The 43797-nt window shown below is 72.4% G+C and carries 44 protein-coding genes and 2 pseudogenes; 30 read left to right on the forward strand and 16 right to left on the reverse strand.

The genetic code is table 11. From position 1 onward, the window contains the following. The 6 genes from E1293_RS12715 to E1293_RS12740 form a co-directional block, all read left to right on the forward strand. Positions 1-773 (forward strand): helix-turn-helix domain-containing protein (locus tag E1293_RS12715; protein ID WP_132197256.1); only part of this gene is annotated, 773 nt, incomplete at its 5' end. A 109-nt stretch (positions 774-882) separates the two neighbouring features. Further along, on the forward strand, positions 883-1527 hold the full coding sequence (locus E1293_RS12720; protein WP_132197258.1) for an ABC transporter permease: 645 nt from the start codon (positions 883-885) through the stop codon (positions 1525-1527). After that, positions 1524-2543: an ABC transporter ATP-binding protein gene (locus E1293_RS12725; RefSeq protein WP_132197260.1), complete on the forward strand. Its 1020-nt coding sequence runs from the start codon at positions 1524-1526 to the stop codon at positions 2541-2543. Before E1293_RS12720 ends, E1293_RS12725 begins: the two co-directional genes overlap by 4 nt. Continuing rightward, positions 2540-3313 (forward strand): ABC transporter permease, encoded by a 774-nt coding sequence (locus E1293_RS12730; RefSeq protein WP_207938817.1) that lies wholly within the window; start codon positions 2540-2542, stop codon positions 3311-3313. The genes E1293_RS12725 and E1293_RS12730 overlap by 4 nt, the downstream gene beginning before the upstream one ends. A gap of 23 nt (positions 3314-3336) precedes the next feature. Beyond that, positions 3337-4293 (forward strand): glycine betaine ABC transporter substrate-binding protein, encoded by a 957-nt coding sequence (locus E1293_RS12735; RefSeq protein ID WP_132197262.1) that lies wholly within the window; start codon positions 3337-3339, stop codon positions 4291-4293. Between the two features lie 65 nt (positions 4294-4358). After that, entirely contained in the window at positions 4359-4886 is a 528-nt protein-coding gene (locus E1293_RS12740; protein ID WP_132197264.1) for an HU family DNA-binding protein, read from the forward strand. Positions 4887-4925: 39 nt separating this feature from the next. Here the strand turns inward: E1293_RS12740 and E1293_RS12745 are convergent, their stop codons facing one another. Together E1293_RS12745 and E1293_RS12750 are read right to left on the reverse strand one after the other, a co-directional pair. Next, positions 4926-5441: a cupin domain-containing protein gene (locus tag E1293_RS12745; RefSeq protein WP_132197266.1), complete on the reverse strand. Its 516-nt coding sequence runs from the start codon at positions 5439-5441 to the stop codon at positions 4926-4928. Between the two features lie 5 nt (positions 5442-5446). Then, complete coding sequence (locus E1293_RS12750) at positions 5447-6832, reverse strand: GntP family permease (RefSeq protein WP_132197268.1); 1386 nt, start codon at positions 6830-6832, stop codon at positions 5447-5449. Positions 6833-6969: 137 nt separating this feature from the next. On the opposite strand from E1293_RS12750, the gene E1293_RS12755 reads away from it, so the two are divergent. Then, positions 6970-7674: a FadR/GntR family transcriptional regulator gene (locus E1293_RS12755; RefSeq protein WP_132197270.1), complete on the forward strand. Its 705-nt coding sequence runs from the start codon at positions 6970-6972 to the stop codon at positions 7672-7674. A 3-nt stretch (positions 7675-7677) separates the two neighbouring features. On the opposite strand, the gene E1293_RS12760 is transcribed toward E1293_RS12755, so the two are convergent. The 7 genes and pseudogenes from E1293_RS12760 to E1293_RS50175 form a co-directional block, all read right to left on the reverse strand. Further along, positions 7678-8529 (reverse strand): DUF72 domain-containing protein, encoded by an 852-nt coding sequence (locus tag E1293_RS12760; RefSeq protein WP_132197272.1) that lies wholly within the window; start codon positions 8527-8529, stop codon positions 7678-7680. Between the two features lie 345 nt (positions 8530-8874). After that, positions 8875-9471, reverse strand: a complete 597-nt coding sequence (locus E1293_RS12765) for a class I SAM-dependent methyltransferase (protein WP_243716190.1) — start codon at positions 9469-9471, stop codon at positions 8875-8877. A gap of 76 nt (positions 9472-9547) precedes the next feature. Beyond that, the gene (locus E1293_RS50965) at positions 9548-10279 is read right to left on the reverse strand and encodes a vWA domain-containing protein (protein WP_481726005.1); all 732 of its coding nucleotides are present in this window, start codon (positions 10277-10279) and stop codon (positions 9548-9550) included. Further along, positions 10277-10732 (reverse strand): annotated as a pseudogene (locus E1293_RS50970) (TerD family protein); the annotation flags it as partial. The gene E1293_RS50965 and the pseudogene E1293_RS50970, both read right to left, overlap by 3 nt. Positions 10733-10832: 100 nt before the next feature. Further along, positions 10833-12152 (reverse strand): MFS transporter, encoded by a 1320-nt coding sequence (locus tag E1293_RS12775; RefSeq protein WP_207938818.1) that lies wholly within the window; start codon positions 12150-12152, stop codon positions 10833-10835. 107 nt (positions 12153-12259) lie between these two features. Further along, positions 12260-13126 carry a lytic polysaccharide monooxygenase auxiliary activity family 9 protein gene (locus E1293_RS12780; protein ID WP_207938819.1) on the reverse strand — a complete coding sequence of 289 codons (867 nt, stop codon included), beginning with the start codon at positions 13124-13126 and terminating at the stop codon, positions 12260-12262. A gap of 1268 nt (positions 13127-14394) precedes the next feature. Beyond that, positions 14395-15267, reverse strand: a complete 873-nt coding sequence (locus E1293_RS50175) for a WHG domain-containing protein (protein WP_279473095.1) — start codon at positions 15265-15267, stop codon at positions 14395-14397. A gap of 235 nt (positions 15268-15502) precedes the next feature. Here E1293_RS50175 and E1293_RS12790 point away from each other — a divergent pair, with 235 nt between their 5' ends. Then, entirely contained in the window at positions 15503-15814 is a 312-nt protein-coding gene (locus E1293_RS12790; RefSeq protein ID WP_132197276.1) for a class I SAM-dependent methyltransferase, read from the forward strand. Positions 15815-16189: 375 nt separating this feature from the next. On the opposite strand, the gene E1293_RS12795 is transcribed toward E1293_RS12790, so the two are convergent. Beyond that, entirely contained in the window at positions 16190-16987 is a 798-nt protein-coding gene (locus E1293_RS12795; protein WP_132197278.1) for an alpha/beta fold hydrolase, read from the reverse strand. Between the two features lie 313 nt (positions 16988-17300). On the opposite strand from E1293_RS12795, the gene E1293_RS12800 reads away from it, so the two are divergent. From E1293_RS12800 to E1293_RS48575, 3 genes are read left to right on the forward strand one after another with little or no spacing between them, the layout of a single operon-like run. Continuing rightward, the gene (locus E1293_RS12800; RefSeq protein WP_132197280.1) at positions 17301-17753 is read left to right on the forward strand and encodes a YdeI/OmpD-associated family protein; all 453 of its coding nucleotides are present in this window, start codon (positions 17301-17303) and stop codon (positions 17751-17753) included. Beyond that, a complete protein-coding gene (locus E1293_RS48570) occupies positions 17740-18861 on the forward strand; it encodes a carboxylesterase family protein (RefSeq protein WP_132197282.1) in 1122 nt (373 codons plus the stop codon). The genes E1293_RS12800 and E1293_RS48570 overlap by 14 nt, the downstream gene beginning before the upstream one ends. Continuing rightward, entirely contained in the window at positions 18819-19001 is a 183-nt protein-coding gene (locus tag E1293_RS48575) for a hypothetical protein (protein ID WP_207938826.1), read from the forward strand. The genes E1293_RS48570 and E1293_RS48575 overlap by 43 nt, the downstream gene beginning before the upstream one ends. Before the next feature lie 484 nt (positions 19002-19485). Here E1293_RS48575 and E1293_RS50690 read toward each other — a convergent pair. After that, positions 19486-19569 (reverse strand): annotated as a pseudogene (locus tag E1293_RS50690) (hypothetical protein); the annotation flags it as partial. Between the two features lie 172 nt (positions 19570-19741). After that, positions 19742-20116 carry a YciI family protein gene (locus E1293_RS12820; RefSeq protein WP_132197284.1) on the reverse strand — a complete coding sequence of 125 codons (375 nt, stop codon included), beginning with the start codon at positions 20114-20116 and terminating at the stop codon, positions 19742-19744. Between the two features lie 250 nt (positions 20117-20366). On the opposite strand from E1293_RS12820, the gene E1293_RS12825 reads away from it, so the two are divergent. Genes E1293_RS12825 through E1293_RS49405 form a run of 3 tightly spaced genes read left to right on the forward strand, consistent with a single transcriptional unit; the run spans position 20367 to position 22667 of the window. Further along, positions 20367-20906 carry a dihydrofolate reductase family protein gene (locus tag E1293_RS12825; protein WP_132197286.1) on the forward strand — a complete coding sequence of 180 codons (540 nt, stop codon included), beginning with the start codon at positions 20367-20369 and terminating at the stop codon, positions 20904-20906. Positions 20907-20914: 8 nt separating this feature from the next. Then, entirely contained in the window at positions 20915-22543 is a 1629-nt protein-coding gene (locus tag E1293_RS49400; RefSeq protein WP_243716192.1) for a hypothetical protein, read from the forward strand. Next, positions 22464-22667, forward strand: coding sequence for a hypothetical protein (locus tag E1293_RS49405; RefSeq protein WP_243716193.1), 204 nt, complete (start codon positions 22464-22466; stop codon positions 22665-22667). The genes E1293_RS49400 and E1293_RS49405 overlap by 80 nt, the downstream gene beginning before the upstream one ends. On the opposite strand, the gene E1293_RS12835 is transcribed toward E1293_RS49405, so the two are convergent. From E1293_RS12835 to E1293_RS12845, 3 genes are read right to left on the reverse strand one after another with little or no spacing between them, the layout of a single operon-like run. After that, on the reverse strand, positions 22640-24088 hold the full coding sequence (locus E1293_RS12835; protein ID WP_132197290.1) for an MFS transporter: 1449 nt from the start codon (positions 24086-24088) through the stop codon (positions 22640-22642). The two genes, E1293_RS49405 and E1293_RS12835, sit on opposite strands and share 28 nt — an antisense overlap. A gap of 25 nt (positions 24089-24113) precedes the next feature. Continuing rightward, positions 24114-25466, reverse strand: a complete 1353-nt coding sequence (locus E1293_RS12840) for a TrpB-like pyridoxal phosphate-dependent enzyme (protein WP_132197292.1) — start codon at positions 25464-25466, stop codon at positions 24114-24116. Between the two features lie 8 nt (positions 25467-25474). Then, positions 25475-25753: an acyl carrier protein gene (locus E1293_RS12845; RefSeq protein ID WP_132197294.1), complete on the reverse strand. Its 279-nt coding sequence runs from the start codon at positions 25751-25753 to the stop codon at positions 25475-25477. Between the two features lie 287 nt (positions 25754-26040). Here E1293_RS12845 and E1293_RS12850 point away from each other — a divergent pair, with 287 nt between their 5' ends. The 4 genes from E1293_RS12850 to asnB are packed head-to-tail and all read left to right on the forward strand — an operon-like array spanning position 26041 to position 31476. Beyond that, positions 26041-27258: an acyl-CoA dehydrogenase family protein gene (locus E1293_RS12850; RefSeq protein ID WP_207938820.1), complete on the forward strand. Its 1218-nt coding sequence runs from the start codon at positions 26041-26043 to the stop codon at positions 27256-27258. Next, on the forward strand, positions 27255-28805 hold the full coding sequence (locus E1293_RS12855; RefSeq protein WP_132197296.1) for an amino acid adenylation domain-containing protein: 1551 nt from the start codon (positions 27255-27257) through the stop codon (positions 28803-28805). Before E1293_RS12850 ends, E1293_RS12855 begins: the two co-directional genes overlap by 4 nt. Before the next feature lie 12 nt (positions 28806-28817). Beyond that, entirely contained in the window at positions 28818-29615 is a 798-nt protein-coding gene (locus tag E1293_RS12860) for an alpha/beta hydrolase (RefSeq protein WP_132197298.1), read from the forward strand. A gap of 37 nt (positions 29616-29652) precedes the next feature. After that, entirely contained in the window at positions 29653-31476 is a 1824-nt protein-coding gene (gene asnB, locus E1293_RS12865; RefSeq protein WP_132197300.1) for an asparagine synthase (glutamine-hydrolyzing), read from the forward strand. A 29-nt stretch (positions 31477-31505) separates the two neighbouring features. Here the strand turns inward: asnB and E1293_RS12870 are convergent, their stop codons facing one another. Further along, positions 31506-33125 carry an AMP-binding protein gene (locus E1293_RS12870; RefSeq protein WP_165978190.1) on the reverse strand — a complete coding sequence of 540 codons (1620 nt, stop codon included), beginning with the start codon at positions 33123-33125 and terminating at the stop codon, positions 31506-31508. 219 nt (positions 33126-33344) lie between these two features. On the opposite strand from E1293_RS12870, the gene E1293_RS12875 reads away from it, so the two are divergent. The 12 genes from E1293_RS12875 (at position 33345) to E1293_RS12930 (ending at position 43671) form a co-directional block, all read left to right on the forward strand. Next, entirely contained in the window at positions 33345-34382 is a 1038-nt protein-coding gene (locus tag E1293_RS12875; RefSeq protein WP_132197304.1) for a ketoacyl-ACP synthase III family protein, read from the forward strand. Positions 34383-34434: 52 nt separating this feature from the next. Continuing rightward, the gene (locus E1293_RS12880; protein WP_279473098.1) at positions 34435-35415 is read left to right on the forward strand and encodes a sulfotransferase; all 981 of its coding nucleotides are present in this window, start codon (positions 34435-34437) and stop codon (positions 35413-35415) included. Beyond that, positions 35400-36173, forward strand: coding sequence for an SDR family oxidoreductase (locus E1293_RS12885; protein ID WP_132197308.1), 774 nt, complete (start codon positions 35400-35402; stop codon positions 36171-36173). The genes E1293_RS12880 and E1293_RS12885 overlap by 16 nt, the downstream gene beginning before the upstream one ends. Positions 36174-36177: 4 nt before the next feature. Continuing rightward, on the forward strand, positions 36178-37017 hold the full coding sequence (locus tag E1293_RS12890) for a family 3 encapsulin nanocompartment shell protein (RefSeq protein ID WP_132197310.1): 840 nt from the start codon (positions 36178-36180) through the stop codon (positions 37015-37017). After that, positions 37017-37838, forward strand: coding sequence for a transketolase (locus E1293_RS12895; RefSeq protein WP_132197312.1), 822 nt, complete (start codon positions 37017-37019; stop codon positions 37836-37838). Before E1293_RS12890 ends, E1293_RS12895 begins: the two co-directional genes overlap by 1 nt. Then, on the forward strand, positions 37835-38875 hold the full coding sequence (locus tag E1293_RS12900) for a transketolase family protein (RefSeq protein ID WP_132197314.1): 1041 nt from the start codon (positions 37835-37837) through the stop codon (positions 38873-38875). The genes E1293_RS12895 and E1293_RS12900 overlap by 4 nt, the downstream gene beginning before the upstream one ends. Further along, positions 38850-39017 (forward strand): lysine biosynthesis protein LysW, encoded by a 168-nt coding sequence (lysW, locus tag E1293_RS12905; RefSeq protein ID WP_132197316.1) that lies wholly within the window; start codon positions 38850-38852, stop codon positions 39015-39017. The genes E1293_RS12900 and lysW overlap by 26 nt, the downstream gene beginning before the upstream one ends. Beyond that, a complete protein-coding gene (gene lysX, locus E1293_RS12910; protein WP_243716194.1) occupies positions 39014-39892 on the forward strand; it encodes a lysine biosynthesis protein LysX in 879 nt (292 codons plus the stop codon). Before lysW ends, lysX begins: the two co-directional genes overlap by 4 nt. Then, the gene (gene argC, locus E1293_RS12915; protein ID WP_132197318.1) at positions 39889-40896 is read left to right on the forward strand and encodes an N-acetyl-gamma-glutamyl-phosphate reductase; all 1008 of its coding nucleotides are present in this window, start codon (positions 39889-39891) and stop codon (positions 40894-40896) included. The genes lysX and argC overlap by 4 nt, the downstream gene beginning before the upstream one ends. Then, positions 40896-41696: a [LysW]-aminoadipate kinase gene (locus tag E1293_RS12920; RefSeq protein WP_132197320.1), complete on the forward strand. Its 801-nt coding sequence runs from the start codon at positions 40896-40898 to the stop codon at positions 41694-41696. Before argC ends, E1293_RS12920 begins: the two co-directional genes overlap by 1 nt. Further along, positions 41693-42724: a M20/M25/M40 family metallo-hydrolase gene (locus E1293_RS12925; protein WP_132197322.1), complete on the forward strand. Its 1032-nt coding sequence runs from the start codon at positions 41693-41695 to the stop codon at positions 42722-42724. Before E1293_RS12920 ends, E1293_RS12925 begins: the two co-directional genes overlap by 4 nt. 140 nt (positions 42725-42864) lie before the next feature. Beyond that, complete coding sequence (locus E1293_RS12930; protein ID WP_243716195.1) at positions 42865-43671, forward strand: SAM-dependent methyltransferase; 807 nt, start codon at positions 42865-42867, stop codon at positions 43669-43671. Positions 43672-43797: the final 126 nt, after the last annotated feature.

Genomic DNA, 43797 nt, shown 5'->3' on the forward strand with positions numbered 1-43797 from the left:
TTTGGCTGGAGCGGGGCGAGGTGCCGCTTCCGCTGGACGAGATGGTCTTGGAGCGGTTCGCGATCGCCGCTGCCGTGATCTTGGACGGGATGCCTCGGCGCGGAGACGCGGGGCTCGTCGAGTTGGTGCTGTCGGCCGGCGCGGGGGAGGTCGAACGGTCGCGCGCCCTCCGTCTGCTGGGGGTGGAGCCGGATGCGGTACTGCGGGTTCTGGCGGTGGACACCAGAGATGTGCCGATCGCCGAGGTGCGGGAGTTCTTCCGGGACGGCGGCATCGACATGGCATCGCTCGGCCGCGTGCACGCCGTTCTGGTGAAGTCCGTGAAGCCGGATCTGGGGGAGCGGCTGCCCGAGGGGGTGAGGGTCGGTGTCGGGCCGGCCCTCGCGGCGATCGAGGCTCCCGCGGCGTGGCGGCGGGCCTGTACGGCGCTGCGGTTCACCGCTGCGGAGGCGAGCGTCGTCCACCACGAGGCGCTCGGCGCGCTGGCGGCCGTCGCGGTGCGCATGCGGGACGAGGACATCGCCCAGGTCGCGGACGTGGCCGTGCTCGACCGGCTCGCCGCGGAGCCCGGGACGCTCGGCGTCCTCACCGCGTTCTGCGCGACCGGGTCCGCGCGGCAGGCGGCCGCCCGCGTGCACCGGCACCACAGCACGGTCGCCGCGAGGCTCGCGCACGCCGAGGCGCGGCTCGGATTCTCCTTCTCCGGTCCCGGCGGGCGGCTGCGGCTCGACCTCGCGCTGCTGCTGCGGAGGCTTCGCGACAACCCTGCTTGACCGATTTGGTCCCAGACCGTTATTGCCATATTGATCATCCGTCGGCAGCCTCTGATGGTATGCGAGATGAGAGCCGTACCGTCCGGGCCCCCGCCGCCGGGAGGCGGCGATGAGCTTCACCGAGTACCTGTCCGAGCGCTGGCCCACGATCGTCCGGATGATGGCCGAGCACGCCGAGGTCGTCCTGATCGCCGTGGCGATCGCGGCCGTGGCCGGGATCGGGCTGGGGATGGCCGTCGAGGGGCGCCCGCGGGCGAAGGGGCTGGCCCTCGGTGTCACGGGCACCATGCTGACGGTGCCGTCGCTGGCGCTGTTCGGGCTGCTCATCCCGCTGTTCGGGCTGGGCCTGACACCGACGATCACCGCGCTGGCGCTGTACGCGGTGTTCCCGATCCTGCGCAACACCATCACCGGCCTGGAGAGCGTGCCGAGCGCGGTCGAGGAGGCGGCGCGCGGCATGGGGATGGGCCGGCTGAGCCGCACGCTGCGGATCCGGCTGCCGCTGGCCTGGCCGGTCGTCCTCACCGGCGTCCGGGTCGCCACGATCATGACGGTCGCGATCGCGGCGATCGCCGCGGCGGTGGCGGGGCCGGGGCTGGGTGAGCTGATCTTCGGCGGCCTCGCCCGCATCGGCGGCGCCAACGCCCTCAACGACACCCTTGCCGGGACGCTCGGCGTCGCCGTCCTCGCACTTCTGCTGGACGTGCTGTTCGTCGTGCTGTCCCGGCTCACCACCTCCAGGGGGCTGCGATGACCGAATCCGCCGCGACACGGCCACCGGAGACCGCGGCCGCACAGCGGGAGATGATCCGGCTGGAGGGGGTGAGCAAGCGGTATCCCGGCCAGGACGCCCCGGCGGTGGACGATCTCACGCTCAGCGTCCTGGACGGCGAGATCGTCGTGCTGCTGGGCCCGTCCGGCTGCGGCAAGACGACGACGCTCCGCCTGATCAACCGGCTGATCGAGCCGACCGCGGGCCGGATCCTGCTCGGCGGCGAGGACGTCACCCGGGCCGACCCGGACGAGTTGCGCCGCCGCATCGGGTACGTCATCCAGCAGGTCGGGCTGTTCCCGCACATGACGATCGCCGCGAACGTCGGCCTCATCCCGCGGACGCTCGGCTGGGACAAGAAGCGGGTCCGCGCCCGCGTCGACGAGCTGCTCGACATGGTCGGCCTCGATCCCGGCACGTACCGTGGCCGCTACCCGAAGGAGCTGTCGGGCGGGCAGCAGCAGCGCGTCGGGGTCGCCCGCGCGCTCGCCGCCGACCCGCCCGCGATGCTGATGGACGAGCCGTTCGGCGCCATCGACCCCATCACGCGGGAACGGCTGCAGGACGCGTTCCTGGAGATCCAGGCGCGGATCGGCAAGACGATCGTCCTCGTCACCCACGACCTGACCGAGGCGCTCAAGCTGGGGGACCGCATCGCGATGTTCGGGGAGGGCGCGAAGCTCGTCCAGTACGACACGCCCGCGGCGATCCTCGCGGAGCCGGCGGACGCGTTCGTCGCCGAGTTCGTCGGGTCGGGCGCCGCGATGCGGCGGCTGCGGCTCGTCGAGGTCGGGTCGATCGAGCTGGGCCCGGCCGGAACGCCGGCCGCCGGAACGCCGGCCGCCACCGTCCGCGCCGACCAGTCCCTGTACGAGGCGCTCGACGCGATGCTGCGGGCCGGCGCGGAGACCGCGACCGTCCTGGACGGGGACGGACGTCCCGCCGGCGCCGTCTCGTGGTCGGCGATCGTCCGGCAGACCCCGGATCCGGGCCAGTGACCGTCACCGCGGTACCCGAGCGCACGCGCCCCAGCGAGGAGGCCGCCGGACGCTCCCTCGCCGGCCTCCTCGTGACACCCGTCTTCCTGATCATCGTGTCGGCGGCCCTCTACCTCTACGTCCGCGGGCTGGACCTGGACGCCATCGAACGCCGCTCCGTGAACCAGACCGTGATCGTCGACCAGTTCATCCGGCACATCAAGCTGGTCGCGGTGTCCACGGCCCTCGTGCTCGCGATCGCGATACCGCTCGGCGTGCTGCTGACCCGGCCGGGGCTGCGCCGGCTGTCGGCGCCGTTCCTCGCGCTCGCGAACGTGGGGCAGGCCGTCCCGTCCATCGGGGTGCTCGTCCTGCTGGCCGTCACGGTCGGCATCGGCTTCCAGAAGGCGGTGATCGCGCTGATCCTCGTGTCGGCCCTGCCGGTGCTGCGCAACACGATGGTCGGCCTGCGGAGCGTCGACCGGTCGCTCATCGACGCCGGGCGCGGCATCGGCCTGTCGAAGACGGCGGTGCTGTTCCGCGTCGAGCTGCCGCTGGCCGTGCCCGTGATCCTCGCCAGCGTCCGCGTCGCGGTGATCCTCAACGTGGGCAGCGCGACACTGGCCGCGTTCACCAACGCGGGCGGGCTCGGCGACCTCATCAACACCGGCATCTCGCTCAACCGGACCCCGATCCTGCTGACCGGAAGCGTCCTCACCGCCGTGCTCGCGATGGCCGCCGACTGGCTGATCGGGATCGTCGAGTACGTCCTGCGCCCGCGCGGCATCTGAACCCCCTTCTGAGGAGAGTCACCATGCGCAAGCTCCCCATCGCCGTCTCCGTCGCCGCGGTCGCCCTGACCGCGGGATGTTTCAGCTCCAGTGGCGCCGACGCCAAGGCCGGGAGCCTGGCCAAGGGCAACTCGCTGGACGGCGTCACTCTCACCGTCGGGTCCAAGGAGTTCACCGAGCAGCTCGTCCTCTGCCAGGTCACGGCGCTCGCGCTGCGCTCGGCGGGCGCGACCGTCAACGAGAAGTGCGGGCTCCAGGGCAGCAACACCACCCGCGCCGCGCTGACGTCCGGCAGCATCGACATGTACTGGGAGTACACCGGGACGGCCTGGATCAACTTCCTCAAGGAGACCGAGCCGATCGGCGACCCCGCCAAGCAGTACAAGGAGGTCGCGGAGCAGGACCTCGCGAAGAACAAGGTGAAGTGGCTCGACGCCGCGCCCGCGAACAACACCTACGCGCTCGCGGTGAAGACGACGACCATGCAGCAGCTCGGCGTCAAGAGCCTCTCGGACTACGCGAAGCTGGCGAAGAGCGACGCGTCCAAGGCGTCCACCTGCGTGGCGAGCGAGTTCGCCGGACGCAGCGACGGGTGGCCCGGCCTGCAGAAGGCCTACGGGTTCACGCTGCCGAAGGCGTCCGTCGCGACGCTCGCGGAAGGCGCCATCTACGACGCCATCGGGAAGGGCAAGCCGTGCAACTTCGGTGAGGTCGCGACCACGGACGGACGCATCAAGGCGCTCGGCCTGACCCCCGTCCCGGACGACAAGAGCTTCTTCCCCGTCTACAACCCCGCCCTGACCGTCCGCGCGTCGGTCTACGAGAAGAACCCCGCCATCGCGAAGATCGCGAACCCGATCGCCGCGGCGCTCACCGACTCCGTCCTGCAGGACCTGAACGGCGAGGTCGACATCAAGGGCAAGCAGGCGTCGGAGGTCGCCGAGACCTGGCTGCAGTCCAAGGGCTTCATCGGCAAGTAGCCGCCTGAACAGGGCGGTCGTGACTACCCTGGCCGTACATATCGCCACAGTGAAGGGCATGGCGCATGAACCGCAGTGAACTGGTCAGGGCCGTGGCGGAACGCGCGGGAAGCGACGAGTCCGCCGCCCGCCGGCACGTGGACGCCGTGTTCGACGCCGTGATGGAGCGCGTGTCCGCCGGGGAGCGCGTCATCGTGACCGGGTTCGGGACGTTCGACCGGCTGGCCCGCCCGGCCCGCACCGCCCGCAACCCGCGCACCGGGGTGCCGGTCGAGGTCCCCGCCGCGCAGGTGCCGCGGTTCCGGTCAGGGCAGACGTTCCGGACCCGCGTCGCCGCCGACGGCGTTCCCGGGGTGCGGGCCGCCGCCGAACCGGAGGCCGTGGTGGCCGTCGGCGTGGAGCCGTCCCGCCCGAAGAAACCGAAGAACGGCGGCAAGGGCGACGCCAAGAACGGGAAGGGCGCGGGCTCGAACGGCGGCAAGAAGGGCAAGAAGGGCAAGCACGACAAGGCCATCGCCCCGACGGCGAAGAACGGGAAGACCGTAAAGAACGCGAAGAAGAAGGCGGGCAAGACGAAGGCGCGCGCCAAGTAGGACCGGGGTCCCGCCGGGGGAGGCCGCCCCGGCGGGACGTCACACCATGTACTGGTCGTGGCGCAGGTACAGGTCGGTCCACTCCTCGTCGCTGAGCCGCCGCCCGGTCGCGGCGATCTCCGCGAGCTCCTCGAAGTACGCCTCGCGGGGCGCGCCCGGCGTGAAGAGCAGCAGCATCGACGCGGGCTCGCCCGACTCGTTGCGGAACGCGTGCACGCCGCCTTCGGGGACGAACAGGAATTGGCCCACAGCGGCGTCCTTCCAGCCCGTCCCGTCGTACAGCCGGACCGTTCCGGACAGGATGTAGAACGACTCGGTGATCGTCCGGTGGAAGTGCGGCATCGGCCCGGACGGCTTCGGTCCCATCTCCCACCGGTAGAGCCCGAACGCCCCGTTCGTCGAGCCGCCGGTCCCGAGGTAGTGCACCTGGGTTCCGCGGTGGACGCGGTCGCTGTCGGCCGGGCCCACCAGCAGGTCGGGCCCCGCGTCGGCGGGGCGCAGCGTCGCGCTGCTCTCGCCGCCCTCTTCGAAGTAGCGCGCGTCGGGATAGGTCATCTGGGCTACACCACCAGGTTCAGCAGGAGGACGAAGACCAGGCCGCACACCGAGATCACGGTCTCCATGAGCGACCACGTCTTGATGGTCTGCCCCACACTGAGCCCGAAATACTCCTTGACCAGCCAGAATCCCGCGTCGTTGACGTGCGAGAAGAACAGCGAGCCGGCGCCGATGGCGAGGACGAGCAGCGACGTCTCGCCGCTGTCGAGGCTGGTGACCAGCGGCGCGAGGATGCCGGCGGCGGTCACCGTGGCGACGGTCGCCGAACCGGTGGCGAGGCGGATGAGGACGGCGACCAGCCACGCCAGGAACAGCACGGAGAACCCGCTGTCCTTCACCCAGTCGGCGACCAGCTCGCCGATGCCGGTGCTCACGAGCGTCTGCTTGAAGCCGCCGCCGGCCGCCACGATCAGCAGGGGACCGGCGATGGGCGGCAGCGACTGCGTCAGCGACGTGGAGATCGACTCCCGGTTCATGCCCGCGCCGAGGCCGAGGGTGAACATGGCGACGACGACGGCGATGAGCAGCGCCACCAGCGGCGTGCCGAGGTTGTCGAGGACGGTCCGCAGCCGGCCGCCCTCGTCCAGGACGATGTCGGCGACGGCCTTGCCCAGCATCAGCACGACCGGGAGCAGCACGGTGAGGAGGGTGGCGGGGAAGGACGGGCGGCGGCGGCCCTCGTCCTTTTCGTCCCCGGTGTCCTTGTCGGTGGAGACGTAGAGCTCCGGCGTCGTCACGTCCACCCAGCGGGACGCGTACCGGGCGAACACCGGGCCGGACAGCGCGACGGTCGGGAGCGCGACGAGGATGCCGAGGCCGAGCGTGAGGCCGAGGTCGGCCTTGAGGGCGTCGATCGCGACGAGCGGCCCGGGGTGCGGCGGGACGAGCCCGTGCATGGCGGACAGGCCGGCCAGCGCGGGGACGCCGACCGCGATGATCGACATCTGCGCGCGGCGCGCCACCAGCAGGATGACCGGCACCAGCAGGACGAGCCCGATCTCGAAGAACATCGGCAGCCCGATCAGCGCGCCGACCAGGGCCATCGCCCAGGGCAGCAGCCGGCGCCCGGTCCGTCCGATGATCGTGTCGACGATCTGGTCGGCGCCGCCGGAGTCCGCCAGCAGCTTGCCGAACATGGCGCCGAACGCGATCAGGGCGCCGACCCCGGCCGCGGTGTCCCCGAACCCCTTGCCGAACGCGTCGACGGTGTCGGCCATCGACAGCCCCGCGATGGCGCCGACCAGCAGCGAGCCGAGGGTCAGGCTCAGGAACGGGTGCACCTTGAAGTAGGTGATCAGTATGACGATCAGCGCGATGCCGGCGAGCGCGGCCGGCACGAGCCGCCCGCTGGACGCGGCCGGCGCCGCGGCCAGCACGATCGAGTGCATGCGTCATCCTCCAGGGAGCCGTACGAAAGATGATGTTCGCCTGAGTGTGACCGCTATGACCTGCCGTTAACAAGAGATGGAACTGAAAAATCATATCTTTACCCGGAACCTATGCAGCTTCGTGTGATGATTGGCTCATGGCGCACAACCCCCAGGCCGGTCTGCACGGCAGCGTTCTCGACCGGCTCGGCGTGCTGATCACGTCCGGCACGCTGCCCGCGGGCGAGGTGCTGCGCATCGAGCAGCTGGAGGACCGGTTCGGGGTGTCCCGGTCGGTGATCCGGGAGGCGATCCGCGTCCTGCAGTCGATGGGCATGGTCACCAGCCGCCGCCGGGTCGGCATCATCGTCGCGGCGCGCTCGGCGTGGAACCTGTTCGACCCGCTGATCATCGGATGGCGGCTGGACGGCGCGGGCCGGGACGAGCAGCTGCGCTCCCTGGGGGAGCTGCGCCGCGGGCTGGAGCCGGTGGCCGCCGCGCTGGCCGCCCGCCGCGCGACCCCCGCCCAATGCGGCACGCTGACCGGCGCGGTCATGGAGATGGCGGTGCACGGCAGGTCCGGCGACCTGGAGGCCTACCTGACCGCCGACATCCTCTTCCACCGGACGCTGCTGGAGGCGTCCGGCAACGAGATGATGGGGGCGCTCAGCGGCGTGGTCGCCGCCGTCCTGGCCGGCCGCACCCACCACCACCTGATGCCCGTGCATCCCGAACCGGCCGCGATCCGCTGGCACGCCGAGGTGGCGCAGGCCGTCCAGTCGGGCGACGCGGACGCCGCCCGGCGCGCGATGCGCGACATCGTCGAGGAGGCGAACCAGGCGATGCTGGAGACCGGCGACTGACCGTCAGAAGAGCGTCGGGGGCTCCGCCGGCAGGGGCTCGGGTAGCGGCTCCAGCTCGGGAACGCAGGCCCGCACCTCATCGTGGAAGCGGCGGGCGAGGTCGAGCGCCTCGGCGTTGTCCGGCGTGTGGACGAACACGGTCGGCGAGCGTCCCTCCCGCAGCCATTCGGCGACCCGGCCGACCCAGAACCGCCAGCCCTCGATCGTTCGCTCGGTGTCGTCCCGTCCGAGATAGCGGACGATCGGACGGTCGGTGAGGGCCGCCGACCGGCGCGGCACCCGCGGCTTCTTCGTCCAGGCATCCCGCTCGGCATCACTGGTCGGACGGCTCTGGAAGAACACGGTCGTGTCGAAGGGGACCCATTCCGCCCCGGCCCGGGCCAGGACGCGCTCAAGGTCGCGCACGCAGCCCGCGTCCTCGAAGAACGCCCGGTGGCGCACCTCGACGGCATACCGGTGCGCCGCGGGAAGGCCGCGAAGGAACGCCGCGAGCGTCCCGAGATCACCAGGCCCGAACGACCCCGGGAGTTGCACCCACAGCGCATGCGCCCGCGACCGCAGCGGCTCGATCGCGTGCAGGAACGAGCGCAGTTCCTCCCCGCCCCCGGCGAGCCGGCCGTCATGCGTGATCGTCTTCGGCAGCTTGACCACGAACCGGAAGTCGGCGCCGGTCTGCTCCGCCCACGACTCCACGGCGCTCCGCGCCGGCGTCGCGTAGAAGGTCGTGTTCCCCTCCACCGCGTTGCACCAGCTCGCATAGGCCCGCAACCGCTCGCCCGGAGGCAGCGACGGCGGGACGAACCGCCCCTGCCACCGGGCATGAGCCCACATGGCGCACCCAACATGAAGCCGCATGCCCCGACGCTACCGGTGCCCCGGCCTTCCTCAAGAAGCGGCACGGCAGGCAGTGGACGCACACGCGGCTGGGGAACGCCGACGGATTCCCCGGCGCCGGACCGGACGCCCATCCAGCCGCCCAGGACACAGAACTCCACCGCGGGATCCCGCTTCGGCCGACTCCGGTTCCGATGATACGGAAACGTCAATGCAGAGGACCATTCGCGCCACCAGTCCATGACCGGATTAGGTCCCTGCGTCGCGCCAAAGGAACGTGCCTCGATGTCGCAGTTTTGTTCTCGTTTTGGCCTGGCGCAATAGGACGCGGTTCTGGAGTGAAGTCGATTCGGGTGGGGACTGTGGTCAGGTTTGGCGGCGCAGCCGGTACCACTGGGGCGAGGTCCTGTTCATCGGCCAGCCGAGCCCTGCCGTTTCCGCGGGCTGGACGTCGAGCAGTTCCCAGTCCGGGAACGCGGCCTCGACCTCCGCCTGGGAGACGCCGCCGATCCGGGACCGCAGCCGGGTCGGGCCGAAGGCGAGCATCAGCAGCGTCGAGCCGGGGTCGGCCAGCGTCGAGACACCCCGTCCCACGGCCTGTCGCTGGGGCGCGTCGAAACCCTGGAAGCAGCCGATGTCGAGGAAGAAGCCGAACGTCCCCAGGTCGGCTGACCGCAGATCTGTCGCATCCCCGACGACGTAGGTGACGCCCTCCGTGTTCCTGTTCTTGGCCGCTTCGATCGCGGCGGGCACATAGTCGATGCCCACCGCCTCCCAGCCGCGGCGCGCGAGTTCGGGCGTGAACTGGCCGCGTCCGCAGCCGATGTCCAGGGCCCGGCCGAGCGGGCTGGAACGCTCGGCCTTCTCCCGGTCCAGCAGAGCGGCGATGCTCGCCGCCGCTGCCTTTCCGTAGCGTTCCCAGGGGGTGAGCCCGAAGCGGTACATTCGCGCGTAGTTCGTCATTTGCCTCGACCCTCTCATGTCGGGTCGCACAGGTCGCAGCGGGGTGGGCATAGCGGGCCTGCGCGGCGGCCCTTCCTCAGTTCGAGCCGAGCGGTATTCCCTGTGCTTTCGCGGCCCTCAGCCAGGCCGGAAACTCGGAGAGAACGCGTTGGTAGAGTTCCGCGTCGGTGATGTCGGCGATGTCGTCCACGGCGAAGAAGCCGGCGTTGTCGACGAGCCGCCCGTCGAGGCCGTCGAGCTTTTCCAGAATGCCGTACCGGCCCTGGCCGAGGCCGACGAACTGCCAGAAGATCGGCCGAATCGACGCCTCCCGCAGCAGGCGTGCGATCTGGGCGTCCTTGGCCACGCCGCCGTCCGAGAAGAACAGTACGAACACCGGCTCGCCCGGACGGGCCGCGTAGTAGGAGACGATGTCGGCGATCACCTGGGGCTCGTTGTTGCGGCCGCCCAGGCTGACGCGGGCCCCGTCGGCGGCGACGGCCTCGTGCATGCGCACGTTGTCCCGCGTCCACGCCTGGATCTCGGCGACCCGCAGCGGCGGCAGCCGCGCGAACTCCGTCGCGAAGATCCACGCGTCCAGCGCCCCGTCGTCGTCCACCTGGAGGGCGATCGCCGCCATCCGCTCGACGATGTCGGCGACCACACCGTCCTTGTACATCCGCCGCATCGAACCCGAGGCGTCCAGCGCGACGGCCACCCGCGCCCGCACCCCGCCGATGCCCTTCTTCTCCAGCGAGACGCGGACGGCCTCCTTGCGCAACGAGATGCGCTCCGGCAGGCCGGGCCCGGCAGGCTGCTCGCCGGTCACATCGACCCCGAAGTCGGTGGCCAGTCCGGCGAGGCCGCTCGCCCAGCCCTGACCCACCGCCCTGATCTTCCATGTCCCCGCGCGCCGGTAGAGCTCGACGACGACCACCACCGTCTCGCCCGCCGTCATCGCCGGGGCCTCGAACCCGGGCCCGCCGTGGATTCCGGCGCGGACGCTGACGCCGTCGAACGTCCCGGGCCCGTCCACGCTGGCGACGACCGCGATGGCCGAGACCTCGCCCGGCACACGCTCGGTGTCGATGACGATCCCGGCGCCGTCCAGCGAGACCCCGTCCTGCGCCGGATGATTGAAGAAGACCAGATCGTCGTCCGACCGCACCCGCCGGTCATCGCCCAGAAGCACCGCCGACACGTCCACCGCCCTGCCCGCGGCGTCCACGGCGATCCGGACCCGCCCGTCGTCCAGAGTGGCGTTCTCACCCTTGCGCAGCATCGCCCGCCTCCCGTCCGGATCCCGCACCGCCCAGATCCCGCACCGCCCAGACAGTACGCCCTCCGCGCCCCGCGTCACGGCGGATGTGCCGGAACGGGGGTCAGTTCCCGTCGGACGGGTCCGGCGGACGAATCGGCAGCAGTGCCACCAGTCCCGCCAGCAGGATCAGCAGGATTCCGGCCATGCCGGCGCGCTGGCCGCCGAACAGCGCGATGAACCCGCTGAAGGCCAGCGGGCCGAGGAAGCTGACGGCGCGTCCGGTGGTGGCGTACAGCCCGAACGCCTCGCCTTCCCGCTCGGGGGCGACGATGCGGGCGAGAAAGGTCCGGCTGGAGGACTGGGCGGGCCCCACGAAACCGGACAGGACCAGTCCGCACACCCAGAACGCGGCCTTGCCGGAGAGCACCACCAGCCCGCCGCCCATCAGGAGGAGTCCCAGCAGCGCCGTGACGATCACGGGCTTGGAGCCGAAGCGGTCGTCCAGCCGTCCGCCGAGGACGGCGCCGGCACCGGAGCAGAGGTTGGCGGCGATCGCGAAGACCACCACCTCGGTGGCGCTGAATCCGAAGGTGCCCGCCGCGACGACGCCCCCGAAGGTGAAGATCGCCGTCAGGCCGTCCCGGTAGACGGCGCTGGCCAGCAGGAATCCGAGCGTGCGCCGGTCGCCGCGCCACATCTCGCGCAGCCGCCGGGCCAGCACGGCGTAGCCGGCGAAGAAGCCGCCCCGAACCGGCTCCCCGGACGCCGGCGCCTCCGGCACGAACAGCAGCACCGGCACCGCGAACACCGCGAACCACAGCGCCGAGAACAGCGCGACCACGCGGATGTTGAGCCCGTCCTGCGAAGTCACGCCGAACAGGCCGACGTCGGGCTGCACGAACGCGAACAGCACGACCGTCAACGCGATCAGGCCGCCGAAGTAGCCCATTCCCCAGCCGAAGCCCGACACCCGCCCGATCGTCGCCCTCGTTGAGACCTGTACCAGCATCGCGTTGTAGTTGACCTCGGCGATCTCGAAGAACACGCTGCCGACGGCGACCAGGACGAGTCCGGGAAGCAGGTACGACGGGTCGTCCCTGATGAAGAACAGCCCCGCCGTGCAGACCACCACCAGCCCGGTGTGCACGGCCAGCCACAGCTTGCGCCGGCCGCCCGCGTCGCTGCGCTGGCCGCTCACCGGCGCGAGCAGCGCGATGAACACCCCGGCCACCGCGAGCGAGACGCCGAGCGCCTGCGACCCCGACTCCTCGTCGGCGGCCACCGAGTCCGTCAGATACACCGTGAAGACGAACGTGACGATGACGGCGTTGAAGGCCGCCGACCCCCAGTCCCACATCGCCCAGCTGATCACCCTGCGTCTCCGGATGCGCGACGGCAGGGACGCCGCGCCGTCGACCGTGTCGGGACGATGCGTAGGCACACGGTGACGGTAGCGGAGGTGCCGCCCCTCGGTGGACGCGCCGGCGACCGGCCCTCGCCGCGGTGCCTTGCGGGCCGCCGGTCACGGTCCGGCCATGCCGCAGGGGCTCAGAGCTCGCGGCGGATGCGCATCCGGCGGACTGCCGCGACCGCGCCACCGGTCGCGAGCATCAGCACCAGCGCGGCGGCGCCGCCTCCCGCGACGAGCAGCTCCGTGTCGCGGGGCGGCTTCGCCGGAGAGGTATCGGCCACCGGGCTGGCCGAGGTGTCCGGTGCCCGTCCGGCCGGCGCGGCGCTGCCGGTCGTGCGCGCGGGCGCGGGGCGGCGGGACGCCGTCTGCTTGCGGGCGGCGGAGAACGTCACATCGGAGCAGGAGTAATAGGTGTCGGGCGTATCCGAGGTCTGCCAGACCGTGTAGATCATGTGGCGTCCCGTCTTGCCCTTGGGGAGCCGCCCGGTGAAGATGTACGCCCCGTCCCGCCGCGGCGGGTCCGTCACCTTGAGGAACGGCTTCGCTTCCAGCGCCGACCAGGTCAGCGGGCGGGTGGGGCGGTACCCGTCGCGCGTGACGTACAGCCGGAACGATCCCCGGTGCGGAATCGACACCCGGTAGCGGAAGGTGCGGCGGGCGGCGGGGGCCAACCGGGTCGCGGGCCAGTCCGCACGCGCCAGGTCGAGGCCGTGGAAGCGCGTGAGGCCCGCGCTGCACAGCTCACCGTCCGGGATCATCTGGCGGTCGCGGCCACGCACGTTCGGCACGCGCAGCTCGTCCCACTGCGCGAGCGCCGCGCCGCTCACCTTCGCCGCGGCCCGGCAGGCGGCGCTCGCCCGGGCGGGGCCGTGCCCGGGGTCGCAGCCGGTCGCGCGGCTCGCCGGGCTCTCCATTGCCCCGTGCGCCCTGGCCGGGGTGGCCGGGACGGCCATCCCGAGCAGGATCCCGAGCACGGTCGCGGCGGCCGGCACGCGAGCCCTCACTCCAACGCCCCCTCAGATCGGAAACGCCCAGCAGTACGCACCCGCCCCGCGACGGGTTCACGCCGCTGAGGCCGGAAGGGAGACCGGCGGTGTGAATCGGCGTCCGGTTCGTGCAGGACGCATGCCGCTTGGTGTCGGTAGGCGGCTGTCGGGGCGGTCGCCGCGCGGCGAGCGTGGAGTACGCCGGCGGCTTCGGCGGCCGACCGTCCACACCCACCTCACCACGGAAGAGAAACGATGAAACGCATTGCCTGCGCGCTACTCGCGGCCGGCCTGCTTGCAGGCGCCTGCGACGACAAGGACTCCAGCCCGAAGGCTGCCTCGCCCGCCGCTGACGTGGCGGGTCAGCGCGGCCAGGTCGTCTCGACCGACGCCCTCGCCACCCTGTCCGCCGGGCAGGTCGCCTCCTACCTCGGCGGGCTGCACTATCCGACGACCGGCGCGCGCTTCGGCGTGGAGGCCTACCGGGTCGTGTACCGGACGCTCGATCCGTCCGGGAAGCCGACCACGGCCAGCGGGCCCGTCGCGCTACCGCGCAACGGGCGGCAGACGCTGCGCACGGCCGCGTACGAGCACGGCACCAATCCGGTCAAGGCGGGCGCCGCCACGACGGACCCGAAGAGCTACGACCGGGCGACGGCCTTCTACCTGGCGTCCGGCGGGTTCGGCACGGTCGCCCCCGACTACATCGGCCTCGGTCTCGGGCCGGAGGCGCCGCCCTACATGGACCACGCGTCCGAGGCGGCCACGTCCGTGGACATGCTGGCCGCCGCGGATAGGGTCGCCGCCGACCACGGCCGGAAACTGGAGCGGCGCGTCCGGGTGACCGGCTTCTCCCAGGGCGGTCCGGCGGCCATGGCACTCGGCCGCGAGTTGCAGAAACAGGGCCGGCTCGCCGCCATCGCCCCGATCAGCGGGCCCTTTCACGTCGAGCACGCCGAGATCCCGGCGATGTTCGAGCCGGGGGTGCTCGACCCGAAGGAGTCGGTGCTCTACGTCGGCTATTGGCTCACTGCGGCGAACCGCACCCACCACTTCTACGAATCGCCGGGCGAGTTCTTCCAGAAGCCCTACGACGCGACCGTCGAGTCGCTGTTCAGCGGCAACTCGACGCTGGACGACCTCGTCGCCGGGACGCCCGCCGACCCGGGCCGGTTCCTCACCCCGGCCGCGATCCAGCGGCTGAAGGCGCCCACCGGCCCCTTGGCCGAGGCGATGCGCGCCATCGACGGCACACGCCGCTGGAAGCCGTCCGCCCCGGTGCGCCTCTACGCCGCGAGCGGCGACAAGGACGTCGCCATCGCCAACTCCCGCCAGTGCGCGGCCGACCTGCGCGCGCAGGGCGTATCGGCGCCGCTGACCGACGTGGGCGACCTGCTCCACGGCCCGTCCGCGCTCGCGTCGATGCCGCACATCCTGGCCTGGTTCAAGACCCTCGCTTCCGTGGCTATGCGGACGGCGTCCAGGCGGTTGCGGGCGCCGAGCTTGGTGACGATCGCGCCGAGATAGTTGCGGACCGTTCCCTTGGACAGGTGCAGCTCGGCCGCGATCTCCGCGAGGCCGGCGCCGGACGCGGCCATCCCCAGAACGTCCAGTTCACGGTCGAGCGGGTTCTGCGGCGCGGCGACCGCCTTGGCCGCGAGCGCCACGTCGATGACCTTCTCGCGCCCGAGCGAGGCGGTGACGGACGCCTCGGCGGCCTCCGGGGTGTCCCCGGCGCTGACCATCAGCGCGGTGAGCTGGGCCTCGAAGCACCGGTCGGCGTCGTACGGGTCGACCAGGTAGCCGCCGAGCTCCAGGCTGCACAGCCCGTGCACGGTGATCCACATGTGGTGCGCGACCAGCTCGGGATCGGACCAGGCGAAGCGGCCGGCGGCGATGCAGCGCCGGGCGCAGGCCACCACGCTCACGAGCGTGTAGCGGCCGTACTGCCGGTCGGCCTCCGACAGCGAGAACACCGGCAGCGACGACGCGCCCAGCATCACGCTGTACAGGTGCGGGTTGGCCTGCGCGTTGTGGCGGTACGCCCGCCCGATCAGCGCCATGTCGCTCACCGGGTCGTCGCTGTCGGCCACCCGGGCGAAATGGTGCCCGAGCCGGTCGAAGCCCAGGTGCACCATCTCGCGCACCAGCCCGCTCATCCCGCCGAAGTGGGTGTGGACGAGGATCGTGGAGCAGCCGGCTGGACCGCCACCACCGCACCGCCCGGCTGCCCCAGCCCCCGGACGGCCACCAGGCGCGCGAGCTCGTCCTCGCCGCCGCGGGGCGCCGGCGCGGCCGGACCACGCTCTACGTCACCGAGCACTACCAGCAGGCCAGCCCGCTGCCGCCCGAACCCCCTGGTCGTCGTCCGGCGGGACAGGATCCCTGATCCCGGTGCGGGAGGTCCAGCACGGCTGCAACGTGCTGGTCGCCGACGTGCAGGGCGCCGAACTGGCCGTCCTGGAGGGCACCGACCTGGACCGCCTCGACCTGGCGGTCATCGAGGGCAGCACCTGGGCGCGCTGCACCGGGGGCTCCACCCTGGACGACATCGCCGCGTACATACGGGACGCCGACTGGCGCGAGGTCGCGGTGTTCCGGCACTCCCGCCCGTACGTCGCCGACGTCGTCTGGCTGTCGCCCGCCGCGGTCACCCGCGCCGCCGGGACGGACGCCGGGACCGGTACCGAAGGCGGCCCGCGGTGACGATCGGGACGCGGGCGCGGCCGAGCGACGTGGTCCGGGCCCTGGGAAGGCCGCCGCGACCCCTACCCCCTGTGCGATCTGCTCCGCAACACGGCGACGCGGTGGCGGTCAAGCCGGGGCTGATGGCCGCCGTCGGGTACGAGGCGTGCGACGCGGCGCTGCGCGAGCCGCGGCTGCGCGTGCAGGACAGCGCGAACTACGGCGAGTTCTGTCCCGACTGGCCGTCGCACTCGTCGCTGCGCGGCTACATCGGAGGCGGCGGCGGAGGCCGAGGCCGAGGCGCTGCGGGGGTTCCTCCGCGACGGGCTCGCACCAGGCAAGCTGGACCGCCGCGCGCTCGAGCCGCCGGCCCGCCCGGCCCGCGCGCCGGGGCCCTCAGCCGGTGAGGAACTCGGTGATCACCGGAGCGATGGCCTTGCCCTTGACGACGTGCATCTGGCCGTCGAGCGTGCGGTGCCGCGCGTCCGGCAGGACCTCGGCCAGGGCGCCCATGGCGTTCTTCATCCACTTCGGGCTCTTGCCGCCGACGACCACGAGGACGGGCGACTTCACGTCCGACCAACGGCCGGCGGGGAGCGGACGGCCCCGGCCGGTGTCGCCGAGAGCGGCGACGTCGTAGGGGGCGGTGTGGGCGACGCGCTTGAGCTTGGACCAGGCGGGCATCAGCCGCATCATCGTCACGAAGATCCCCGGCAGCCCCACGCCCTTCGTCATGAAGAGCTTGATCGCCTGGCTGCGCCGGTCCTCCTTGACGAGCGTCTCCATCTGGGCCCGCAGGTCCTCGGGGATCGGCTTGCGGGAGTCGTCGACGACGAACGGGCCCTCGTAGACCACCAGCTTGGGGATGGCCAGCCCGGCGTTGGCGGCGTCCAGGGCGAGCGGCACCCCCGAGGAGACGCCGTAGACGCAGGCGGACCCGCCCGCCTCGGCGATGACGGCCTCCAGGTCGTCGGTCTCGCGCTCGACGGAGAACGGCTGGGTGTCGCCGCTCTCGCCGCGTCCCCGGCGGTCGTAGGTGTAGACGGTGAAGCGGTCGGCGAGGAGCGGGGGAAGGTCCATGTTGGGGCCGAACGCGCGGTGCCCGAACGCGCCGTCGACGAGGACCAGGGCGGGCCCGGATCCGGTCTTGGAGTAGCCGATCCTCGTTCCGTCCTTCGATATCACGTGCGGCATGTCATCTCCTTCGGGTCTCGGCCGGGACGCGTACACGTCCCTCGGATACACGTCGATCGGGGAGCCGTGAAATCGACACACCGGAAAGAGGCCGTCCGGACACAGTCGTGTAACGGAGCGGTGACCGGGCGGAGGCATGCCCGGTCACCGCTCGCGGAAACGGACCTCAGGTCGCGGGCTTCACCGAGGGCTGGGCCGTCGGCGTCTCGCCCCGCGTCGGCGGCCTTCTCCCCACCCATGATTCGCGGCGGCGGACGGGTGAACATCTCCGCGATCGCTGCTCTGCCGCGATGATCGACTGCATACTTTTCCCATGAGATTTCATGCCACAGTCGAACTCGACGGCAAGACGGCGACCGGCATCCGGGTGCCCGAGGAGGTCATGGCCGCCCTCGGCGGCGGGAGGCGCCCCGCGGTGACGGTCTCCATCGGCGGCCACAGCTACCGCAGCACCGTGGGGAGCATGGGCGGGGTGGCCAAGATCCCGGTCAGTGCGGAGAACCGGAAGAAGGCGGGCGTCGAGGCGGGCGACGAGGTGGCGGTCGAGGTCGAGCTCGACACCGCGCCGCGCGAGGTGGAGGTGCCGGACGACCTGGCCGCCGCGCTCGCGGCGGAGGAGCAGGCGAAGTCCTTCTTAGCGGGGCTGACGCTGTCGCAGCAGAAGGCGTGGGTCGCCTGGGTCGAGAGCGCTAAGAAGGCCGAGACGCGGGAGCGCCGCGTCGCCGAGACGACGGAGGCGCTGAAGGCGGGCCGTGCCCGCCGCTGACCCGGTGGCCGAGACCTCCGGCGGCCCGGTCCGCGGCGTCCGGTCCGCCGGGGTCTCGGTGTTCCAGGGCGTCCCGTACGCGGAGGCGCCGGTCGGGGAGCTGCGGTTCGCCCCGCCGCGCGAACGGCGCGCCTGGGACGGCATGCTCGACGCGACCCGGCCCGCCCCGGCCGCACCGCAGCCGCCCTCGCGCCTGGTGCGGGTGGTCGGGCCGATGCGGTTCGCCCAGTCCGAGGACTGCCTGACCGTCAACGTCTGGACGCCCGGCACCGGCGGCGACCTGCCCGTGCTCGTGTGGCTGCACGGCGGCGCGTACACCGCCGGCGCGGGCGGCCAGGACTGGTACGCCGCCGAACGACTGGCCGCCCGCGGCATGGTGGTCGTCTCGGTGACGTACCGGCTGGGCGCCCTCGGCTTCCTCTACCTGGGCGAGCCGGACGGCGGCCACGGCGCGGGCAACTTCGGGCTCCTCGACCAGCTCGCCGCCCTCCGCTGGGTGCGCGCCAACGCCGCGGCGTTCGGCGGCGACCCGGACAGCGTCACCGTGGCCGGGCAGTCGGCGGGCGCGCTGTCGATCCTCGCCCTGGCGGCCGGGCCGCACGCCGGCGTGCTGGGCCCCCGGCTGATCATGCAGAGCCTGCCCGGCGGGATCGCCCCAGCGGCTCCGGCGGACGCCGCGCGGGTGGCCGGGCTCTACCTGGCCGAGCTGGGCCTCGGCCCGGGGGACGCCGCCCGGCTGCGGGAGCTCCCGGTCGCCGACCTCCTCGCCGCGCAGCGGCGGGTGATGCCCCGGGCGGCCCGGTTAATGGACCTCGCCCCGCCGAGCGGGCCCGCGAGGTCGGCGCCGACCTGTTCGGCGACGCGGGGCGCGCGGCGTACGAGCGGGAGGCCGCGGCGCAACCGGGCCGCCGGCCCGCCGGCGTGCTGGGCGGCGTCGCCGACGAGGCGTACTTCCGCGCGCCCACGACGCGGCTGGCGGACGCCGCCGGGACCGCCTACCTGTACCGGTTCGACTGGGACCCGGGCGCGGTCTTCGGGGCGTGCCACTGCATGGAGCTGCCGTTCGTGTTCGGCACCGAGGACGCCTGGCGGGAGGCCCCGAGGCTGAACGGGTGGCCGCTCCCGAACGATCTCGCCGGCACCGTCCAGGACGCCTGGGCGTCGTTCGTGCGGTCGGGAAGGCCGGGCGGCGGCTGGGGGCGGCACGCTCCCGGAGCGCCCGCGTGGGTCCTCGGCGGCGGACGCTGAGGGCGGCGCGGCCCGGCGGCGTCCTCAGCCGCCCGCGGTCCGGCCCTCGGCGCACCCGGCCGCGCAGCAGCTCGCGCTCGTTGCGGGTGAGGGACGCGGCGCGCTCGAACTCCCGCGCCGCCTCGTCCAATCGGCCCAGCCGGGCCAGCAGGTCGGCGCGGACGCCCGGCAGCGGGTGGTAGTTGCGCAGCGCCGGCTCCGCCGTCAGGGCGTCGGCGACGGCCAGGCCGTCCGCCGGGCCGAACGCCATCCCGCGCGCGACCGCCCGGTTGACGTCGACGACGGGCGACGGCATGACCCGCGCGAGCATCTCGTACAGCGCCGCGATCCGGACCCAGTCGGTCTCCTCGGCGGTGCGGGGACGCGCGTGGCAGGCGGCGATGGCCGCCTGGAGGGCGAACGGCCCGAGCGCGCCGCCGAGCCGCTCGGCGCGGTCCAGCGCGGCCAGGCCGCGGCGGATCAGCACCCGGTCCCAGGCGGCCCGGTTCTGCTCGGCGAGGGGGACCGGCTCCCCGGACGGCCGGGTGCGCGTCCGCAGCCGGGACGCCTGACTCCGGCCATTGCTCAAGGGCGGCCACCAGGGCGTCCTGCGCGATCTCCTCGGCGGCGCCGACGTCGCGCGTCAGTCGCGCGAGCGCGGCTCGATTTTCCAGACCGCCTCGATGGCCCGGTGGGTCTCATTGGCCGTCACAGCACTCGATCAGAACACGGCGCCGGGCGCGGCGCAACGAGACGGCGCGTCATTGCGGCGGACCGAAATCCTCCGGCCCGAACACCTGGCGGATCTCGGCCTCGCCCTTCCAGCCGGGCCACGCCTTGTGGGCCCGCAGGAACCGGGAGGCCCACTCGACGGCCTCCTCCTTGGAGCCGAGGTCGTAGATGGCGTAGCTGATGATGACCTCTTCGGCCTCGGTGAACGGGCCGTCGTGGACGCTCAGCTCGCCGTCGGCCAGGCTGACGCGCGCGCCCATCGCGGTGGGGGCGAGCCCGGCGGTGTCGAGCAGGACGCCCGCCTTGACGGCCTCCTCGCCGAGCCGGCCGATCTCCGCCATCAGCTCCGGCGGCGGCGCGCCATGGTTCTCCTCCGCCTTGAGCAGCATCACATACCGCGGCATCTGCGGCCTTCCTCTCGTTGTCGGGTCGTCCTTACTACGTCGATCGGACGGCGGCCGAATCGACGGCACGGCGGAACTTTCTCGCGACGGCCGGCGGCGGCCCGTCCGCCCGGCCACGGTGGCGCCCGCCGCCGCGCCGCGCAGCTCCGAAAATGCCGGATCTTCGGCCCCCTGTCGATCCGGGCCCGGCCCGTTCGACGTATAGGTGAACCCCCGGGCGCCGCCGCCCGGGCAGATGAAGGAGAAGCCGATGAGGAAGATCTTCGCCGCGTACTTCGTGTCCCTGGACGGGGTGTACGAGGCGCCGCAGAAATGGCACTTCCCCTACCAGAACGCCCAGATGGAGCAGGCCGTCGCGGCGCAGATGGACGACTCGGACACCATGCTCCTCGGCCGCCGCACCTACGAGGAGTTCGCCGGGGCGTTCATGAACGCCGACCCGTCCAACGCGCTGGCCGCGCACATGGCCGCGACGCCCAAGTACGTGGCCTCCACCACGCTCGACGACCTGGAGTGGAAGAACTCCACCCTGCTGAAGGACGACGTCCCGGGGCACGTCGCCCGGCTGAAGGAGGAGCCCGGCCGCGACATCCTGCTCAACGGCAGCGCCACGCTGATGCGGTCCCTGCTGAGGGAGGGGCTCGTGGACGAGCTGAGGCTGCTCGTCCACCCCGTCGTCGTCGGCTCCGGAGCCAGGCTGTTCGAGGACGTCAAGAAGACGCCGTTCCACCTCGCCGACTCCGCCGTCTTCGACAACGGCGTCCTGTCGCTGAGGTACGAGCCCCGCTGAAAGCGCCGGTGAGAGGGTCGGCAATCTGGGAGAACGCCGCCGGAACGACGATCGTCACGGTCGAGGGAGACCCACGGACGAGGGACCGCGTGCTGCGGCCGGGCGCGGAGCCGCCGCGGCTGACCGAGGCCGAGGCGGCGGTGCTGTCCCGGTGCGACGGCCGCCGGGCCGTCGCCGGCATCGCCGCGGGCGGCGACCGGATCGCGGCGCTGGACCGCCTGGTGGACGACGGCGTCGTCTGGCGGGGCGTGAACATGCCGTACAACCCGGATGCCGAACGCGTGCTGCGCGCCGCCCTCGCCGCCCTCGCCGCGATCCCCGAGCCGCGTGCCCGGGAACGGGCGCTGGCCGGGCTCGCCCGGCTCGACCGGGCACGCGACGCCGTGGCGGCCGCCGCCGGGGACGCCGACGCGCTGGCCGCGGCGCTGGCACGGCTGGACGAGGAGTTCACCGCCGTCACCGGAGCCGAGCCGCAGCGGCGCAGCGGCCAGATGTACGCGGGGCGGCGCGTCTGCTATGAGGAGATCGTCCGCGATCTGGACGTCACGATCGGCCGTCCGGTCCTGGAGGCGCTCGCCGGACCGTTCGGGTCCGCCCTGCTCCCGGCGTCGCGGTGGCTGTCGGCGACCCTTGCGCAGGCGTACGACGACGCCTTCGGCAAGCTGTACCGGGAGCTGCTCGGCCCCGGGGCGGACGGCGTGCCGATGCCGGAGTTCTGGGACGCCGCCCAGCGCCTGCTGACCGGTCCTGACCGCCCGGCGGACGCGGTCGCCGCCGGGTTCGCCCGCCGCTGGAGCGAGCTGTTCGGGCTCGACGCCCCGGCCGATGGGCGCCGCCTGCGGTCCGGCAGCGCGGAACTGCGCGAGCGTGCCGCCGGTTTGTTCGCCGCCGAGCGCCCCGGCTGGGCGGGCGCCCGGATCCACAGCCCCGACCTGAGCCTCTTCGCGTCCGGCGAGGAGGCGCTGGCCGCGGGGGAGTTCATGCTCGTTCTCGGCGAGATGCACGCGGCGTGGCCGACGCTCGACTGCGCGGTCTTCGCCGACCGGCATCCCGCCCCGGACCGGCTGCGCGCCGCCGCGGCCGCCGACATCGGCCGCCAGTTCAGGCCGCTTTATCCGACGTGGTGGCCCCAGTACACGGCGCGCATCGCGCCGGTGCTCGGCGTCACCGACCACCAGCTCGCGTTCACGGCGGCACCGGGCGCCGATCCCGGACGTCTCCTGCCGACCGTCGCGCTCACCGTGACCGAGCGCGGGGGGGACGCTGGACGTCACCGGGCCCGGCGGGTTGCGCCGCCCGCTGCGCGAGGTGTTCGCGCTGCTGTTCGGCTGGCTCGGCGCGGAGGCGTTCAAGCTCGCGGGCGCGGCCCCGCACCAGCCGCGGGTCACCGTGGAACGCCTCGTCGTCACCCGCGAGACCTGGCGCACGACCGTCGGCGCGACCGGGCTGGGACCGGCTCGCGGCGCCGGCCCCGAGTACCTGGCCGCGCGCCGCCTGCGCCGTTCCCTCGGGCTGCCGGAACGCGTGTTCGCCAAGGTGGGGACGGAGACCAAGCCCGTGCACGTCGACTTCACCGGCCCCCGGTACGTGTCGGCGTTCGCCGCGATGCTCCGCGCGGCCCGCGAGTCGTCCGGTGACGGCGTCTCCGTCGTGTTCACCGAGCTGCTACCGGACTCCGGCGAGGTCTGGCTGCCCGATGCGCGGGGGCGGCGCTACCACTGCGAGCTGCGCCTTCAGATGTGCGACCCGGCGCGTCCCTGACCGGCGGGACGGCGGCGGAACGCGAGTAGCGCCATCGCGAGCATCCCGGCGGTGAAGACCGCCCCCGCGGTGAACGCGCCGCGCATGCCGTCGAGCTCGGCCGCGCCGCGCGTGGCGTCGTGCACGCTGACCAGGACGGCGACGCCCAGCGAACCACCGGTCTGCTGCATGCTCTGCAGCAGTGCCGAGGTGGCGCCGGACTCGCCCGGCGCCACCGATGCCATCGCCACGAACGTCGCCGCCACCGACACCAGGCCGGTGCCGGCACCGAACAGCAGCACCGGGCCCAGGATCATCGTGAGGTAGGAACTCGCCTGCGCGACCTGCGTCAGCCACACCATCCCGACCGCGCACAGCGCCGCCCCCGCCAGCATGATCGGCCGCGGACCGTAGCGGGGCAGCAGCCAGGGCACCGCCCGGCTCGCGGCGATGAGCGCGATCGTCGTCGGCAGGAACCCGAACCCGGTCGCCAGCGGACCGTACCCGAGCACGCCCTGGACGTAGAGGGTGAGGAAGAACAGCATGCCGCTCATGGCCGCGGTGAGCAGCAGCCGCATGAGGAGGGCGCCCACCCGGTCCCGGTCGCCGAACAGCCGCAGCGGCACGATGGGCTGCCGGGCGCGCGCCTCGATCACCGGGAACAGCGCGAGCAGCAGCGCGGCGGCGCCGAAGGCGCCGAGCGTCCAGGCCGCGGACCACCCGCCCTCGGCGGCGCGGATGAAGCCGTACACCAGGAGCGCCGACCCGACGGTGCAGGTGAACGCGCCGGCCAGGTCGAAGCGGCCCTCCCGGCGCGGGGACTCGCGGACGGCGCGCGGTGTGAGCGCGACGATCGCCGCTCCGACCGGCACGTTGACGAACAGGACGGCGCGCCAGGACGCCCAGGCGGTCAGCAGCCCGCCGAGGACCAGCCCGGCCACCATGCCCGCGCTGGCGGCGACCGTGAAGACGGCCAGCGCCCGGCTCCTGCGCGGCCCGTCCTCGAACGTGCTGGCGATGAGCGCGAGCGCCCCCGGCCCGGCGAAGGCGGCGCCGACTCCCTGCGCGGCCCGCCCCGCCAGCAGCCATCCCGGGGTGGTCGCGAGCCCCCCGGCCAGCGACGCGACCGTGAACAGGGCGACGCCCGCGACGAACACCCGGCGGTGCCCGAGCAGGTCGCCCGCCCGCCCCCCGAGGAGGAGCAGCCCGCCGAACGCGAGGGTGTAGGCGTTGACCACCCAGGACAGCCCCGTGTCACTGAACCCGAGGCCGCGCTGGATGCTGGGCAGCGCGATGTTCACGATCGAGGCGTCCACCACGAGCGTGAGCTGGCAGGCGGACAGGAGCGTGAGCGCCAGGCCCCGGACCGGCGCGCCGCCGTCGGCCGCTCCCTCCGCGGCGCGTGCGGGAGCCGGCACGGCGCCTCCGCGGTCCTTCTTCATGACCGGCCGCCTCGGCGTGCGCCCGTCACATGGAGTCGATGAGGGGCTGCAGGGACGCCTTGATCTCCTCGTCCGTGGGAGCGCTGTCGACGATCTCCCCGGAGAGATAGCTCTCGTAGGCGCTGAGGTCCAGCAGTCCGTGGCCGCTGAGCCCGAACAGGATGACCCGGTGGGCCCGCTCCTCGCGCGCCCGCACCGCCTCGTCGATCGCGGCGGCCACGGCGTGGGCCGACTCGGGCGCGGGGACGAACCCTTCGGCCTTCGCGAACGCGGCGCCGCATTCGAAGACGCGGGTCTGCCCGTAGGACGCCGCCTCCACCATGTCGTGGTGGTACATCGCGCTGACGATCGGAGCGGCGCCGTGGTAGCGCAGACCGCCGGCATGGATCTTGTAGGCCATGAACCGGTGCCCCAGGGTGTACATCTTGACCGCGGGCGTCACACCGGAGTAGTCGGTGTAGTCCATCAGGTAGTCGCCCCTGGTCATCTTGGGGCACGCGTCGGGTTCGACCGCCAGGAACCGGGTGCCGGGGTTCTCCGCCTGCGCCGCCCGGTAGAACGGGAAGGTGAGCCCGGCGAAGTTGCTGCCCGCTCCCATCGCCCCGATCACGACATCGGGGAACTCGCCGGCCAGCTCCATCTGGAGAAGCGCTTCCTCACCGATGACCGTCTGGTGCATCAGGACGTGGTTCTCCCCGCTGCCGATCGAGAACCGCGCCTCCTTGCGGCTGTTCGCGTACTCGATCGCCTCGGCGTTCGCGATGCCGAGAGTGCCCGGCGAATCGGGGTCGGCGCGCAGGGCGGCCCTGCCCACCTCCGTCTCCGTGCTCGGGCTCGTGATGACCTTGGCGCCGTTCAACCGCATGAGCGTGCCCCGGTAGGGCTTCTGCTCATGGCTCGACCGCACCATGAAGACGGTGCACTCCATGCCGTACGGGTGGCACGCCATCGCGAGCGCACTGCCCCATTGGCCGGCGCCGGTGCCCGTCACCATTTCCTTGACGCCCGACCGGCCGTAGTAGTAGGCCTGCGCCAGCGCGGTGTTTATCTTGTGGCTGCCCGACGGGCTCGTGCCTTCGTATTTGAAGTAGATGTGCGCCGGGGTGTCGAGTGCCTTCTCCAGCCTGGACGCACGGAAGAGGGGCGTCGGCCGCCAGCGCTGATATTCCGCCCGGACGGGGTCGGGGATCGCGATGAAGCGAGTGCCGCCCGTGCTCTGCCGGTAAAGGGAAAGCGGCAACTGGGGTTTCAGTGGCCCTTCTCTATCGCTTCTCGGCGGCGCCGACCTGGCCGCCGGAACCTCGATCGGAAGATCGGCGAGTATGTTGTACCAATGCGTGGGAACCTGGTCCCGGTCCAGGTTGAAAACCTCGTGCATGTTATCCCTCAGTGCCCTTTCGCGTCGATGACACCGCTGATCATGTGCACCAGGCTTCCCACGTTCCGGAGCTCCGCGCTCATCACGTCCTCGTCATCGATCTCGATGTCGAAGCGCTTCTCGATCGCCACGAGGATGTGCAGGAGGCTGAGCGAGTCCAATCCCACGATCGGGGAGTAGAGCGAGACCTTCTCGTCGAGTTGCTCGCGGCCGATGTTCAGTTCGAGAACGCTGATCATGACGTCCTTGATCTGCGTCGCCAGATCCAGCTCCTTGGCACGGTCCATGGCATGCACCTCGTCTGCACACGTCGTATCCGGGAACTCTGCGGGTGGAAGGGGCGGCAACACCGCGTCACGTGCCGACGAGTCGGGTCGTCGACTTCGCCCGTCCGAGCATCTCGCTCTACCCGGGCGAACTGGTCGGGGGCTTGCCCGCGGCCGCGGCCTCGCCCACTTCATCCGGTTGATCATCCGTACCGTACGACAGGCGTCGGGGGCGCGCAAGGGATCGCCTGGAGTCGCCTGGTGGGAGCCATTTGTCAGAAGTTGGCCTTCTCAAGATCGGATCGCTCATGCAGAATGAACTGTGGCCGGTGGTGAACGGGAGGGCCATGCGGTTCGAATGGCCTGATGGCGAAGACCGGCTGTATCACGATTTTCGCAGGCTGGGCGAAGAGTCACTGAGCAAGGACGTCGCCGATCGGGACAAGGCCGGGGTGTTCGGCCACGACGATTGGATGTGCTGCGCCGAGCACGGCGTGCTCGGCCTGGTCCTGCCGCCCGCGTACGGGGGAGCCGGATGCGATCTCGCCGGCTATGTGCGGGCAATGGAGGGACTCGGCCACGGTTGCCTCGACAACGGCCTCATGATGGCGATCGGCGCGCACGTACTCGCCGCCGAAATGCCGGTCTGGAAGTTCGGTGACGAAGGCCAGCGCCGGAAGTACCTGCCGGAGCTCGCCGCCGGCCGGCTCATCGGCGCCAACGCGATGACCGAGCCGGGGAGCGGGTCGGACGCGCTGTCGCTCGTGACGACGGCCGAGCGCGACGGCGGCTTCTACCGGCTGACCGGACGCAAACGCTACGTCACGAACGCGCCCGTCGCCGACGTGTTCGTCGTGTACGCGACCGTCGACCCGGATCTCGGCTTCACCGGAGTCACCGCCTTCCTCGTGGAGCGCGGCGATGCCGGCCTGGTGGTGCACGAGCAGGCGGAGAAGATGGGGCTGCGCACCGCCCGCTGGGGAGAGATCGAACTGGACGCGTGCCGGATTCCCGCGTCCCGCCGGCTCGGCGCCGAGAGGCAGGGCGCCGCCATATTCGCGCAGACGATGGCGTGGGAACGGGCCCTTCTCCTGGCGCCGTGGCTCGGTGTGATGGAGCGCGAGATCGACGCGTGCGTGCGCTTCAGCCGGCGGCGCCGCCAGTTCGGCAAGCACATCGGCCATTTCCAGTCGGTCTCCAACCGGATCGTCGACATGCGGATCCAGTGGGAGATATCCCGGATGCTCGTCTACCGCGCCGCCGCGGAACTCGGCAGAGCGAAGGCGACCATCTTCCCGGAGGTCGGCAAGCTGTACGTGAGCGAGGCCGCGGCGGAGGTGTTCAAGAGCGCGATGCAGGTCTACGGGGCGCTCGGCTACACCTCCGAAGGGAACACCGAGCGAAACCTCCGGGACGCCCTCGGCATGACGATCTCATCCGGCACGTCGGACCTGCAGCGAACGATCATCTCCGGGAAGCTCGGCATCACCTGGCCGGACACCGATGAAGGCGGGGGCGCGCGTTGAACGACCTCAGCGGCTATCTGCGGCACTGGGCCGGAGAACGGCCGGCGGCGCCGGCGGTCGAGTTCCAGGGCGAGACGCTGACCTACGCCGAGTTGGATCGATCCAGTTCGGCCCTGGCCCGCACGCTGCTCGACAGCGGGGTCGCCTCCGGCGACCGGGTCGGCCTGTGGCTGAGCAAATCGATCGAGTCGGTCATCGCCATCTACGGCGTGCTGAAGGCCGGCGCGGCCTACGTTCCCATCGACCCGAGCTCGCCCTACAAACGGGCCGGCCACATCGTCGCGCACTGCGAACTCGCCTGCGTGATCGCCCAGGACGATCGGGTCGAATGGCTGCGGGACCATTCGTCCTGCCGGATCGTGTCCGTCGGCCCCGCGGCGGACCCGTCCGCCATCGGCTGGGAGCAGGCGCTCGCCGCCGCCCCGGTGCAGGACGAGCGTGCGGCGCCGTCCGACCCGAGCAGCCCGGCCTACGTCCTGCACACCTCGGGATCGAAAGGCGTCCCGAAGGGCGTCGTGCTCTCCCACGGCAACGCCCGCGCCTTCGTGGAATGGGCGGTGGAGGAGTTCGGCCTGGGCCCGTCCGACCGGATCTCCGGCCATGCGCCCCTTCACTTCGACCTGTCCATCCTGGACCTGTTCGCGACATGCCGGGCAGGCGGCTGCCTGGTGCTGGTACCCGAAAGCCAGAGCGGACTCGGCGGCGCCCTCAACAAATTCGTCACCGAGAAGCGCATCACCGTCTGGTATTCGGTCCCCGGCGCGCTGACCCGGATGCTGGCCGCGAAGAACAGCCCGCTGCTGGCCGAGACGTCGCTGCGCGTCGTCCTGTTCGCCGGGGAGCCGTTTCCGATCGCCCAGCTCCGGAGGCTCCACTCGCTCGTTCCCGAAGCGGGCTTCTACAACCTGTACGGGCCGACCGAGACCAACGTGTGCGTGTTCCACCGCGTCCGCCCCTCGGACGTCGCGGAGCAACGCACGCGGCCCGTCCCGATCGGGCGTCCCTGCCCGTACGCGGAGACGTTCGTCGTCGACCGATCGGGCCGCCCGGTGGAACAGGAGCCCGGGCGGTCGGGGGAGCTCTGCGTCGCCGGGGACTCGGTGATGCTCGGCTACTGGCGGGACGACGACCTCACCGCCGCCAGGACGGCGCTGATCCGGCCGGACGGCGCGGAGCCGCTGGAGGCCTACCGGACGGGGGACCTCGTCCGGCTCGACGACGATCTGAACTACGAGTTCTGCGGACGTGAGGACGACATGGTGAAGATACGCGGGCACCGTGTCGAGATCGGTGAGATCGAGGCGGTCCTGGCATCGGCCGGCAATGTCCGCGAGGCCGCCTGCGTCGCGGTCGACGACGGTTCCGGCGAGCGGACCCTGGAAGCGTACGTGGTGCCCGAGGCGCACCCGCTCGACGTCTCCCGGCTGCGCCGGCACTGCCTGGCCGAGATACCGCGCTACATGGTCCCGGAGCGGTTCCATGTCAGCGCCGCGCTACCGGTCACCGCGACCGGGAAGGTCGACCGGAACCGACTGGTCGAGTCGTAGGCGGAGCCGGCGATGAAGGTGCTGACGGAAACCTGGCGGAGTGCGGCCATCGGCCGGGAGAAATCGGTGACCGTCGTGCTGCCGCCGAGCTACTCCTCGACCGGGGAGCCGTTCCCGGTGCTGTACCTGCTGCATGGTTTCGGTGGCAACCGGAACACCTGGCTCCAGTGCGAGGACCTGGTGTCCGTCGTGGACCCCGGCCGGCTGATCCTGGTGTTCCCCGAGTCCGGGCGCTCCTGGTTCATCAACGACGCGAGAGGCAGGCGCTACGAGGACCATCTGGTGGGGGAGGTCGTCGGCCGCGTCGACGAACGGTTCAACACCGCGGCGTGCAGGGAAGGACGCGGAATCGGCGGCTTCTCGATGGGCGGGGCGGCCGCGCTCTACCAGGCGCTGCTGCACGGCGACCTGTTCTCGGTCGTGTGCAGCAGCGCGGGCGCCTTCGAGGCGCCGCTGCGGGAAGGCGACCCCTACCACGGCCTCCGCGGTGACCGCAGGATGGCGATACCGACCACGAGGGACCACGAGCGTGTGTGGGGCCCCGTCGGCAGCGAGACGCGCCGCAAGTACGACCCGTACCGCCTGCTCCGGAACCGGAATCCCGAGTACCCGATCGGAGTCCATCTCGACATCGGCCTGGACGACTACCCCCGGATGATCTCGATGAACCGGAGGATGCGGGACGCGCTTTCGGCGGCCTCCGCGACCCAGCAGTACCGGGAACGGCCCGGCGGGCACGACTGGGAGTTCGTCAACGCCGGCCTCCCCGACCTTTTCGTGTTCGCGCGGAGCCATCTCCTGTCCGCCTGACCCGCGCGCCACCAAGAAGACGATCAGAGGAGTGCTCATGTGCGGCATCACCGGATGGGTCGACTGGACGCGGGACCTGCGGCGGCAGCGTCCCGTCATCGCGGACATGACACGGACGCAGACCCCGCGGGGCCCGGACGACGAGGGGATCTGGCTCTCCCGCCACGCCGGGCTGGGGCACCGCCGGCTCGCCGTGATCGACATCGAGGGCGGCCGGCAGCCGATGCCGCGGACCGGGCACCACGGCGAGCCGGTCGTCATCACCTTCAGCGGTGAGATCTACAACTTCCACGAGCTCCGCGAGCAGCTGCGTTCGGCCGGCTGGTCGTTCGCCACCCGATCGGACACGGAAGTGCTGCTGACGGCCTACCTGGAATGGGGGCCCGACCTCGTCACGCGGCTCAACGGGATGTACGCCTTCGCCATCTGGGACGAGCACCGGCAACAACTCCTCCTGGCCAGGGACCGGCTCGGGATCAAGCCGCTCTACTACGCCGAGCTGGGCGACGGCGTCATCTTCGGATCGGAGCCCAAGGCGCTGCTGGCGCACCCCGGCATGAAGGCCGAAGTGGATCTGGAGGGCCTCGCGGAGCTGATGGTCGTGCCGCGCGCGAGGACGCCCGGCCACGCCGTCTACCGCGGGATGCGGGAACTGAAGCCCGGGTGCATTCTCGTCGCCACCGCCTCCGGATCCCGTGAGACGCGCTACTGGCGGGTGGAGGCCCTGCCGCACACCGAGGACTTCCGCGCGACGACGGCCGCGGTGCGGAACCTGCTCACCGACATCGTCAAACGCCAGGTGGTCGCCGACGTCCCGGTCGGCACGCTGCTGTCCGGCGGAATAGACTCCAGCGCCATCACGGCCCTGGCCGCCCGGGAGTTCGGCGGCGAGCTGACCAGTTACGCGGTGAGCGTCCCGGCGCCCGCCCGGCCGGGAAGCGACATCTGGCGTCCGAGCCCGGACGAGCCGTACGCGGAACTGGTCGCCGAACGGCTCGGCATAGCGCACTCCGTCATCCAGGTCGGCACCGACAGGCTGGTCGGGGACCTCGACCGCGGCCTGCGGGCCCGGGACCTCCCCGGCTGGGGAGACCTCGACACCTCGATGTACCACCTGTTCCACGAGGTCCGGGGGAAATGCACGGTCGCCCTTTCGGGCGAGTCCGCGGACGAGATGTTCGGGGGCTACACCTGGCAGGTCGACGAGCGGTACATAGGGCATTCGTCGTTCCCCTGGATGTACTCGCGGCCCCAGCCGGAGTCCCTGCTCCGCGAGGAGGTGCGGCGCGCGATCCAGCCGGAGGCCTACGAGGCCGACCGCTACCGGGAGGCGCTGGGCGAGGTCCCGCACCTGGCGGGCGAAGGCCCCGCCAGGCGCAGGGAGCGGGAGGTCTTCTACCTCGGCCTGACCCGGTGGCTGGGCGCGCTGCTCGACCGGAAGGACCGGATGAGCATGGCCGTCGGACTGGAGGTCCGGGTCCCCTTCGCCGACCACAGGCTCGCCGAGTACCTGTTCAACGTCCCCGCGGACATGAAGGCGGACGGGGGGACGGAGAAGGCGCTGCTGCGCCGGGCGTGCGCGGACCTCCTGCCGGACGAGATCGTCAAGAGGCCGAAGAGCGCCTACCCGGCCAGCCGCGATCCCGAGTACCTCGGCATGCTGAAGGACCTCGTCATCGAGACGGCCGACGACCCGAACGCGCCCCTCTTCGACCTCATGGACCGGGCGAAGGTCCGGAGGGCGGTCACCACTGAGCTGGACGCGCTGCCCGGCCCGATCACCGCCCGGACGCCCGCGATCGGTCTCACCTATCTGCTCGAACTGAACCGATGGCTCTCAAGGGTCCGCGTCGTGACGTGACGTGACTGGACGTGGCGCGTCGTGGCGGCTCAGGCGTAGCGCTGCCGCAGTTCGGCTTTCCGGGTCTTCCCCGTCGCGGTCTTGGGCAGGCTTTCGAGCACTTCGAGGCGCTGCGGCCAGTACGCCCGGGTCATCCCGGCCTCGTCCAGCGCCCGCTGGAGCTCCTCAAGGCGCACCGGGGAGTCCGCGGCCGCCGGCGCCACCACCGCGCAGATCGTCTCGTCCTCCTGCTCGTCGGGGATGCCGATGACCGCGACGTCGTCCACCTTGGGGTGCCGGCCGATGATCGACTCCAGGTCGGTGACCGGCGCGATGTTCGCGTTGCGGAGGATCATGTCCTTCGCGCGGCCGGTGATCCGGATACCGCCGCGGCCGTCGGGGCGGGCCAGGTCCCCGGTGTTGAACCAGCCGTCCTCATCGAGGTCGGCCGTGTACAGGTCGTCCCGCCGGTAGTAGCCGAGGCACTGCGTGGGCCCGCGGACCCACAGCACGCCCTCGCCGCCGGCCAGGTCCGAGACGGGGTCGATCCGCAGCTGCATGTCCGCGATGGCGCTGCCGTCGCTGTGCGCGGCCCAGTCCTCCGGATCATCGGGGCGGGTGATCGTCACCGGACCGTTCTCGGTCATCCCCCAGAGCGAGTACAACCGGAGCCCGAAGACGCTCGCGGTCTCGGTGATGAAGTACGGCGGTATCGGGGCCGACCCGCTGACCAGCCAGGTGAGCCGGGGGATCGCGCGCGGCGAGGACCGCTGCTCCTGGATCAGGCTCAGCAGGTAGAAGGGCGCGCAGTAGAAGAACGTGACGCCGTGGCGGGCGATGAGGTCGAGGGCGTCGCCGGGGTCCTTGGCGTCCTGGAACACCATGGTGCCGCCCAGCGTCAGCGGCATCAGCATGCCCTGCACCACGCCGGTGTAATGCGTGTACAGCGCGGTGGTGTACATGACGAGCGTCTCGTCGAGACCGAAGGTGGCGGCCTCGCCCCGGACGGCCGCGTACAGCGTGTTCTGGCTGTGCAGCACCCCTTTGGGCTCGCTCGTCGTGCCCGAGGTGAACAGGACGAGATACGGGTCGTCGGGGCCGAGTTCCCGCGCGTCGAGCAGATGGCCGTGCCGGTCCTCCCAGGCGGTCCCGAAGAAGAACGACTCGAACTCGCCGGTGCCCTCCGGGCCCGGGCCGTCGGCGACGAGCACGCGTTCCAGGGACGGCAGCTCGGCGGCGAACTGCGCGCCCAGCTCGCCCAGGCGGTCGCCGTTGTCCTCGGCCATGGTGACGAGGACCTTCGCCTCGGTGACGCGCAGCATGACGTCCAGCTCGCGGCGCCGGTAGGTCTTCATGAGCGGGCAGTACACGACACCGGCCCGGATGCAGCCGAGCGTGAGCGCGGCGAGCTCCCACCTGTCGGTCAGCTGGACGGCGACGACGTCCCCCGGCCGCAGCCCGAGCTCGACCAGGGCGCCGGCGCAGCGGTCGACGGCGGCGGCGAGCTCGGTGAAGTCCAGCCGGTGCGTTCGCCCGCCGGCCTGGCGCCGGGTGACCACCGCCTCCTTGCGCGGCCTGTCGCGCACATGCCGCCGCAGGTCGTCGAGAAAGGTCTCGTTTCGCCACCAGCCGTCGTCGCGGTGGTTCGCATTCGCGGAGGTCATGGTCATGTCTGCTCTCCAGTTCTGCTCCAGTGAGAAGACGCGGTCAAATGGCCGGGGGCCTCGTCGCGAGGACGGCCCATCGTCACCCGGCCACCGATATTCGAGCCGGAGGCGACCGCATTGGTGCGCCCCGATAACTCTCCTGCGATACGGAAACGGTCCAACTCCGACGCTGATCAACATAACGTGTAACCCACCCACCGTCACCACCCCTCGGAGGTCCGTATGCGTTGCGGTGATCTCTTCATTTCCGGCCTCGCGCACCGGCTTCCGGCCGCCGTGGGGGTGGACGCCGCGGTCGGCGACGGCCGGTACGACCCGGCCGACCGGGAGGTCGACGCCTACGTCTCCATCGCCGTCGCCACGGACGAGTCCCCGCCCGAGATGGCCGCCGCCGCGGCGCGCCTGGCGCTCGGCCGGTCCGGGACGGCGCCGTCCGGCGTGGCCCTCCTGCTGCACGCGTCGACGTGGTTCCAGGGGATCGACTACTGGCCGGCCGCCTCCTTCGTGCACCGCGAGGTCCTGGGCGACGCCGGCCGGTTGGCGCCCGCGCTGGACGTCCAGCAGATGTGCGCCGGCGCGGTCGGCGCGATGGAGTTGGCCGCCTCGTACCTGGCCGCGGACGCCACCCGCGGGTCCGCCCTGGTCACGACCGCCGACCGGTTCGCCGATCCCGGTTTCGACCGGTGGCGCGGCGACGTGCGGGGCATCGTGTACGGCGACGGCGCGGCGGCGGTGGTGATCGGGCGGGCGGGATTCGCCCGGCTGCTGGCCGTCTCGACGGTCGTGGACACCGGGCTGGAGGGCATGTACCGCGGCGACGAGCCGTTCGCCGGAACGCCCGGCCGCCGGGTGGACGTGCGCGCCCGCCGTGCGGCGTTCGCCACCGGTTCGCAGCGGCCGGCCGACAGCGTGGCGGACCGGATCGCGTCCGGCCTCGCCGACGCCGTCGGGCGGACGCTGGACGAGGCCGGGCTGAAGCTCGACGACGTCGACCGGGTCGTCTTCCCCAACGTCGGCCTGCACGTGCTGCGGACCCGGTACGCCGAGCCGCTCGGGCTGGACGTCGAGCGGACGGCGTGGGAGTGGGGCCGCCGCACCGGCCACATCGGCGCGGCCGACCAGCTCACCGGGCTGACGCACCTGGTGGAGACCGGGCGCGTGGCGCCGGGGGACCGGGTGCTGCTGGTCGGCATCGGCGCGGGCTTCGCCTGGTCGTGCGCCGCGGTCGAGATCACGGGCAGGCCCGCCTGGACCCCCTGACGTTGTTATGGCACAACGTCACAACAAACGAACCGATCGTGCTCCCATCTTGATGGTTCCAATTTCCGCAAGATCATGTTCTTATGTTCGAGGTCGACACGCGCCGGTCCCCCGGGGGGTTGTGGTCGTCTTGAAGGTGCTTTACATCACCGGTTGGTGCCGTAGTGGCAGCACAATGCTGGGCAATGTCCTCGCCGAGGTGCCGGGTGTCGTGCATGTGGGCGAGTTGCGCTTCCTCTGGCGCAACGGGGTGCTCGGTACCGGCAGTAACCGGCGGTGCGGCTGCGGTTCGAACCACCGCGAGTGCCCGTTCTGGTCCGAGGTGCTGGAGGAGGTCCGGCCGGCGGGGCGCTCGCTCGAACGCCATGCGGCCCAGGTCGTGGCCTGGCAGGAGGAGTACCGCACCCGGCACACCTGGCGGGTGCTGCAGGCCCCTCCGCGCAACGGGTGGCCGTCGACGCTCGCGGCCGCCTACCGCGCGATCGCGCGGGTCTCCGGCGCACGGGTCGTCGTCGACAGTTCCAAGTACGCCTCCGACGCCGCGGTGCTTTCCACACTGCCGGAGATCGAGGGCCGCTACGTCCACCTGATCCGGGATCCGCGCGCGGTCGCCTGCTCGTGGGCGCGTCCCAAGGCCTACACCGGGCACCGCTCGGTGCTGAACAGCACGCTGCACTGGACGGGCTTCAACCTCGCCGCCGAGGCGGTCGGCCGCGCGCACCGGGCGGATTCGCTGCACATGCGGTACGAGGACCTCGTCGGCAGCCCGCGCGCCGCCGTGGGGGCCGTCCTGGCGCTGCTCGGGCACGGCGGGCAGAACCCCGTCGCCGCCGACGGCACCGTCGAACTCGGCGGCAACCACACGGTCACCGGCAACCCGAACCGCTTCGCCCGCGGCCGGACCGCCATCGAGGAGGACCGCCGGTGGCACACCGCGCTGCCGCGCCCGCAGCGTTCGGCGGCCACGCTCCTCTCGCTTCCGCTCCTGAACCGGTACGGCTACCCGAAGGAGACGACTTGGACTTGGGACTGAACGGAAAGGTGGCCCTGGTCGCGGGCGGCTCCGCGGGCATCGGCCTCGCGATCGCCCGCGACCTGGTCAGGGAGGGCGCCACGGTGTCGATCGCGGGCCGCGACCCCGGCCGGCTGGCCAAGGCCCGCGACGAGATCCGGGCGGAGCTGGGCGCCGAGGTCGGCACCCGCGCGCTGGACGTACGCGACACCGAGGCGATCCGCGCCTGGGTCGACGACACCGCCGCCGAGCACGGCGCGGTGCACATCGCCGTCGCCAACGCGGGCGGACCGCCGGCCGGGCCGACCGGCGCGTTCGGCCCGGACGACTACCGCGACGCGGTCGAACTCGGCATGATCGCCCACATCGCCTTCGTGCAGGCCGCGCTGCCGCATCTGCGCCGGGCCGGCTGGGGACGCGTCCTGCTGGTCACCAGCGAGACGGTCCGCGAGATCATCCCCAAGTTCGCGCTCTCCGGCATCGTGCGGCCGGGACTGACCGGCTACGCCAAGACGCTCGTGCACGAGCTCGGTCCCGGGGACATCACCGTCAACGTGCTCGCCCCCGGGTACACCGCGACGGACGCCCTGCTCTCCGGCCTCACCGGCGACGCCGAGGCGGAGACCGCCCGCGTCGCCGCGGAGGCCGGCATCCCGCTCGGCCGGGTGGCGAGGCCCGAGGAGGTCGCGGCCGCGGGAACGTTCCTGCTGAGCGCCCGCGCGAGCTTCGTCACCGGCACCGTCCAGGTCGTCGACGGCGGCCGCTCCCTGGGGATGTGACCCGATGTCCGACGTGCGCATGATGCTGGACGACCCCGAGCTGACGCGGCGCAGCCCGGGGGAGGAGTTCGCCCTCGCCCACGCCCGGCACGGACCGGAGGCGGCGGTCGAGCTGCGGGCCTCCATCAGCGACCTGTTCCCGCCGGCGAAGCGCCGCCCCCGGCTGACCGTCCGGCACCTGCTCCGCAAGGCCGTCGTGGACGCCGACGAGGTCACCGTCTTCGCCGAGCGCGCCGAGAACACCAGGCCGGACGACGCGGCCCCCGAGTGGGAGTTCGCGGTGGGCGCCGAGACCGTCCGGACGCAGCCGATCGAGGCCGCAGTCCCCGTGCCGAAGGAGATCCTCGCCGACCCGGCGGCGCTGGCCGCGTTCGTGGACTACCGGCTGCTCGTGCGGCTCGGCACGGCGGAGAACGACGTGCTGCTCAACGGGACCGGCCCGATCCGCGGCCTGCTGGCCACCCCGGGCCTGCGGCGCCGTCCGCCGGACGCGGGGGACGGCGGGTCGGCCGCCCGCGCGCTGCTGGCGACGGCGGCGCTGTGCGAGTGGTACGGCGGGTCCGCCGACGGGATCGTCATGCACCCGGACGACTGGTGGCCGCTGGTCGGCGACGGCGCGTTCCTGGAGCGGCTCGCCGTCCAGGGCGTCAGGGTCAGCCGCACCCGCATGGTGCCGGCGGGGACGGCCCTGGTCGGCGACTTCACCGCCGCCGCGACGCTGCTCGACCGCCGCTCGTCGGTGATCCGGCTGGACGGCGACGCGCTGGTCGCGGAGATCCGCGAGGGCCTCGCCGTCCACCTGCCGGGCCATTTCGTGCTCACCGAGCTTCCCGGCCGGGCCTGATGGACGGGCCGGCACCGGTGGACCTGGCGGCGGCGGCCCACCGGATCCGCGAGCACATCGTGCGGATGTGCGGCGGGCCGGAGGGCGGCCATCTCGGCGGATCGATGTCGCTGGTGGAGATCCTCACCGTCCTCTACTTCGAGGTGATGCGGGTCGACCCGCTCCGGCCCGCCGCGCCGGAGCGGGACATCCTCCTCCTCAGCAAGGGCCACGGCGCCGTCTGCCTGTACTCCGTGCTGGCCGAGCGCGGCTTCTTCCCGGTCGCGGAACTGGCGGAGTACGCCCGCCCGGGCAGCAGGCTGATGGGGCACCCGGTCCGCGCGGTGCCCGGGGTGGAGATGCCCACCGGATCCCTCGGGCACGGGCTCGCGCTCGCCAACGGGTTCGCCCTCGCCGACCGGGGCCGCCGCTGCTTCGCCGTCCTCGGCGACGGCGAGCTGCAGGAGGGGGCGGTCTGGGAGGCGGCCATGGCCTCCGCCGCACTCGGGCTGGCCAACCTGACGGTCGTCGTCGACCGCAACGGCCTGCAGATCACCGGCCCCACCGAGGACGCGATCGGGCTGGAGCCGCTGGCGGACCGCTGGCGGAGCTTCGGCTGGACGGTGCGGGAGGCGGCGGGCCACGACTTCGACGCGCTGCGCACCGCGCTGGCCCGCGACGGGGCAGCGGGCCCGGTCGCGGTCATCGCGCACACCGTCAAGGGCCGCGGGCTCCCGTCGCTGGAGGCCAAGACCCGCAGCCACTACGCGAAGCTGAGCGGCCGCCAGGCCGAGCGCTCCCTGGCCGTGCTGCGCGCCCGGCGCAAGAGGGCGGCCTCATGACCGGCGACGGCACGGACGCACCCGGCGGCACGCGCGGCGGCCGGGACGACGAGGGCCCGGCTCGGCCGCGGTCCGCACGGGAGTCCTACCGCGATGTGCTGCCCGCGCTGATGCGCGCCGACGACCGGCTCTACTGCCTCGACAGCGACACCGGGCTGTTCGACCGGGACGCCTTCGCGGCCGTCCCCGGCCGGTACCTCAACCTCGGCATCGCCGAGCACAACCTGATGGGCACGGCCGCGGGCCTCGCCGCGAGCGGGGCGATGCCGTTCGTCACCACGATGGCCACCTTCGCCACCACCCGCGCGCTGGAGGTCATCAAGATCGACATCGCGTACAACGCGCTGCCCGTCCGCATCGTGGCCACCCACGGCGGGCTGGCCGCGGGGCACCTGGGCCCCACCCACCACGCGCTCGAAGACCTGGGGATCATGCGGATGCTGCCGGGCTTCACGGTGGTCGTCCCGGGGGACGCGCGGCAGGCGGAGGAGGCGGTCCGGCAGAGCCTGGCGCTGCCCGGGCCCGTCTACATCCGGCTCGGCCGCACGGCGACGCCGGACCTGGACGGCGGCACGGCCGGGGCCTTCGAGATCGGCCGGGCCCAGTGGCTGCGGCCCCCCGGAGACGTGGCGATCATCGCCTGCGGGCCGCACCCGGTGCTGGCCGCGCTGCGCGCGGCGGACCTGCTGGAGGCGCACGGCGTGCGGGCGGCCGTGCTCAACCTGCACACGCCGCACCCCCTCGACACGGCGGCGGTCGTGGCGGCGGCCGCGGGCGCCCTGGGCGTCGTCACGGTTGAGGAGCACTGGCGTTCCGGCGGTCTCGGCGGCGCCGTGGCCGAGACGCTGGCCGAGCACGCGCCGACCCGGGTGGCGAGGGTCGGCATGCCCGCCACCTTCGCCGAGCGGGCGGGGGACCAGGAGCACCTGCTCGCCCGGTACGGCATCACGGCCGAAGCGGCCGTCACCGCGGCGCTGAAACTGATCGGCGGAACTCATGGAGGTGGCACGGATGACGCTGACCTGTCCCGAGTGTGAGGGCCCGGTGCTGCTCACCGAACCGGTCCGGCTGAGCGAGGTCGCCCAGTGCGCCGACTGCTCCAGCGAACTCGAGGTGGTGGGGCTGGACCCGGTGACCCTCGATCTCGCTCCCGAGATCGAGGAGGACTGGGGAGAGTGAGGCCGGTGGCCGTGCTGGCCTCCCGGGTCCGGTACGAGGAGAAGCGCATCTTCGCCGCCCTGGAGCGCCGCGGGGTCGCGTTCACGCACGTCGACACCCGCCGGTTCGGCGCCGAACTGGAAGGCGCGCCGGACGGCCCGCCCGAGTACGCGGCGGCATTGAACCGGGAGATCTCCCACAGCCGCGCTCTGTACGCGTCGCTCCTGCTGGAGGCCCGCGGTGTCGCGACGGTCAACACGTCCGAGGCGATCGCGGTCTGCGGCGACAAGGTGCGGACCTCGCTGCTGCTGCGCCGCGCCGGGATCCCCACCCCCCGCACCGCGGTCGCGCTCTCCCCGGAGGAGGGCGCGGACGCCGCCGAACGGCTGGGCTTCCCGGTCGTGATCAAGCCGCTGACGGGCTCCTGGGGACGGCTGGTGGCGGCCGTCCACGACCGGGCGCAGGCCGAGACCGTGCTGGAGCACCGGGCCGCGCTGCCCTCCCCGCAGCAGCACATCATCTACCTGCAGGAGTTCGTCGACAAGCCGGGCCGCGACGTCCGGGTGATCGTCGCCGGGGACGAGGTGGTCGGCGCGACGTACCGCTACTCCGACGGCTGGCGGACCAACGCCGCCCGGGGCGCGCGCTCCGCGCCCTGTCCGCCCACCCCCGAACTGACCGAGCCCGCCCGGGCGGCCGCGCGGGCGGTGGGCGGCGGGGTGCTGGGCGTCGATCTGGTCGAGGGACCGGCCGGGCCGCTCGTCCTGGAGGTCAACCACGCCGTCGAGTTCCAGGGATTCCAGCAGGCGCACGGCGACGCCGTCGACGTGGCGGACGCGATCGTCTCGCACGTGCTGGACGCCGCCTCCGGTGCGCGGAGCAGGGAGGCGGTGTGATCCGGGTCAGCATCATGGGGGCCGCCGGGTACCTGGGCGGCGAGCTGCTGAGACTGCTGCTGGGACATCCCGGAACGTCGATCGCGCAGGCCGTCTCCACCCGCTTTCCGGGACGCCGCGTCGACTCCGTCCACCCCAACCTGCGCGGCCAGACCGACCTGGTGTTCACCGCGCCGGACGACCTGGAGCGCTGCGACGTCCTGCTGACGGCCACGCCGCACCGGGCCACGATGAAACTCCTGCCGGAGGTGCGGGACCGGGCGGAAACGGTGATCGACCTCTCGGGCGACTTCCGGTCACCCGACCCCGAGGTCTACGAGCGGTACTACGGCGTTCCGCACGCCGCCCCCGAACTGCTCGGCGAGTTCGTGCCCGGCATCCCCGAGCTGTTCCGCGCCGAGCTGGCGGGGGCCGGCCTCATCAGCGTGCCGGGGTGCGCGGCGACCGCGGCGATCCTCGCCCTGCGTCCGCTGTCCGGGCTGATCGGACCGGACGTGCAGATCGACGCGCGCACGGGTTCGAGCGGCGCGGGCGCCCGGGCCGGGGACACCAACCTGCACGCCGAGCGCAGTGGCGCGATGCGGGTGTTCGCCCCGGTACGGCACCGGCATGAGGCCGAGGTCGCCCGGCTGACCGGGCTGAACGCGCGGATGACCGCCACGGGCGTCGAGGCCGTGCGCGGGGTCCAGGTCGTCTGCCACGCGACCGGGACGTCCGACGAGAGGACGCTGCGCCGCGCCTACCGCGACCATTACGGGACCGAGCCGTTCGTCCGGATCGTCGCCCACCGGACGGGTGCGCACCGGCTGCCCGATCCCAAACTGCTGTCCGGATCGAACTACTGCGACGTCGGCTTCGCGGTGGACGGCGACCGGATCACCGCGATCGCCGCGCTGGACAACCTCGTGAAAGGCGGGGCGGGCGCCGCGGTGCAGTGCCTCAACATCCGCGCGGGCGAGCCCGAGACCCTCGGCCTGGGGTTCCCCGGCCTGCACCCGGTCTGATGGGCGTCACCGTGGTGAAGTGCGGCGGCGCGGTGCCCGCCGAGCCGGTGTGCGCGGACCTGGCGGGCCTCGCGGGCCGGGTGGTCCTCGTCCACGGCGGCGCGGTGGAGGTCGACCGGCTGGCCGGGGACCTCGGGGTACGCGCCCGCACCCTCGTGTCGCCCAGCGGCGTGACCAGCCGGCACACCGACCCGGCCATGCTCGACGTCGTCACGCTCGCCCTCGCGGGACGGGTCAAGCCGCGGCTGCTGCGCGCCCTGGCCGCGGCGGACGTCCCGGCGGTGGGGCTGACCGGGCTCGACGGCGGGCTGCTGCGGGCGCGGCGCAAGACCGCGCAGCGCACCGTGCGGGACGGCCGCACCGTCATCGTCCGCGACGATCACAGCGGGCGCCTCACCGGCGTGCGGCCCCGGCCGCTGCGCGTGCTGCTCGACGCCGGGTTCGTCCCGGTGGTGTCGCCGCCCGCGCTCGGCGAGGACGGCACGCCGGTGAACGTGGACGCCGACCGGGTCGCGGCGGCGGTCGCGGCCGCGCTCGGCGCCGAGCGGCTGGTCCTGCTGACCACGGCCCCCGGGGTGCTGCGCGACGCGGCCGACGAGGGCACCGTGCTGGACCGCTGCGCGCTGGACCCCGCCGGCCCGGTGCCGTACGCGGCGACCGGCGGCATGCACCGAAAGCTCATCGCCTCCCGCGAGGCCCTGCTCGCCGGCGTCCCCCGGGTCTCGGTCGCCGACGGCCGGGTGCCCCGGCCCGTCACCGCGGCCCTGGACGGCGCCGGCACGACACTGGAGATCACATGAGCACCTCGGTCGACCTGCTGCACGCGATGCTGGACATCCCCTCGCCGTCCGGCCGCGAGGACGAACTGGCACGCTTCCTCGAGAAGACGATGAGCTACCTCGGCATGACCGTCCACCGCGACGAGGTCGGCAACGTGATCGGCGACATCGGCACCGGGAGGGGGCCGGTGGTGATGCTGCTCAGCCACCTCGACACCGTCGACCGGCCGCTGCCGGCGCGGCGCGACGGCGACCGGCTGGTGGGCCGGGGCGCCGCGGACGCCAAGGGACCGCTCGCGGCGATGATCAGCGCGGCGGTGGCCAGGCCCGGCTTCCCCGGGACGATCCGGGTCGCCGGGGCGGTCGAGGAGGAACGGCTCTCGCGCGGCGGCGAGCACCTGGCGCGCACCGTCCCGCCGCCCGACGCCCTGCTCGTCGGCGAGCCGAGCGGCTGGTCGCGGGTGGTGCTCGGCTACAAGGGCAAGATCGACATCGAGTACCGGGTGACGCGCCCCGCGACGCACTCCACCAACCCCGTGGCCAAGGCCGGCGAGGTCGCGACGGGGTTCTGGCACGACCTGCTGGACGCCCTCGGCCCCGAACGCGATCACGCGGCGTTCGGGCTCCCCGCCGCGACCATGCGCGGTTTCCGCGGCGACCTCACCGAGGCGCTGCTCGACGTAGACTGCCGCGTCCCGCCCGGGTTCGACGCCGAGGCCCTGGCCGCGCGGCTGCGCGCTCGCGCGAACGGGGGAGAGGTCACCATCGTCCGGCACATTCCCGCCGTGCGGCGCGATCGCTCGGACCCGGTGGTCAGAGCGGTCACAGCGGCCATCCGGCAGCACGGCGGCAGGCCCCGCCCCACACTCAAGACGGGCACGTCGGACATGAACACCGTGGCGCCCCACTGGAACGTGCCCATGGCGACCTACGGCCCCGGCGACAGCACCCTGGACCACGCCGACGACGAGCACATCGAGATCGGCGAGTACCTGAAGGGCGTGGACGTACTGACGGCGACCCTCGACGAACTGGCCACCGCACTATAAGGACGACTCCTCGGCCACCAGGGTGCGGCGTGACATCGAAGAACGGTCACCTCGGTGGAGCGGACCAAACGGCTACCGGACTCTGTCGCGCCGCGGCTAAGCTAGGCACCACAGTATTTGATCTTGAGTGGAGGTCGTTCGTGCCTGAGGATGGTCCATTCCTGGAGATCGATCCCACTCGGCCGAGCGTCGCCCGCATGTACGACTACTACCTGCATGGGAAGGACAACTTCCAGGTCGACCGCGACGCCGCCGACCGGGTCGCGCAGGCGATGCCGGAGATCGGCGAACTCGCCCTGGAGAACCGCTCCTTCCTGCGCCGCTCCGTGCGGTACATGGCGCGCCGGGGAATCCGCCAGTTCCTCGACATCGGCTCCGGGCTGCCGACCGTCGGCAACACGCACGAGATAGCCCAGGAGATCGTCCCGGACGCCCGCGTCGTCTACGTGGACAGCGATCCGGTGGTCCTGGCGCACGGGCGCGCATTGCTCGCGACCAACGAGTTCACCACCGTCGCCCAGGCCGACATGCACCGTCCCGCCGAGGTCCTCGGTCACGCCGAGAGGACCGGACTGATCGACTTCGCCGCCCCGGTCGGCGTGCTGATGATCGCGATGACCCACTTCCTCACCCTGGACGAGAGGGAGGGCGTCATGGCGCCCTTGCGCGGCGCACTGGCGCCGGGCAGTCACCTCGCCGCGACGCACGTGACGACGGAAGGGCACGCCGCGGCGGCCGTCGAGCAGATCGAGGCCGCCTACGCCGCCACCCCGACGCCCATCTACTTCCGCAGCAAGACAGATATCGCGCCATTCTTCGACGGCTTCACCCTCGTCGACCCCGGCCTGGTCACCATTGACGGATGGAACCCCGAGGACGACGACGCGGACAAGCCGGTCAAGGACGTCGGCAAATGGCTCTACGGCGGCGTCGGCCGCATAATCTGACCCCGCGGTAAGCGGGCTCCCGGTGCCGAGCCTCCCGGCCGCCTCCCAGCACATGGGGGGAGGCAGACCCTCACGGCCGTGAGCGCCGGTCAGGGTTGGAAGGGGGTGGCGAAGAGGGCGGCGAGG

Source organism: Actinomadura darangshiensis, from assembly GCF_004349235.1.
Taxonomy (GTDB): Bacteria; Actinomycetota; Actinomycetes; order Streptosporangiales; family Streptosporangiaceae; genus Spirillospora; species Spirillospora darangshiensis.

Excerpts from the sequence above, each read along its gene's own strand:
- E1293_RS12765 (WP_243716190.1), bottom strand. The coding sequence starts at position 9,471 with ATGACGAACTACGCGCGAATGTACCGCTTCGGGCTCACCCCCTGGGAA.
- E1293_RS12735 (WP_132197262.1), top strand. The coding sequence starts at position 3,337 with ATGCGCAAGCTCCCCATCGCCGTCTCCGTCGCCGCGGTCGCCCTGACC.
- E1293_RS12895 (WP_132197312.1), top strand. The coding sequence starts at position 37,017 with ATGGACGGGCCGGCACCGGTGGACCTGGCGGCGGCGGCCCACCGGATC.
- E1293_RS12860 (WP_132197298.1), top strand. The coding sequence starts at position 28,818 with ATGAAGGTGCTGACGGAAACCTGGCGGAGTGCGGCCATCGGCCGGGAG.
- E1293_RS12840 (WP_132197292.1), bottom strand. The coding sequence starts at position 25,466 with ATGCACGAGGTTTTCAACCTGGACCGGGACCAGGTTCCCACGCATTGG.
- E1293_RS12850 (WP_207938820.1), top strand. The coding sequence starts at position 26,041 with ATGCAGAATGAACTGTGGCCGGTGGTGAACGGGAGGGCCATGCGGTTC.
- E1293_RS12745 (WP_132197266.1), bottom strand. The coding sequence starts at position 5,441 with ATGACCTATCCCGACGCGCGCTACTTCGAAGAGGGCGGCGAGAGCAGC.
- E1293_RS12820 (WP_132197284.1), bottom strand. The coding sequence starts at position 20,116 with ATGCCGCGGTATGTGATGCTGCTCAAGGCGGAGGAGAACCATGGCGCG.
- E1293_RS12925 (WP_132197322.1), top strand. The coding sequence starts at position 41,693 with ATGAGCACCTCGGTCGACCTGCTGCACGCGATGCTGGACATCCCCTCG.
- E1293_RS12845 (WP_132197294.1), bottom strand. The coding sequence starts at position 25,753 with ATGGACCGTGCCAAGGAGCTGGATCTGGCGACGCAGATCAAGGACGTC.
- E1293_RS12760 (WP_132197272.1), bottom strand. The coding sequence starts at position 8,529 with ATGCGGCTTCATGTTGGGTGCGCCATGTGGGCTCATGCCCGGTGGCAG.
- E1293_RS12835 (WP_132197290.1), bottom strand. The coding sequence starts at position 24,088 with ATGAAGAAGGACCGCGGAGGCGCCGTGCCGGCTCCCGCACGCGCCGCG.
- E1293_RS12920 (WP_132197320.1), top strand. The coding sequence starts at position 40,896 with ATGGGCGTCACCGTGGTGAAGTGCGGCGGCGCGGTGCCCGCCGAGCCG.
- E1293_RS12750 (WP_132197268.1), bottom strand. The coding sequence starts at position 6,832 with ATGCACTCGATCGTGCTGGCCGCGGCGCCGGCCGCGTCCAGCGGGCGG.
- E1293_RS12720 (WP_132197258.1), top strand. The coding sequence starts at position 883 with ATGAGCTTCACCGAGTACCTGTCCGAGCGCTGGCCCACGATCGTCCGG.
- lysW (WP_132197316.1), top strand. The coding sequence starts at position 38,850 with ATGACGCTGACCTGTCCCGAGTGTGAGGGCCCGGTGCTGCTCACCGAA.
- E1293_RS12875 (WP_132197304.1), top strand. The coding sequence starts at position 33,345 with ATGCGTTGCGGTGATCTCTTCATTTCCGGCCTCGCGCACCGGCTTCCG.
- E1293_RS12795 (WP_132197278.1), bottom strand. The coding sequence starts at position 16,987 with ATGCCGCACGTGATATCGAAGGACGGAACGAGGATCGGCTACTCCAAG.
- E1293_RS12755 (WP_132197270.1), top strand. The coding sequence starts at position 6,970 with ATGGCGCACAACCCCCAGGCCGGTCTGCACGGCAGCGTTCTCGACCGG.
- E1293_RS50175 (WP_279473095.1), bottom strand. The coding sequence starts at position 15,267 with ATGAGCGGGCTGGTGCGCGAGATGGTGCACCTGGGCTTCGACCGGCTC.
- E1293_RS12880 (WP_279473098.1), top strand. The coding sequence starts at position 34,435 with ATGGTTCCAATTTCCGCAAGATCATGTTCTTATGTTCGAGGTCGACAC.
- E1293_RS12800 (WP_132197280.1), top strand. The coding sequence starts at position 17,301 with ATGAGATTTCATGCCACAGTCGAACTCGACGGCAAGACGGCGACCGGC.
- E1293_RS12725 (WP_132197260.1), top strand. The coding sequence starts at position 1,524 with ATGACCGAATCCGCCGCGACACGGCCACCGGAGACCGCGGCCGCACAG.
- E1293_RS12900 (WP_132197314.1), top strand. The coding sequence starts at position 37,835 with ATGACCGGCGACGGCACGGACGCACCCGGCGGCACGCGCGGCGGCCGG.
- E1293_RS12890 (WP_132197310.1), top strand. The coding sequence starts at position 36,178 with ATGTCCGACGTGCGCATGATGCTGGACGACCCCGAGCTGACGCGGCGC.
- E1293_RS12825 (WP_132197286.1), top strand. The coding sequence starts at position 20,367 with ATGAGGAAGATCTTCGCCGCGTACTTCGTGTCCCTGGACGGGGTGTAC.
- E1293_RS12870 (WP_165978190.1), bottom strand. The coding sequence starts at position 33,125 with ATGACCATGACCTCCGCGAATGCGAACCACCGCGACGACGGCTGGTGG.
- asnB (WP_132197300.1), top strand. The coding sequence starts at position 29,653 with ATGTGCGGCATCACCGGATGGGTCGACTGGACGCGGGACCTGCGGCGG.
- E1293_RS12740 (WP_132197264.1), top strand. The coding sequence starts at position 4,359 with ATGAACCGCAGTGAACTGGTCAGGGCCGTGGCGGAACGCGCGGGAAGC.